Below are 49,165 nucleotides of genomic sequence, written 5' to 3'. Positions count from 1 at the left end.
CGGAGCGACGGCGCCGTTGATGAAGGCGTTGTTCCGGTTGCGGCCGAAGTCGAGGTACTGGGCGTCGGCCTCGATGCCGACGACGACGCCGGAGCCCGGGGTGAACTGATAGTTGTAGCCGACCTGGGCGCCGCCGGAAAAGCCGTCCTGGCTGCGATCGCGGAAGGTCGCGGTCGTGCCGACAGCTGCGTAGGGGGCGGGGACGCCGAACACCGAGCTGTTCGAGCGGCTGGAGGCGTCGAAGGCGTAGCCGGCATTGATACCGAAGTAGGCGCCCGACCAGGTGAACACCGGCACGGGGGTGAACACGGGCGGCGGGGCGGCGCGGCGCGGAAGGTCGGCGGCCGAGGCGGCGGCGGTCAGGGCGGTGAAGGCGGCGAGCGAGGCCAGGAGCTTGGTCATCACGTAAGGTCCAACATTCAATCTGGAGCTATGACTACCGGACGGTGGGCCAAATAGCTGTAGTTTTATGGACACACCACAAGGTGACTAGAGGGCGCGTCGTAGTAAACCGCCTCTTAACGCGCCCTCGACCGCCGCAATACTTCTTGGTCACCATGCACGAGCGCCAGAACATCTCAGAGCCGCTTTGGTTGCGAGCCGTCAGACCGTTGCCGTTCGGCTGTGGCCGTGATGCTACAGTGTGGAAAGCCGCTTCGCTGCAAAGTGGGTCGCGTTCCGCATATCCAGCATCAGCATGCCGATCCGGCCCGAGCACCGCTTATTCTATCTCATCGACTGAGCGCAGCTCTCGGCCGCGATCCGGTTCGGGCGAGCGAAAGGCTGCTGAGAGAGTTGCGATCGGCCGCACGGGCGGATGGTCTACCATCTGAGCGATGGTCGCTGGTGGGACGCTGATACCGGCCGGTGGCGCGATGGCGCGGGCTGCAGGATCCGTGTTGATGCGGAAACCGACATTATCGGTCGTGCTCGCCGGACGCGGGTCGTCCTGGCGGCGGACCACCGTGATCACGACACCTTGAACAACGCGGACGCCGATCTCGCGGCGCTCCGCCAGCGCTGCCACATGATCGACGACCGGCCAGAACATCAGCGACGGCGCTGGCTGACCCTGTTCCGGTGAAAGGCGCTGGGTGACCTATTCGGCGGCCCATACGGGTGAACTGTAGAATGGACGCGGAACACGACGAGGGGGAGACCGTGAACGCCGGCATATGCCTGCCGCGTGTTACTGGCACCTGAGAACAGAGCAGGTCCCGGTAACGGGTGATTAACCCTACGGGCGCAGGATGGCCGTAGCGATCGGCCTGTGGGCTGAGTGCCGAAAGTGCAGCACAAAGGCCAATCCCCCCGGCCTCGGTGCTGCCTCACCGTCGCAGTTGCGCCCTTGGCAGCCAATTAGAGCTGCTTAACCCGCTTTGACGAGTCGCGGTGCCGGTAGAAATCCCAGAGCAAGAACGCTGGGAACGGGATCATGATGGCGAAGAAGATCCAATCGAACATCTGTGGCATCGGGCAAGCCTCCTACAGTTTATAGAACGGCTAACCCGCATCGAGCCCAGCAGGTCCGACGCGGGTCCTCGCTGCCCCGCAGGTCTGTGCCAGCTAAACCTTGTCGTCTGGCTCGGTTGGCTCCACACTTGTGCCCAGCCCCCCGCTCGCGGGCTCGGAAATCGGCTCGTGCTTGTCTCCACCGGTTGGGCCTGATCCGTCGTAGGCACCACGTTTATAGCTGTTGAACTGTCGTCGCCGATTGGGGTGCTGATCGAGGGTCGTGTCGGGGAAGCGGTACAGCGGTCGCCAAGGGGTGGCTGGCGCACCCAAACGAATAGCGCTTGGCAATGTGAAAAGCCAAGCCGCAAGTAGCATCCACGGCACAACGAAAACAATAAAAGCGGTCAGGCCCATGGCGACCCCCAGCGATACTCGACACCAATAGGGCGAACGCCGGGGATGCAATACTGATCCTACGGTTAAGTTTTCAATCGATACTGCACTGCAGCGCATTCTCCACGACGGGCAGCGCGATGCGCCAGGATGGCGATCCGGCCCGAGCACCGCTTCGTCTACCCCATAGACTGGGCGCAGCTCTCGGCCGTGATCCAGTTCGGGCGAGCGAAAGGCTGCTGCGCGGGCTGCGGCCGACCACACGGGCGCATGGTCTACCACCTCGGCAATGGTCGCTGGTGGGACGCTGAAACCGGCCAGTGGCGCGATGGGTGGGGCCGCTGCGTCCGGATCGCTGCAGAAGCTGACATCCTCGGCCGCGCTTGTCGGACGCGTGTCGTCCTAGCGGGGGCCAACCGTGATCACGGCACCGCGAACAATGCCATCGCCAACCTCGCGGCCTTCTGTCATCGCGGCCACATGGTCCACGACCGGCCGGAGCATCAGCGGTGGCGCTGGCGCACGCCGTTCCGGCGGAAGGGGGTCGGGGATTTGTTTGGCGGCTCCTACGGGTAGGAAGGCACCGGCCGGTTGTCTGGATGTGAGACATCCTTGGCATCTGCAACGACGCGGAGGGCGCGTTTGATGAGAGTAGAGCTGGGCGGTTTGTAAGTTGGGCTGGCGAGCGCGGGATCGGCTTCGAGACGCTGGCGCAGCACCATCTCGGGCAAGAGCCCGTTCAGCACGCGCTGCCGGCGGCCGTTGTAGGCCGCGTTGAAGCCGCGCAGCACGATCTCCAGGTCGGTGTGGCTGTAGAGCGTGATGCCCATCACCTCCCGTTGCACGCGACCGTTGAAGCGCTCGACCATGCCGTTGGTTTTCGGCGCGGACGGGCGTGTTTTACGATGCTGCACACCGTACCGCTCGCAGGCGGCCTCGAACGCATCGGCCGTGAAGCAGGAGCCGCGGTCGGTGAGCACGTGGGTGACCCGGAACGGAAAGGCGCCGAGCGCGTCCGTGAGGACGGCCACCGCCGAGGCCGTGGTCTCGTCGTCCTTGACGGCAAGATGCACGTAGCGAGAGGCGCGATCGATGGCGACGTACAGGTAGCGCTTGCGCGAGACGCGGTCGCGGTCCTGCAGCTTGTGCAGGTGCTTCACGTCGACGTGGATGAAGCCGACCTCGTAGTCCTTGAAGCTGCCGTGTGGCTTGCGGGCCCTCTCGGCGGGCGGCAGCCGGTTCAGGCCCTCGGCCTTGAGGATGCGGTAGACCGCGTCCCGGTTTAGTGTTGGCAGGAAGTGGCTGACGATGAAGGTCAGCGCGTCGAGGGGAAAGCCGATGGCGCGCTCCTCATCGCTGGCTCGCCACGCGAGCTTGTGGGGTCGCGCCGAGCGGTCCTGACACGCCTCGGGGCCGCGTTTGCGCCATTTGCGGATGGTCTCGGTCGAGACACCGTAGCGCTTGGCCAGCACGCCGGAGCTCTCCGCCGAGCGGACGATCTCAGCGCGGACAACCGGGGTGGTGCGGGCCTGGGGGTGGATGGCGAGCATCAACGAGCCCTCCTGGCAGCACCGCGGCGCACACCCTCAAACCGCCACGCGTGGGCTTTGATCGCCCAGCGTGCCACATCCCAACGACGTTCCGCAACCAAACAGCTAGTTCGACACCCGGGTGATAGCGCGGTCGACGTTCACGCGGGCCGACCAGTCCTTGGCGCGGTCCTGGCCCTTGAGGTCGATCAGCCGGGTGCCGCTGACATCGACGTTCTTGAAGTCCGCACCCGCCACCGTGGCCCCGGTCAGGTTCGCCCCGGACAGATCCGAGCCCATCAGCACCACGTCGGTAAGGTCGGCATCCTCGAGGTCGGCGTATTCCAGGCGCGACCGCCCGAGGTCGGCTCCCTTGAGGTTTGCACCCGAGAGGTTCACCGACGTGAACACCGCCCGCATCAGGCCCATGGACTGGTTCTTGATGTCGGCCCCGCCCTTGAGGTCCACGAGCGTGGCGCCGCTCATGTTGGCGCCCTTAAAGTCGCCGATCGGCATCGAGCGACTGAGGTCGGCACCGCTGAGGTTGGCGTCCCGCGCGGTGATGCCGAACATCTTCGCGTCCGCGAGCTTGGCGCCGGACAGGTCGGCCTTCAGGAACCACGCCTGTTCGAGGTTGGCCCCGCTGAGGTCGGCGCCGCGCAGGTTGGCCTTGTTCAGGCGCGCCGTCCTCAAGTTGACGCCCCGGAGGTTCAGACCGGACAAGTCGAGGCCGGACAGCGCCCTGTCGTGCAGGTCGATCGGCTTGCCGTCCGCGGCCTTGATCATCGCCTCGATGTCGGCGCGGCTCATCTCGGCCTGGGTCATCGCGGGCGAGGACATGTTGGCGCCGAGCAGCAAATCCTGTTCGGCCGCGGCGGGGCCGGCGGCGAGGGCGGCGAGCATGAGGCTCAGGGCGAGGCGGCGCATCGGTTCACTCCCATCGGGCGCTGACCGTCTGCCGCACCCGTATCGTGTTCATTATCTCGCGATGCTATGCCGAGCGGCTGCGATCGGTCGGTGACCCAGGTCACACAAGTCCGACGCGGTGGGAGAAAACGCAGCGCGAGCCGGACGATCCGCCCATCGTCATGGCCGGGGGACGACGCTAGCCATGATGGACGTGCACAAGGTCGAACGCTGGATCGACCGGTTTCCGCTCCTCCAAGCGCTCAGCCCGGCGCACCTCCAGCTCGCCAGGGGGACCGTTCAGTTTCCGGTGTTGGAGGCCGGCGCCACGGCCTACGAGTTGGACGGCGAATGCGCCAACTACCTGATGTGCCTGGAGGGCCGCACGCGCATCTTCCGCACGTCGGAGGGCGGGCGCGAGGTGCTGATCTACAAGGTCGGCCCCGGCGGCACCTGCGCGCTGACTACCCAGTGCCTCCTGTCCGGCGGCACCTTCCCGGCGCAGAGCGTGGCCGAGGAGCGGACCGAACTCGCGGCGCTGCCGGTGAGCACGTTCCAGCACCTGATGGGCGACAGCGCGGCCTTCCGCAGCTTCGTCATGGACGACTACACCCGGCTGATGTCCGGCCTGTTCACGCTGATCGACGAGGTCGCTTTCGCACCGCTGAAGCAGCGTCTTGCGCACCGACTTCTCGCTGAGGCCGACCCGCGGGGCATCGCCGCCGTGACCCACCAGACGCTGGCGGACGACGTCGGCAGCGTGCGTGAGGTCGTGAGCCGCATCCTGGCGCAATGGGCTGAGGCGGGTCTCATCGAACTTCGTCGGGGCGCGGTCGAGATCGTCGACCGGACCAGCTTGGAGGCCGCTGGCCGGCGGTGACCTGCCGTGCGCCGGCGTCTGCTTTCGCGGTGGAGGTGGATCGAGCTTTACGACCGCGTTGGGTCAGTAGGAGCCCGTCCGCTTTTCGGCGGCCCGTCTCGGAAGCAGACCAGCCGCTTTCGGCCAGTTCCAGTCGCGTTGGTAGCCACCTCTGAACGGCTGGGTTGGGTGGGTTTCTGCCGGTCCGCTTTCAGGCGAAGGCTACCAGTGGCAGACATCGCCATGACACCCTTTTACATCAATGGGACCTCCGAAGAGGCTGGCTCAGAACGTAGAACTGCCTGCTACGAGTGACGCTCGACGGAGCCGTTGTCAGGCGTACCGTGTGGCTGCTCCTCTGCGAGAAATGCGGCACCGTCTAAGTGCAGTTCGGTGAGCGCGATGGAGGCCCGGTAGACTTCAGTGTCGGTCATGTCGAGCACGCGCACCAAGAAAGTAACGTGCCCGCCCAAGAGGTAATCGCCCGCGATCTCACACAACGCCCGACGTGCATAACGCTGGGCCGCGCTGACATCTGGCAAGTCAGTCCCTTCGTCATCGAAGCATTCGCCGCTGGGGCCCGAGGTGTAGAAGAAATAGCGCGGCATTTCGGATGCTTACCCAATACAACCTTGCTCGGCGATCCACCGCAGGTATGCAAGACCCCGTTGCCGGGCGTCACAGTCCGTAATCCCAGCAAAAATCGACGAGGCCTCAGCATTTTCGGCAAGAACCTGGGCCCTGCCGCCGTGGCGTTCCTCCGGTTGCTTGAATGTATCTAGCGGAATGTCGAGCGCGGAAGCGATCCTCTCCATGATGTCAGTCGCGTTTGCTTGGCCTCCGATCTCAGGTGAATTCTGGATAGCGGCTGGGCCGAACTGCGTAGGGGGCGAGGCATTGCGATCCACTGGCGAAGCTCCGATCGTGTTCGCCGATATAATTAGCTCAACGCACGACCGTTATGATGCAGATGTACCGGTTAGGCGGTCTACTCAGTGGTACGCGGTCGCATCATACCAACGGCCTGTGAAGGTGACTCGGCTTGTTGCGCGGTGTGTTGGCTTCTGATTCGATGGCGGGATCAGGAGCGTTCGCCATGGCCGGGATCGCCATCACCCGCAGCGATCTCACTGCCGAGGCGTTGCGTGCCGCCTCCGCCAAGGCGCCCGGCGTCTTGGCGGCCCGGCGCATGCTGGCGCTGGCGGTGGTGCTTGCTGGGGCTGCCCGCACCAGCGCCGCCGGCTCCTGCGGCATGGATCGGCAGACCCTGCGCGGCTGGGTCCACCGCTACAACGCCGAGGGACTGGCTGGTTTGAACGACCGCAAGGCGCCGGGGCGGGCGGCCAAGCTGACGCTCGAGCAGAAGCAGCAGTTGGCCGTCCTGGTCGAGGCCGGGCCGGACCTCGACCAGGACGGCGTGGTGCGTTGGCGCCGGGTCGACCTGCAGGGGCGGATCGAGGAGCTGTTCGGGGTCGAGATGCACGAGCGCACGGTCGGCAAGCATCTGGCGGCGTTGGGCTTCGTGCAGCTCTCGGTGCGCCCGCAGCATCCCAAGGCCCATGATGAGATCCAGGAGGCTTTTAAAAAAGCTTCGCCGCGCGCGTGGCAGAGATCCTGCCCGAACCCGCCCGCGACAAGCCGCTCGAGATCTGGTTCCAAGATGAAGCCCGCGTCGGCCAGCAGGGCACGCTGACGCGGGTGTGGGCGCGCAAGGGCACACGCCCGCGCGCTGCGCGCGACCAGCGCTACACGTGGACGTATCGGTTTGGCGCTGCCTGCCCGGCACGCGGGACCAGCGCGGCTTTGGTGCTGCCGACGGTCGACACGACGATGATGTCGCTGCACCTGGCCGAGATCGGCAAGCAGGTCGCGCCGGGCTTGCGCGCGATTCTGGTTCTGGACGGGGCTGGCTATCACGGCAGCTCCAAGACACGCCGCCCACGCGGCTTAGTCGTGCCGGACAACATCACGGTGATGCATCTGCCAGCGTCGTCGCCGGAGTTGAACCCGATGGAGTTGGTCTGACAGGACTTACGCCAGAACAAGCTCGCCAACCGGGTGTTCCGCGACGACCGCCAGATCGTCGATGCCTGCTGCGACGCCTGGAACTTCTTCGCTCACAAACACAGCCCTTGTCACATCTATCACAGCGCCAAACTGGGCACAGGTCAAAATCTAGGGCCGTTGGTATCAGTTTTCGATGAGGCTTCTGATGCGGGAGGCCAGCGCCTCCATCGCGAACGGCTTCGTCAGGACATGCATGTCCGGCTCCAGCAGGCCGTTGCCGACGGCCGCGTTCTCGGCGTAGCCCGTGATGAAGAGGACCTTGAGGCCGGGTCGCGTCACCCAGGCCGCGTCCGCCATCTGGCGCCCATTCATGCCACCCGGCAGCCCTACATCGGTGACCAAGAGGTCAATGGGTACGTTCGATTGCAGCACCTTGAGGCCGGCGGCGCTGTCGCCGGCCTCTATGGCCATGCACCCGAGCTCTTCCAGCACATCCGTCACCAGCATCCGGATGGCCGGCTCGTCGTCCACGATGAGGACCGTTCCGTCCTGCCCGGCCCGGGACGCGGTCAAAACGGCATGGGGTAAGTCCTCGGGTTCCGCCTCACCATAATAGCGAGGCAGGTAGAGGCACATCGTCGTGCCCTGGCCGACCTCCGAGTAGATCCGCACCTGCCCGCCCGATTGCCGGGCGAAGCCGTAGATCATCGAGAGGCCCAGGCCGGTGCCCTGACCGGCGGGCTTGGTCGTGTAGAACGGGTCGAAGGCGCGCGCGACGACCTCGGGCGGCATGCCCGTGCCGGTGTCGGTGACGCAGAGCGAGAGGTACTGGCCGGGCGGCAGGTCGCGCTCCCGGCCGGTTCGTTCGTCGATCCACCTGTTCGCCGTCTCGATGGTGATGCCCCCCCCCGTCCGGCATCGCGTCGCGTGCGTTGATGCAGAGGTTCAGCAGGGCATTCTCCAGCTGCGGAGGGTCGATCAGAGCAGGCCAGAGGCCGGAGGCGCCGACCGTCTCCACGTGGATGGAGGGCCCGACGGTGCGACGGACGAGATCCTCCATCCCGGCCACGAGCCGGTTCACGTCCGTCGGCTTGGGGTCGAGGGTCTGGCGACGCGAGAAGGCGAGCAATCGATGCGTCAGGGCGGCGGCGCGCTTGGAGGCGCCCTCGGCCGCATGCATGTAGCGGTCGAGGTCGTTGAACCGCCCCTGGCTCATACGGGTTCGCATCAGCTCCAGGCTTCCCGAGATGGCCGCGAGCAAGTTGTTGAAATCGTGCGCCAGCCCGCCCGTGAGTTGGCCGACGGCCTCCATCTTCTGCGATTGCCGTAACGCGTCCTCGGCCTCGGCCAGCAAGGCCGCCTGCTCGTGTTCCGCCGTCGTCGCCCGCCCGCTCGCATGGATCTCGTCGTCCTCGAACGCCGCGGTCCAGGCAAACCAGCGGTAGGAACCGTCCGCGTGGCGGAAGCGATACTCGTAGGGCTTGGTCAGCGGCGCCTCGAAGATGCCGACGAAGGCGGCCTGCGTCGCGGCAAGGTCGTCCGGATGCGTGAACGTCACGAAGCTCCGGCCTACGAGATCGGAGGCTTGCCAGCCCAGATGCTCCGTCCATGCGCCGTTGACCCGGGTGATGACGCCATCCGTACCGGCGATGGCGAGCAGGTCCCGCGACAGCCGCCAGGCCCGCTCCAGGGCGCGGGCCCTGTCGGAGACGCGCGTCTCCAAGGTCGCGTTGAGATCCTGCAGCGCGAGCCCGGCCTGCTCCGCGGTACGGCGTGCGTCGAGCAGGTCCTGCTCGTAGCGCCGACGGTCGGAGGCGTTGAACACCGTGACCCGGATGAAGCGGATGACGCCCGCCTCGTCCCGACGGACAACGGCGTTGACGAGGACCGGCAGGGTCGTCCCGTCCGAACGCAGACGTCGAGGGCGACCTCGTTGAACGACCCCTGCAGGCGCAGGAGCGGAGCGAAGTGAGTCTCGTAGTAGATCTTGCCGGCGATGTTGAGCAGGTCGAGGAAGCGACGTCCGACGAGTTGCTCGGAGGCGAACCCGGTCCATGTCGAGAACGTCCGGTTGACCCTGGAGATCCGGCCGTTGGGCAGGGTCTCCAGGTAGCCGCAGGGCGCGTTCTCGAAGAGATCCTCCAGATCGCCGGCCTCGGGCAATGCCGGGATGGCCGCCACCTCGTTCAAGGCGCCGTCCTCACAGGAAGGCTCTCATCGCCGCGATGGTCTCGTCCGGGGCGCTCAGGTTCGGGCAGTGGCCCGTCGCGTCGATCAGGACGAACTCGCTGTCGCGCAGGTTCTCGTGGACGAACTCGCCGACGGCGACCGGCGCGATCACGTCCTCGGAGCACTGGATTACGAGGCAGCGCGCGGCGACGCCCGCGAGGTCGGCGCGGTTATCCGAGAGGAAGGTGGCCCGGGCGAAACGCTTGGCGATGTCCGGGTCCGTGCGGCAGAAGCTGTTCGTCAGCTCCTCGCCGAGCTCCGGCCGGTCCGGGTTGCCGATGATGACGGGCGCCATGGCCTGCGACCAGCCCATGTGGTTGCTGTCGAGGAACTCCAGCAGTTCGTGGATCTGCGCCTCGCTGAAGCCGCCCTCGTAGCCTGCGTCGTCGATGTACCGCGGGGACGGACAGACCATCACGAGGGTGTCGAAGAGCTCGGGCGCCTTTTTGGAGACGAGCACCCCGATCATGGCGCTCACCGAATGCCCGACGAAGACGCTGCCGCGCACGTCGAGTGCGCGGCAGAGCTCGACCACGTCGTCGGCATAGCCTTCGAGGGTGGCATACCTGTCGGGGTCATAGGCCGAGAGGTCGGAACCACCGGCGCCGACGTGATCGAACAGGATCGTGCGGAACTCGCCCGCGAAGGCCGGGGCCACGAAACGCCACATGTTCTGGTCGCATCCGAAGCCGTGCGCGAAGACCATCGCCCGGGGGCCGGCCCCGGCCTGTCGGACGTTGTGGCGCTGGATGGCTGACGACGCCCCGCTTCCTTGCGCCTCTCCCGTCATTGCATCGTCTTTCAATCCTGGCGCCCGGGCAAAACGGGCGGCCGGTCACGGGCGTCCGCATCGTCTCCCCCGATAAGCACCGAGCTGTCGCACGGCGCGGGACGGAAGCGCGCCATCGTCGCTTCCAGCTTTCCCCACTCGATGGGCTTCTGCATGTAGTCCGTTGCGCCAAGGGCGAAGGCAAGGTTTTGCTCGTCGAGCACCGTCACCATGATGATTGGCGTCGTGCCGAGCTCGGGATCGGCTCGCAGGGTGCGCAGGACCGACCAGCCGTCCATCCTCGGCATGGTGACGTCGAGCAGGATCACGCGAGGATGTAGCGTCCGTGCGGCTTGGAGGCCGGCCTGCCCGTCGACCGCCGTCACGACGCGGAACCCGTCCCTCTCCAGGAATCTCGCGATCAGGTCGCGGGTGGCGGGATCGTCGTCGACGACGAGGACGACGTCGGATGACCCGTCCGTAGCGACGGCCGGGGGTTCGACGACCGACGTTTCGGACGTTCCCTCGGCGAGCAGGGCGGGCATCCGCACGGTGAAGGTCGTACCCGCGCCCTCGACGCTTTCGACCGATATATCCCCGCCGAGCATGTCGACGAAGGCCCGCGTGATCGAGAGGCCCAGACCGGTGCCGCCGAAGCGGCGGGTCGTCGAGGCGTCGGCCTGGGTAAAGCGCTCGAACAACCGGGCCTGCTGCTCGGCGCTCATGCCGATGCCGGTGTCGGCGATCCGGAAGACAAGCGATGCCTCGCCGTCGCGGTCCTCGCGTCCGGCGGACAGGGTGACCTGTCCGGCCTCGGTGAACTTGGCGGCGTTACCGAGCAGGTTGATCAGGCATTGGCGTACCTTTGTGACGTCGGTGTGCGCGTCCCCCAGGTCGTCCCCGAGTTCGAGGGTCAGGACATTGCCCTTCTTCGCCACAAGGGCCTCGACGGTGGCCGCCACGTCCCGGACCACGGCGTCGACGGCGAAATCCTCCGCGTAGACCTCCATGCGCTCGGCCTCGATCTTCGAGAGGTCGAGGACGTCGTTGATCAGCCCCAGGAGGTGGCGCGCGTTCGATTCGATCTTGCGAAGGTCCGGGAGCAAGTCGCCTTGCCCGAGATCCTCCATCTCCTCCTGCAGCATCTCCGAGTAACCGATCACGGCCGAGAGCGGAGTCCGCAGCTCGTGGCTCATGTTCGCGAGGAACTCGCTCTTGGCGCGGTTGGCCTCCTCGGCGGCCAGCTTGGCGGCGGCGAGCTGGCGTTCGAACCTCTTGCGCGCATCGATGTCCGAGACGACCACGACGCCGCCTGTCAGGCGTCCGTCGGCGTCGTGCATCGGCGCCGCGGAGAAGCCGACCCAGGATCGGGTGCCGTCGCCGCGCAGGTAGTCGACCTCCATCGCGACATCGGCCGCCCGTCCCTCGGTGACCTGCACGAGGGGCCACTCCGAGGGGGCGACTTCGCTCCCGTCCTCGCGGAGCGCGCTCCACCGCAACGGTCCCTCGCCGGGTCGCGCCGGGAGAACCCCATGACCGAGGATCGTCTCCACCCGGGCGTTGTGCCCGACAATGCGTCCCGACGGCGCCTCCGCGATGACGATGCCGACCGGCAGGTTTTCGAGCACGGCCCGCAACGTGGCCTCGCTGGTCCGGACCTCGCGCCGTGCCTCGGCCTCCCCGGCCTCGGCCAGCCCCGCCGCGACCGTCCCGGCGAACTGCCGTGCGATCCGGAGGTCCCGTCCGGAGAAGGCGTCGGGCTCGCCGGACTGCAGCTTGAGCACGCCGATGGGCGCGCCGCCGCGGGACACGGGAACGTAGATCGCGGAACGCATGCCGAGAGGCGCGATCACGTCGCGCTTGACCCGATGGTCTAGGAGCACGTCGGGGCAGAGCACGGCCTTGCCGGTGGTCAGGACATGCCCGGACAGGCTGCCGTGCAGCGGAAGCCGCATGCCGACATGGGCGGCAAGGGTCCCGCGTCCCGAACGGTAGACGAGTTCGTCGCCCTGCTGCAGCTCGATCACGCCACCCTGGGCCGCCGGGACCGCCTGCATCGCGCCGGAGACGAGCGCGTCGAGGATGGCGTCCCGGTCGCCCGCCGCGCGGGCGACGACGGCCTGCGTCGCGATGAGGGCGTTCTGCTGCCCGATCAGGATTTCCTGGCCGGCAAGGATGCGTTCGCGCTCGCCGGCGGCGCGGCGCAGTTCCATCTGGCTCATCACCTGTCCGGCGAGGGCCTTGAGGCACTCGGCCTGCTCGACGCTCAACCCGCCCAGGCGCGGTTCGACGTCGATGACGCAGAGCGACCCGAGCCGTTCCCCACCCGCGGTTTCGAGCGGCGCCCCGGCGTAGAAGCGCAGGTGGGGCTCGCCCGTCACCAGCGGGTTTGCGTTCGTCCGGGGGTCCTGCGTCAGGTCCGGGATGACGAGCATGTCGACTTCGCCGAGGGCGTGGGCGCACACCGACTTATCGAGGGTGGTCTCGCAGGAAGAAAAACCCGAACGCGCCTTGAACCACTGTCGGTCCGACCCGACGAGGCTGACCAATGCTACCGGCACATTGCATAGCCGGCGCGCCAGAACCACGATGTCGTCGAACCCCTTCTCGGGAGCGGTATCGAGGATGTCGTAATCCGCGAGCGCGTTCAGGCGACGGACGTCACCGACCAGCGCCGGCAGCGGCGGTCCGGCGTTTCCAGGATGCTGCGGGGCGAGATCTGACGTCAGGGCTTCATTCCATGGATGACGGCCCAGGCGTACCACGGAACCGTCGATGCGTTCCGTGGCATCAGAAACACGCTTCCGTCATGTCGCCGCAGGCCGTCGACCCCGGTCGGCCGGCAGGCATCAATGGTTTCCCGGACCGCACATGGGTCTCACCCCGATGCAGGACGTCCCCAGGGAGGCGAGCGTGCAGGGGTCAGGCTTGTCCGACAAATCGCCGCAATGCCGTTGCGCGGAACTATCGCCGTCCCGATCACCGTCGAGCGGGACGGCCTGCGGTCCGGTCGCCACGGCAATATCAGGACGTACGTATGAGCGGCCCTGCGCCTGATCGACCGGGAGGAGGTTCCGGCGTTAAGGCCCGTTCGCGCGAGCACGAACGGTTCCGAGGTACCATGTGACCGAAAGCCGTCGGCCCTCTCCGTCGCCCACGCCCCGCGGGAACCGTCGGGCCTATCCGGAAGGAAGCTCCCGACGGCCGTGATGTCCCTGTCCAACCGAGGCGCCACGCCGCGGATGCGCACGCCCTTGCAGAACGACATCGCCACGCGGCTCGGCGTGCTCCCGAACTTCTTCTGCACGCCGCCTCGGCGCCGGGGTTGATCGACCGCCTTCGGGACTTCGCGCGCTCGGCCTACTTCGACAGCCCGCTGCGGTCGCTGTTCAAGGAACGGCTGTTCGTCCACCTCTCCCGCTTTTGCGAGGTGCGGTACTGCATCGTCCGCCACGTCGGCTTCCTCGTCGGGCACGGCTACCCTGCGGGCGACGCCGAATGCGAGCCCCAGGCGATCGCCCATGCCATGGCGATGCTGCGCCGGCCCATCCCGGGCGAGGCCGGGTTCGAACGCGCGATGGCCCGCCCGGAGGCCGAGACGTTTACCGAGGCCATGCCGTCGCCCGGGAGCCAGCGCGAGGCCGACCTGTTCGATGCGCTGACCGTGATCTTCCTGGAACCGCTCCGGTCGCTCCCCGCCCGCAGGGTCGTCGGTCACGCCTTCGGCGAGGGCAACCTGGAGATGCTCACCGCCTTCCTCGTCTTCGTGCGGACGGCGCACTATTGGACCGAGACTCATCCCGAGCTTGAGATCGAGCCGGACATGCTCGCGCTGATGTCCGAGCACGGCGACCTGGCGCACCTTCTCCTCGACCAGTCCGAGGCCGAACGGACGTGGTCGCCGATGGAGCGTGCCCGGCTGCTCACCGCGCTTGCCGCCCGGGAAGCCTGGCAGGGCCTGCTGCTCGGGCTCATCCAGGCCCAGCGCGAGACTGACGATCCGGGACGCATCCGGGGACTGGCGACCGAGGCGGTCGGACGGCATCTGGGCGTGCGGGTGGCGGGCTTCGTCATGGTCGACAGCCAACATGCGCCCTCGCTCACGAATTGCTGGACCGATGGCCAACCCGTCGAGCTCATACTGCCCGAGGCGAGCGCTGCGACCCTCCAGTCCGGACGCGTCGTCGCCGTCGCCGACACGGCGGACAAGCCCGATCCTACGGCCAACGTCGCACAGGACGGCGTCCGGGCGCTCCTTGCCGTTCCGATGATGGGGGAAGGCTTGCTCGAAGGCAGCATCGTCGTCGGGCAGGGCGTGGTGCGCGAGTGGGCCGAGGCCGAGATCGGCCTCGTCCGGGACGTCGCCACCCGGACCTGGAACGCCGTGGAGCGTGCCCAGGCATCGAACGCTCTGCGCGACCTGAACGAAACCCTGGAAATCCGCATTGCCACCGCCCTGACCGACCAACGCGTCACCGAGGACGCCCTGCGCCAAGCCCAGAAGATGGAGGCGGTCGGCCAGTTGACCGGGGGCGTCGCGCACGACTTCAACAACCTGCTGACCATCGTCCGCTCGTCGGTCGACTTCCTGCGCCGGCCCGACCTCCCGGAGGCGCGCAAGGCCCGCTACCTCGACGCGGTCTCGGACACGGTCGACCGGGCCGCGAGGCTTACCAGCCAGTTTCTGGCTTTCGCGCGGCGCCAGACCCTGAACCCGGAGGTGTTTGACGTCGGCGAGCGGCTTCGTGCCGCCGCGGACATGCTCGATACCGTCACCGGCTGTCGCATCCGCATCGAGACGGTCATCCCGGACGGACACTGCGCGGTCCGCGCCGATCGCAGCCAGTTCGAGACCGCCTTGGTGAACATGGCCGTCAACGCCCGCGACGCGATGGACGGCGCGGGAACGCCGAGGCTGGAGGTCCGGTGCGGATGCCCGTTGCCGCCGCTGCGCGGCCATGCCGGGTCCGAGGCAGCGTTCGTCGCCCTGTCGATCACCGACGGGGGCGTCGGCATCGAGCCGGGGCTGATCGAGCGGATCTTCGAGCCGTTCTACACCACGAAGGCCGTCGGCAAGGGCACGGGGCTCGGCCTGTCGCAGGAGTTCGGCTTTACCAAGCAATCCGGCGGCGACGTGGCCGTGACAAGCGAGGTCGGGCGCGGGACCACCTTCACGCTCTACCTTCCGGAGGTCGAGGCGAAGGTTCCCGAGCAGCCGGCCGAAGGGACCGTGGAGCGGCAGGGTCCGATCGCCGACGGCCAGCGCGTCCTGGTGGTCGAGGACAACGTCGAGGTCGGGCGCTTCTGCACCCAGATCCTAGAGGATCTCGGCTACGCTACGACCTGGGCTGCGAACGCCGAGGAGGCCTTGGATCGCCTCGGAACGGATGGGGCCGGCTTCCAGGCGGTGTTCTCCGACGTGGTGATGCCCGGGATGGGCGGGCTCGAACTCGCCCGGCGTCTGCGGACCCGCTTTCCCGGCATGCCGGTCGTGCTCGCGTCCGGGCACAGTCACGTGCTGTCCCAGGACGACACCCACGGCTTCGAGGTCATGCACAAGCCCTACTCGGACGAGCAGATCGGTCGCGTGCTCCGCCGGGTGATCCGCGAACCCGCCGCCACGTCTGGGCCGAAGGCGGGGGCGGCGATGCTTCCAGAGCCTGTCCTACCGCCCGGCGCCGACGGGGACCGGACGGCGCTGCTGGCGCGGTATCGCATCCTCGACAGTGGCCCGGAGGCGGTCTTCGACGGGGTGGCGATGCTCGCCAGGACGCTATGCACCGCACCCGTGGCGTTGATCAGCTTCGTCGATACCGACCGGCAATGGTTTACGGCGCGCTCCGGGTTCGACCAATGCCAGACCGACCTGCGTTCGTCGGTCTGCTCCCATGCCATCCGGCAGAGCACGCCCCTGGTCATCGCGGATTTGAATAAGGACGAGCGCACCCGGCGAAACCCGCTGGTGACGGGGGAACCCACATCCGATTCTACGCGGGAGCCCCGCTCTTAACACCGGACGGCGAGGCGCTCGGCAGCCTCTGCGTCATCGATACGGTCCCCCGGCCCGAGAGACTCTCGCCGGAGCGATCGGAAGGGCTCCAGGCCTTGGCCGCTCAGGTCATGCCCAACTCGAACTCCGTCGGGCCCTGGCGGAACGCGACGCGGAGACCGGCCCGCCCCGGGGCTAGCCAGTCGGTGGCGACCGGTAGGCCGTGATTTCGTCCTCCATCCGCGCCTCCCCGCAGCGCTCGCGAAAAGACGTTGGAACTTGACCCACGGGTCGATCACGCCCCGATCGATTCCGAACTCTTCGCGGCGTGAGCCCCGGCTTCCCTGACGAAAACGAGCCCCAACCCGGCAACTCCGGTAGGAACTCCTGGAAGCGGCAGCAAAACGGACGACCGCTTCCGGATTACGGCGGGGATGACGGCTAACGGCAAAGTTGGGTCGGATGCGGAACGTCCGCTGTCGGATCAAGAGCCAAAATCCGATAGTCACCCATAGCGGACACACGACTATGAGCGCAGCGCCTGCTCCTTGCTGCCCTCGATCATCGAGCGGATGCGCGCAGCCATGCGGTCCATCGCGAACGGCTTGGTTAGCACCGCCATGCCCGGCGGAAGCGTCCCGTTGCCGAGGATTGCGTTCTCTGCGTAGCCCGTGATGAATAACACCTTTAGTTCAGGACGGTGGACCCGCGCGGCGTCGGCCATCTGCCGCCCGTTCATGCCACCCGGCAGCCCAACATCCGTGACCAGCAGGTCGATACGCACGTCCGATTGCAGCACCTTGAGGCCAGTGGCACTGTCTCCAGCCTCGATCGCCGCGTAGCCGAGGTCTTCAAGGATGTCGGTGATCAGCATGCGCACGGTCGGCTCGTCGTCGACGATCAGGACCGTCTCACCAGCCTCGGAGCGTGGCAGTTCGCCGATCGTTTGATCTCTCGTCTCATCCTCGACCTCCCCATAGTGGCGCGGCAGGTAGATGCACACCGTGGTGCCCTGCCCGACCTCCGAGTAGATCCGAACCTGCCCGCCTGACTGCTGGGCGAAGCCGTAGATCATCGACAGGCCGAGGCCGGTCCCCTCGCCGATGGGCTTCGTCGTGAAGAACGGGTCGAATGCCCTGGCGACGACCTCCGGTGGCATGCCGGTGCCGGTGTCGGTCACGCAAAGGCTAAGGTACTGCCCCTCGGGCAAGTCGTGCTGTCGCGCGGCCCGCTCGTCCATCCACTTGTTTGCGGTCTCGACGGTGATGGTGCCCCCATCCGGCATCGCGTCGCGCGCATTGATGCAGAGGTTCAGAAGCGCGTTCTCAAGCTGCGGCGGGTCCACCAAGGCAGGCCAGCCATTGGTCGCGCCGACGACCTCGACCGGGATGCCGGGTCCGACCGTTCGCTGGATCAGGTCGTGCATGCCCGTGGCAAGCCGGGTCACGTCGGTGGGCTTCGGATCGAGCGTCTGGCGGCGCGAGAACGCGAGGAGGCGATGCGTCAGGGCCGCAGCGCGCTTGGCTGCCCCCTGTGCCGCCGTCATGTAGCGGTCCACGTCCGTAAGGCGGCCCTGCTGCATCCGGGTCTGCATCAGTTCCAGTGAGCCGGAGATGCCCGCCAGCAGGTTGTTGAAGTCGTGAGCTAAGCCTCCGGTGAGTTGGCCCACCGCCTCCATCTTCTGCGATTGGCGCAGGGCTTCCTGAGCCTGGGCCAGCTCAGCCTGGCCGCGCAACCGTTCCGTGACGTCGGCCACGAACTGGTAGCAACCCACGCGCTCGCCGCGTTCATCGCGCAGGGTGCGGAACTTGATCTCGTAATAGGGACGGGTCCGCTCGGGATCGCCATAGTCCTCAACGAAGGTGGTTTCCTCGCCGGCAAGCCCCCGGCCCCATCCGGCCCGTACCTGCGCCTGATGCTCCGGCTGGTCCGCGAGCAGATCGAGCATGTTATCGCCAACCTTGGGGCGCACGCCGTAGATGCGCTCGAACTCGTCGGCATTCGCTTTGTTGATGGCCAGGATGGTGTAGTTCAGGTCCGCGGCCATCACCAGGACGTCGGTGCGCTCGACGATGGTCGCGAGGAAATTCCGCTCCGCCGTCCGTTCGGAAACCTGTCGCTCCAGCGTCGTGTTCATGACGCGGAGTGCATCCTCCATGCGCTTCCGTTCGGAGATGTCACTGAACAGGACCGCGACGCGATGCTCCCCCGGGTCACCGACGCGGAGCGCGCGCACGTCGAACCACCGCCCGAACACGTCCGCCTTGTTCTCGAAATGCGCCGGTTCGCCGGTCAGCGCGACATGCCCGTAGGTCTCGAACCAATGGTGTTCGAGATCGGGCGCGAACTCGCTTACCCATAAACCGAGGACGTTGGCCCCGGTCTGCCGTTCGAAAGCGGGATTGGCCTCGACGATGCGATAATCGACGGCGCGATCGCCCTCGAACCTCAACTCGATGATGCAGAACCCGACGTCGATGCTCTCGAACAGGGCGCGGTAGCGGCTCTCGCTTTCAGCTAGCGCGGCGCGCGCGCGCACTTGGTCGGTCATCTCGTACCCACCGACGAAGATGCCGGTGACGGCGCCCGCCGCGTCGCGAATGGGCTGATAGATGAAGGTGATGAAGCGATCGGCGTCATCGCCGGCGAACCGGATCGGCTGATTGCTGGCCGTGTACGCCTCGCCGGTCGTGTAGACCCGGTCGAGCAGCTCGAAGAACCCCTGGCCTTCGACCTCCGGGAACACCTCGCGGGCGCTGCGCCCCAGGTAGTCGCGTTGCCCGGCAATCGTGACATAGGCGTCGTTGACGTACTCGAAGATGTGAGGCGGGTCCCGCAGCACCGCGACGAACCCCGGCATCTGCTGCAGCATCACCCGCTGCCGCTGCCGTTCGGACGCAGCCTGGCGCTCGGCAAGGACCTGACGAGTTGTCTCGGTGCAGGCACAGAACAGGCCGGCGACGGCTCCGTCATCCCCAAAGACGGGGGTGTAGGAGAACGCGAAGTGGGTTTCCTCGGGATAGCCGTTGCGATGAAGGGTGAGTTGGAGGTCATCCATGTGCACGGGGTCGCCCGTGAACACGCGGTCCATTAAGGCACCCACCGCGTCCCGGACCTCAGGCCAGATCTCGAAGAACGGGCGTCCGAGGGCTGACGGGTGCCTCCCGCCCAGCATCGGCGCGTAGGTGTCGTTGTAGACCAGGGTGCGGTCCGGCCCCCACGCGATGAACATGGGTTGTTGCGAATTGAGCATGACGCGCACGAGCGTCACGAGCGATTGAGGCCAGCGCTCCTTTGGCCCGAGTGTGGTCGTCGACCAATCGTAGGCACGCATGAGCGCGCCCATCTCTCCGCCGCCCTTGAGGAACCCGCCCGGCTGGCCTGTCAGCTCAGCCACGCAGCACCTCATGGCTGACACCAGAATTTCTGATCGCCGAGAGGGCCACGGCCTCGTCACGCTCCAAAAGACGGAGCGCGGAGCGCATGACCTCGCTGATGTAGCGGTAGCGGCCGGAGGCAAGGAAGGCGCGAAGGAGCGCGTCCTGTTCCGGTGCGATCGAGACGGTGACGGTGCGACGCACGGACATGGGGCAGCCATGCGCGCCAGGGTTTGTTCTTACAAGCTCACGACTGTCACATCAGGGAAATTAGATCGCCGTCAGATAAGCGGCCGCACCGCCATCCGGAACGTCCGCTACCCACCGAGGCCGTGTGAGAACGCAGATCCTTCAGGATTTGGGGTGACGCGCGGAGTCGCGTCGCGGCGTGCGGTGGTGGGCCTCAGGCTCGGATCGCTGCCATCAGCGGACCGACCCCGAAGATCTGGATCATCCGCTTCATGTCGTAGGCCAGAACCCGCACGCGCATCTCGGTCCTGACCTTCGCCAAGGTCCGGGTCAGGAAGTGTGTTGCTCCCATCCAAGCCTTCAGTGTGCCGAACGGGTGCTCCACCGTCTGGCGACGGATCTTCATCGCGTCCGGCATCCGGTCGAGCCGCTCCTGCATCGCATCGAGCACGTCCTCGTGCACCCACCGTCTGACCCGCCGCGTCTCTGCGGGCGGGCAGCGGGGCTTGAGCGCACAATCGAGACAGGCCGTCAGGTTGCGGTAGTGGTCCATCGCGTCGCCCTCGGTTCGGCGATCGGACCGGACAAGCCCCTCGGTCAGGCGCTGGCCGGCCGGACAGATGTAGGGGTCATGTCCAGCGTCGTAGATGAAGTCCCATCCCGTGAAGAGGCCGCGCTTCGCATGGACCGAGGTCAGGGTCTTGGGCACTTACGGCAGCACGCCCGTGCCCTCGCAGGCCGGCACCTGCCCCCGTTGCGGTAGCCCCGGTCGGCCCGCACCGTGAGCGTCGCGCATCCCGTCGCGGCCTGCGCCAGGAGGCCCATCGGTGCGAGCTGCGCCCGGTCGCTGCCGACGTTGGTCACCGCATGCGCCACGATCAGGTGGTGGTTGGTATCGACCGCGGCCTGGACGTTGTAGCCGACCGTGCCGGTGCCCTTGCCGCTGGCCGCCATGGAGCGCGCATCGGGATCGGTCAGCGAGACTTGGCCGTCGGGGGCGGCCTCGACCTGCCGACCCATCGCCTGAAGGACCTGCATCGGCTCGCGCAGGCGAGCGATCTTCTCGTTGAGCCGCGTCGTGCGCGCCTCGGCGACATCGCTCGGCACGCGGTCGGCCCGATCCAGCGCCGCGCGGTAGCGGCCGATGCTCGTCTCGACCTGCGCCAGCCGGGCTTCGACCTTGGCGGCGGTGTAGTTCTTGTCGCGGTTGTTGACCGCCTTGAACTTGCTGCCATCGATCGCGACGACGGTCTTACTGACCAGGTTCAACTGGCGGCACAGCACTACGAACTGCGCGCAGGCCGCCTGAATGGCCGGGCCATTGTCCCTGCGGAAGTCGGCCAGCGTCTTAGAGTCGGGCATCAGCCGGCCGGTGAGCCAGATCAGCTCGATGTTGGGCTGGCTCGCGCGTTCGAGGCGGCGGCTCGACGGGACGCGGTTGAGGTAACCGTAAAGGCAGATCTTGAGCAGCGTCGCCGGGTGATAGGCCGGACGGTCCGTTGCCTCCGGCACGGCGCCCGCGAAGCCGAGCGCGGCTAGATCCAGCTCATCGACGGAGACCTCGACGAAGCGAACCGGATTGTCGGCGGTGATGTAGTCGTCCAAGCCGTCGGGGAGGAGCGTGATCTGCCGACGATCCTCGCCTGCGATGAAGCGCTTCATCCCGGCCTCCTCAGACCAGGATCTATCCTACCAAATCAACACGTTTTCACACAGCCTGCACCCGTTGCGGAAAGTTGAAGCGGCTATGAGGGCTGCCCGAAGACGGACATAGGCAGGGGTGAAATTCGGCCACGCAAATGACCCGCCCCCCGCCTATTCGAATGTCCGTTCGGAAGGCGAACCGTCAAGGACCGCCGCGGCCTCGCAGCACATTGAGGCGGTGGCCCGGCGCGCCAACGAATGCAACGTGGCGCATCGGATCGCCCCCCCTCGGCCGTGACCCTCAGTCCACGTGTGCCGAGGCGCGCACGACCCGGACATTCCTGGTGGACAGAGCCCACGATGATGGCGGTCGAGGGTCGAACGCCGCGTTCACGCCGCCCGGATCCCGGTGGACGAACCAGGGATCTCCGTCGATCCCCCAGCGGCGCGAAGGCACGCCTCCACGGCCGCGCGGAGGGAGGACACGTAGACGTCTGCGCCGACCTCGCGCCCGAGGCTGGCGTCGGTGAGCACCTTCTCGCCCTCGGGCCACAAGCCGACCAGCACGGGCACGCCGGGCACCCTGCGCTTCAGGCGCTCCAGCAGGTAGCGCAGGTGCGCCGGGTTGCCGGAGATGTCGAGGTAGGACACGCAGACCATGGCCACCCCCGCCACGTCCAGGTCTCGGATGCCGTCGCGAGAGACGGCTTGGTACGGCGTCACACGGGCGCCGAGCCCGTGCTTGCGCAGCAATTGCGCCAGCATCGCCGAGGACGCCTCGTCGAGCGGACCTCGCCCGGCCACGCACAGGACCGGTGTCTCGCCGCGCCATGCCTCGGGAAGGGCCTCGCGGGGCGGAGCTTGGCCTGGCACCGCCTCGTTCTTCGGGTGCGCCCTCTCGGCGAGCGTCGGAGTCTCGCTCGGGTTGACCGCCTTGGTGTCGCGGGTCGGCTCGGCGTCCTCGTGCGCCTCGAAATCCTCGACCAGCGAACGGGCGGACGCGCGGATGTTTTCCAGTTGCGCCGGGATGACGACGCCGCGGGCATAGTCGTTGGCGGCGAGTTGCAGGCCCTTGAGCGCGACTTCATCGTAATATGACGACAACGAGCGCTCCTTCAGCATGGCCTCGCCGAGGTCGCGCGCCTCGTCCGGGTCGCCGGCCAGCATGCGCTGGTAGAAGTTTTCGACCGGCGTCAGCGGCGGCCGGTCGCCCAGCAGGATGTCTAGGAACTCCAGGCTGTCGACGTGGCGTCCGAGCACGACGAGACAGACGGTGAACGGGGTAGCGAGGATCAGGCCGATCGGCCCCCAGAGAAACCCCCAGAACAGGGTCGAGACGATCACCGCGAACGGCGACAGCCCGGTGGAGTGGCCGTAGAGCAGCGGCTCGATCACCTGCCCGAAAATCGGCTCGGCGATCAGGAACAGGGCCGCGGTGGCAATGACCATCGACCAGCCCGGGTCGACCGCGGCCGCGAGCGCCACGGGAAGGATGCCCGAGATGAAGGCGCCGATGTAGGGAACGAAGCGCATCAGCGCCGAGAACACACCCCACAGGAGCGGGTTGGGCACGCCGATGATCCAGAGGCCGACGCCGACGATGACGCCGAAGGCGGCGTTCATGCCGAGTTGGGCGAGGAAGTAGGTGCCGAGCCGGCCCGCCGCGTCGTCCATGGCCACGGTGGTGCGGTGCAGGTCGCTCGACCCGAACAGGCGGATCATGCGGTTGCGCAGATCCTCGCGCTGAAGCAGCAGGAACACGACCACGACGAGGACGATGCCGACCGTCGTCAGGGGCTCGAAGATCGGCCCGAGCACCTTCTCGGCCAGCGCCAACGGCGAGATGTCCGGCTCCTGGACGCGCACGAGCTGCGCCTTCGGGGTATCCCCGCCGGGACCCGTGGCTGCGCTGGTTCCGGCTGCATCCGCCTTCTGGGTGGCGTCGCTGACCTGATGGCTGAACTTGGCGATGACCCTGTTGGCTTGCCCCAGCCATCCGTCCTGCAGGCCAGCGAACTTTTTCTGCACGGTGGTCTGATACTGAGGCAGGTTGCCGGCGAGCCCGGCGACCTGGGTGCCGATGACCGCGCCGATGCCGCCGATAACGCCGAGCGCCAGCAGGACCGCGACGATGACCGAGGGCACGCGTCCGATCCTGATCCGGCGCAGCAAGTTCACCACCGGCGCAAGGACGAAGCTGAGGAGCACCGCCAGAACCAGGGGGATGAACACCTCGCGCCCGAAGTAGAGGGCGGCGATCAGCACGACGCCGACCGCGAGGGTCAGGAGCCCGCGCAGGCCCGGGACGAGGGGCGGCGGCACCTGGGCAGGCGGGCGCGGGATCACGGCTTCGTCGGTCGGCATGGGGTGTCAAACTCTTTACGCTGTGCCGGCTACGCGCGGCGCCCAGGCAGGTAACGTCGCCGGACGCGTTTCGACCCGGTCACGACGCTCAGAGGCCGCACCTTTCCCGATGCGCCGAGCCTCGACAGGAACGGACGCCGTGATGGCGTCTTGCCCCGGTGGCGGATCGGGCCGACGTCATCCCGCCGCCCCACGGCGTCACGTTCGCGCCCACATCATCGCTCCGTGCCCCACCACGGCACGGCGCTTACCCGGACTCGGTCGCCCATGGTTCACACCGGCTACAACCCGGCCCTCGTCGGACTGTCCATCGTCATCGCGGTGTTCGCGTCCTACGCGGCGCTCGACCTCGGCGCGCGCGTGCGCAAGCCCGATATCGGTCCGCGCTGGGCCTGGGGCGCCGGGGCCGCGGTGGCGATGGGCGGCGGCATCTGGGCGATGCACTTCGTCGGCATGATCGCCTTCGAGATGGGCATGCCCGCCGCATACGACCTGGGCCTGACGCTCCTGTCGTTGCTGATTGCGGTCGGCGTGACCGCCGCCGCCTTCGCCTGGGTCGCGGTGCGCGGAACCGGCATGCGGGCGCTTCTCGTCGCCGGGCCGCTCATGGGCGTGGGCGTGGCCGCCATGCACTACACCGGAATGGCCGCGATGCGCGTGCCCGGCAACCTCGCCTTCGACCCCGCCATCGTCGCGGTTTCCGTGGCCATCGCGGTCACCGCGGCGACGGCCGCCCTGTGGCTGACCTTCCGGCGCAATCGCCCCTGGCAGAAGCTCGCCGCCGCCTGCGTCATGGGCCTGGCGGTGGCCGGTATGCATTACACCGGCATGGCCGCAGCGACCTTCACCGCGGAGGAGGCCGGAGCCCACGCTGCCCACGCCACCGCCCTGGGAGCCAACCAGCAGAACATCGCCCTTTCCGTGGCCGGCGTGACCTTCGTCATCCTGTTCCTGGCGATGATGGCCGGCTCCCTCGACCAGCGGCGCGTCCAGCGCCGCCTGCACGTGAGCGAGGCTCGCTTCCGCTCCGCGGTCCTCGCGGTGGACGGTGTGATGTGGACGGCCGACGTTTCCGGCGACTTTGTCGAGGAGCAGCCCGGCTGGGAGCAGATCACCGGTCAGGCGTTCGCCGATTACCGCGGGGGCGGCTGGGCATCGGCCATCCATCCCGAGGACCTACCCGAGACGGTCCGGGCCTGGACGGACGCGGTCCGCTCGGGCGGATCCTTCGCGATCGAGCATCGCATCCGGGCGCCGGACGGCTTCTTCCGGCACTACGCGGTCCGCGCCATCCCGGTCCACGACGTTGACGGCACGATCCGAGAGTGGGTCGGCGTGCACGCGGACGTCACCGCCCGCCACCAGTACGAGACCGCGCTGTGCGAGGCGCGCGACGCTGCGGAGGGGGCCAACCGCGCCAAGAGCGCATTCCTGGCCAACATGAGCCACGAGCTGCGCACGCCGCTCTCAGCGGTGATCGGCTATGCCGAGATGCTGGAGGAGGACGCCGAGGATGCGGGCGAGGACGCCCTGGTCGGCGACCTGGGCAAGATCAAGTCGAACGCCCAGCACCTGCTCGGGCTCATCAACGACGTGCTCGACCTGTCGAAGGTCGAGGCCGAGAAGATGGACGTCTACGCCGAGGACGTCGTGGTCGAGGCGTTCACCCGCGACGCCGCGGGGACGGTCGAGGCGTTGATCGCCAAGAAGGGCAACCGCTTCGCGCTCGACCTGGCGCCAGACCTCGGCGAAATGCGCACCGATGCGGTGAAGCTGCGCCAGTGCCTGTTCAACCTGCTCGGCAACGCCGCCAAGTTCACGGAAGGCGGCACGGTCACGCTGCGAGTCCGCCGCGAGCGCCGCCAGGGGGGCGACAGACTCACGTTCGCCGTCATTGACACCGGCATCGGGATGACGCGGGAACAGGTTGCGGGTCTGTTCGAGCGGTTCAAGCAGGCCGACGAAACCACCACGCGCCGCTTCGGCGGCACAGGGCTCGGCCTCGCCTTGACTAAGGCACTCGCGCGGCTGATGGGGGGCGACGTCACGGTGACGAGCGCCGAGGGCGTCGGGACGACCTTCACGCTGGCGCTCCCCGCGATCCTCCCGGACCCGCAGCAGGAAAGCACGTTCCCGTCGCCACCGCTCACGGATGCTGAGCCGCACGGGGACGGCCACGTCGTCCTGATCATCGACGACGAGGCGAGCCAGCGCGACCTGATGGTCCGCTACCTGACACGACAGGGGTTCGCGGCCCGGGCCGTCGCCGATGGACGAAGCGGGATCGACTTGGCTCGGAAGCTTCGTCCGATGGCGATCCTGCTCGACGTGATGATGCCGGAGATGGACGGCTGGGCCGTCCTGGCCACGCTGAAGGCCGACGAGATCACGCAGGATATCCCGGTCGTCATGGTCAGCTTCGTCGCCGACCCGGCGCTCGGGGCCTCACTCGGCGCAGCCGGATCGATCCCGAAGCCGGTGGACTGGCCCCGGCTGCGCGGCGTCCTCGACCGCATCGGCACCGATGCGGGCGACGTGCTCGTCGTGGACGACGACGCCGACATGCGCCGCCGGCTTCGTTCGACCCTCGTCCGGCACGGGTTCGCGGTGCGCGAGGCCGGAGACGGCGCTGAGGCGCTTGCGCGGGTGCGCGAGGCACGCCCGGGGCTCGTGCTCCTCGACCTGACGATGCCGGTGATGGATGGGTTCACCTTCCTACGCGAGCTCCGCGCCATGCCGGCCTGCGCGGAGGTGCCGGTGGTGGTGCTCAGCGCCAGGGACGTATCTGCGGAGGAGCGACGCCGGCTCGCGGGCGCCGATAGCGTCCTGCGCAAGGGGGACGCCAGCCTCCAGGACGTGGCCGCGGCCGTCGAACGCCTGCATCCTGCTACAGTCGAACAGGTTTCGTCGACTGCTCGGTGACCGCCGCTTGCCCGTCGGATCGGTCGACCCGGTCGCACGTGCCGGCCCACGGGCGTGGAACCCATACGTGCGAAAATTCGCTCCACCCGCCCGAAGCGCCAGGCCAGCGTCCGACGGACGCCGCGCAATCGGCCGAGTGTCTGGAGGCGATCCGGCACGAACCCCTGACGCTCTCGGCGCAGAGGTCGGGCAGATCATTGCCGTCAGGCTGTTGACGCGCCCATGACCGGCATCTCCCCGTCGGATAACGCTACATCCGACCGGTTTGGGACCTGCCGATCTCGACCATGGACTTCCCGGTGTCGGTCAACCACTAGCGGCATCCCCGGCTTGCGCATCCGTGCGAAAACGGGACGTGGCGTTCGTGGCATCACCGCCTGCGATGCGGCGTCGGCCACCTTGCGTCGGCCGTCCCGGCGAGCCATCGGCGGCCTCAGTGCCCGGCGGTCGGCGCATCCTCCGCCTGAAGGCCCGTGAGGGGGGCGTCGATCAGGCATACGACGCCGGCTGCCGGGTACGAGAGATCCACCTCGCCGCCAAAGTTTCCCGCGAGCCCCCGCCCAATCAGCCTGGACCCGAACCCGGTCCGCGTCGGCGGTACGACCACCGGACCGCCCTGCTCCGACCAACGCAGGACGCAGTGTGGCTCGCCACCGTTCTGGCGCAGCGACCAGACAACCGACACCTTGCCGATCGCCGTGGATAGGGCCCCGTATTTGGCCGCGTTGGTGGCGAGCTCGTGCAGCATCAGCGACAGCGACATCGCCGCCTTCGAGCCGACCGTGAAGCTCGGCCCTTCCAGGACGAAGCGACCCGCGTTGTCCTCGTGGTTCCGCAAGGCGTTCCGGATTAGAGTCTCGATGGGGGCGGAGCCCACCGTGCCGTCGAGCAGCAGGTCATGGGACTTGCTGAGCGCGATGAGCCGGCCCGCGAGGGTCTCCTTGGCCGCGTCCAGGTCGGTCGCCGTGCGCATGGTCTGGGTGGCGATGGACTGCACCATCGCCAGCATGTTCTTCATGCGGTGGCTGAGTTCGAGGTTGAGCGTCGTCTGCCGCTCCTCCGCCTCAATACGCGCCATGGCCGCTCGGGTCCGGTCCGCGATGGTGTTGGCGAAGCCGATCTCCGCCGGTGTCCAGGCGTAGGGGGCGTCCTTCAGGGCGTAGAGCAGCGCGACGAACCGGCCGTGCTCCATGAGCGGCAGGTTGAGCAGTGAGCGGACATGGATGGCAGCGAGGGCCGCGGCGTCCTCGGATGTCCGAGGATCCTCGGTCACGTCGTCGATGATGACCGCGTGGCCGCCCTTGAGGTTCTCGATGTACGAGCCGTAATCCCGGAACGCGTGAATGCCGTTGACCGACGGCAATCCCGATGCGGTCCAGCCTTGCCCGACGTCGATGGTCTCGCTGTCGTGGCGGACCGACCCGTATCCGGCATGGGACAATCCGAGGGTGCGCCCGAGGATCTCCGCAGCAACCTTGGCGCTCTCCGCCCGGTTGTCCGTGTTGCGCAGCCGGTCGCCGAGTTCAGCAAGAGCGGCGCGCATGGCGTCAGCCCGCTTGCGCTCAGAGACGTCGATAAACATCGCGGCGAAGCGTTGCTCGGTCTCGCGGTAGGCCCGGACTTCGAAGGTGCGCCGCAGCTCGGGCACCGCGATTTCGAAGACCTCGGGCGTCCCGGTGTCGACCACCCGCGCGTAGGTCTCGATCACCCAGTCCGGGATGTCCGAGATGGTCTCCCGCAAGCTCCGGCCCACGGTCTCGACCGGTAGTCCAGATTGGGCCGCGAAGGCGGGGTTGATCTCGACGAATCGGTAATCGACCGGCTTGCCGTCGGCGTCACGGATGATCTCGCCGCTGAAGAAGCCCTCCTGCATGCCCTCAAACAGGCCGCGCCAGCGTTTCTCGCTTTCGGTGACAAGCTGGTCCGATGCCCGCTGCTTGGTGATGTCGCGCGAGACCACAAGGAGCCGCTCGGGGCGGCCCTCGGCGTCGCGAATCGGGGTGACCTGCACGTCCCACCACTTGGGCGTGCCCTTGAGCGTTTCGGCCGGTGCCTGGAAATGCCCAGTGCCGCCAGCCAGCGCCGCCCAGAACGCCGCCCTCGCGTCGTCCCGTGACTTCCCCTGCCAGAAACCGGTCCAGTCGCAGCCCCTGACCTGGTTGAAGTCATCGGCCTCGATAACGGCCAAGCCACCATCGTTCATGAAGGTCAGCCGGGCGTTCGGGTCGAGCACCTTGATGCAGTCGGCCGACGAGGACAGCACGCCCCGCATGAACGCGGCGTCAGCCGCCTCCTTGGCGGCGGCGTTCCGCTGGCTGGTGCGGTCCCGGAGGATTTTGAGGAAGCCCTCGTGCCGGCCATGCTCGTCCCAGAGCGGCATCATCTCGCCGTTGGCCCAGAAGCGCTCGCCGCTCTTGCGGATGTGCCAGCGCTCGTCGGTGCCGCACCCGTGCAGGAGTGCGGAGGCCATCTCCTGCTCGGGGATGCCAGCGTAGACGTCCTCCTCGGTGAAGAATACGTGAACCGGCTTGCCGCACATCTCGGCCTCGTCCCAACCGAGGATGTGTTCGGCGCCAGGGGACCAACTCGTGACCAAGCCTTTCAAGTCCAGCGAGACGATGGCGTAGTCGACTGCGCTCTGCAGGATGGCCTTGTTGCGTCGGTCGCTCTCCCGGCGTTGCCGGAGGGAGCGCCGCAGTTCCAGGACCGTGATCACTTGGCGTGACAGGGTGCGGAGCACGAACGCCTGGGAAGGCGTGAGCTTGTTGGGCTTGGTGTCGAGGACGCACAGGGCGCCTAGGGACACGCCATCGGGCGTGATCAGCGGCGCGCCCGCGTAGAAGCGGACCTGGGGGCCTCCGGTGACGAGCGGGTTGGAGGCCGTGCGACGGTCCCGGGTCAAGTCCTCGATCTCGAAGATGTCGTCCTGTTGCGCGGCGTAGGCGCAGATCGACTGCGACAGGGGCGTCTCGTCCTGGCCGAAGCCGACCTCGGCCTTGAACCACTGCCGCTCGCCGTCGAGGAGAGAGATCAGTGAGACTGGCATGCCGCAGACCTCGGACGCGACCTTCACGATGTCCTGGAACTCGGCCTCGGCAGGCGTGTCGAGGATGCCGTAGTCGGCCAATGCCACCTGTCTACGGTCTTCGACCTGCGGATTCCGACCGAACATCCCTCGCTCACCGCTCCTTGCGACTCCGTCGCGGGTCCTTGCCAAACCAGGGGAAAACCCAATCCCGACCGCTCAACGTCCCCTTCGTTCCGTACGTCCACCATATCCCGAAGGCGTCTCGCGCGTCTCGCGCAAGGCCACGACCGCGACGGAAAGACCGTGGGGCGTTCAACCCGTAAGCGCGGCCTTCGTCTCCCCGGGTGGAGGGTTGGAACGCGCCGTGGAGGCCGATCCTGGCCGCGGCACCGGTGCCTTTCCCGGTGCCGCCGAAGCAGGCGGACCCTGGACGTCGCGCCCGATGCCCGCAGCTGCATCACCGCTCGACAGGATCACCTAAGCGACCTGTCCCACGGCGGTCAGAACTACGGCATGGTCCGGTTCGATTTCACCGGGGCCGCCCGCTGCGGTCTCCAAGACGGCGGGTCGCGGCCCATTCCATCGATAGTTCGATCAACCGTCGTTGCCCTGCCGTGGCTTCCCGTCGTCGTCCACGGCGACGGCGGTGAAGACGCCCTCAGTGACCTTCTCCCCATCTCCGCCGATGCGGTCGCGGACCCAAACCTCAACCTTCCCGCCGAACGACATCTCACCCCCGTCCTGGAGAGTGCATGAGCAACGCACCTCGTCACCCACCGCGATGGGTCGGAGGAAGCGCATCGCGTCGATGCTGGCCGTCGCGATGCGTCCCTTCACCCGCTGCGAGGCGAAGGTGCCGCCTGCTAGATCCATCTGGGACACCGTCCAGCCGCCGAAGATCGCACCCGCCGCGTTCGTGTCGCGCGGCATGGCAGTCGTGCGGACATGGGGACCATCCGAGGTTCTTGATGCCGTGTCGCTCATGATGAGTTCCGCGCTCCGGTTCCCTGGTCGCGCCTACCGACCAAACGTCTGCAGGTACATCGGTTTTCCGGGGTCATTCCGCGGCTTCGACGTGCCCTTCGTCGACATCCGCCTCTCCGTCGGCATCGACACCCTCCTCCGGTTGCTCCTCGTCGTCCGTCGCCTCCTGTGCGGTGATGCCGAACCGAGCGGCGATGTCGGGTGCGAATCGCAGCAGATCAGGACGGAGCCGCAGCAGGCTGAGGTCCTTGGACCTCCCCTCCAGCATCACGTCGAAGATGAGTCCTTCGGCCATCCGCATCAAAGTCGCGAACTCGAAGGGGTTCGTAAAGTCGGCGTGACCTGTCCATGTGGGAGGCCGCAACACCGTCTTGAACCGGGCCGTCGCCTTGACCGGCGCTTTCAGCAACGCTTTGGAACCGTTGGCCTTCCCGGCCTTGGCAGCCTCGCGTTGCTTGGGGGTGATCTTCTGCTTGATCTCGCGCAACTCTGTGCGCGGCGAGGAGAAGTGCATCTTCGGTCGGATGCCGGCCGGCCACGTCGCAAGGAAGCGCGCGAAGGTCTCGCGCATGTCCAACCGCTCGGGGTTGAGGCACCAAAAATGCTTGTCGTCGAAGATGAGCCGAACGCCGGTACGCTCGTGGATCCAGAGCACGTCCGCCGCCGAGAAGCGCAGATCGTCGTTCTCAAGCCCCAGCCGGCGCTTCACGTGCTCCGGACATAGGTTCCAGCCGTCGACCCAACGCGCCCGGCTCGCCTCGTGGTCGTCGTAGACACCGCCAACGTGGGTGATCATCACCGCCTCGTCGCCCAGCTCCCTTCGATCCAGCATCTCCGCCGACTGGAGAGATCCCAGATGCTCTTCTTCGTGAGCTCGGGGTTCGGGGCGTTCAGCAACACATACTGCGAGGGATGGAACGACAGCCGGATGTCGTCGGCCCGGGCCTTGGCGCCGAACGCCCGCAACTCGTCATCGCTCTCCGCCACCATGTTGTGGAACTGCGGCATGTCCGGATGGGTCGCATAGGGCGCGATGTCCGACGACATGCGGTACATGTCCAGGTTCTTGAACTTTAGGTAGTCCAGGACGTGGTCGAGCAGTTAGAGGGAACACTTGAGGTCGGGCCCTTCTGCCAGCGCCGTGTGTCCTGCGACTTCAGGTCTGGCCGCCCCATCACCTTGACGGGAAAGCCCAGCCTCAAGGGACGATCATTGCCGGTCATGCCTGCACCTGTGCCTGGGGAAACCCAATTCCCCGAATGAAGTAGTTCCAGTCGGCGTTGCGCAGCGCCCCGCCGGTCGCCTGTGCGTGGCCGTTGCCGTAGCGACCGTCGGCGTTGGCCGGACGATGCTGGGCGAGGAAGGCGATCAGATCCAGCCCACTGGCCGACCTTGCCGCGAAGTGCACCCACCCCGGGCGGTAGCCGGCGTTGGCGGCGATCACGATCTTGTCCTTCAGGCGCCCCCGCCACTGCTGGGCGATCAGGGGGTGGATCTGGCATGGGGAGTCGAGCGAAATCAGCGCGACGTGGCCGCCGATTTTAGGCGGCACGCGTTTGGCCGTGTCCATGGCCATCCGAACCTCGGTCTTGGCCGCATGCAAGGCTCGCGCATCGTCGTCGTCGCCCTTGGTGATGCGCTTCGGGCCGTCGGACGCAAGCAGGAGGCGAAGCGCGGGGCTGGCATCGGCTGCAGCCGTCCGCCTCGGGGCGTTGACGAGCGACGTGGCATCGCGAAGAGCCGTCTTGCCCCAGCGAGCCTGGGCCTCGGCGATCTCGGGGAAGTCGAGGCCCTCCGCCATGTCACCGATCAAGCCCACGGCCGCCAGCCATAGGAGGTCGGCCTGATCTCCGATGGCGCCGGCGGCCCACCAGGCAAGCAAGGCGGTGGTCGGCTCGGGATCGAGGCCGTTTCCGCTGATCGTGACGGCATCCCTCGGTTCGCCGGTTGGGACGTGATGGTCTATGACGAGCGTCGGGCAGCCCGGTAGAACGGGATCGGCTCGGGTGCCGAGGTCGGCGACGATCAGGCCGCCGGGGTTGTCTTCCGCAAGCCGATCGGCAACCTCAGGATCCCACGGCGACTCCCCTTTGCCGACGACGACGGACACCGCGTCCCTTCCAGCCTGCCGGAGGGCGCGGATCAGGATGGCGGCGGCAGTCAGACCGTCCGCGTCGAAGTGGCTGACGACCAGGACGGGCCTACCTGGCTTGAACGTGGCGAGTGCCATCGTCATCGCGTCTCGCGCAGCCGCTCGTACATCGCCGTTCGATGACAAGCTCCCGATCCTCAGCACCCCGGCTATCCTCCCCATTCGACACCCTGGTTTGTATCGGTCGACAGCCGCCTGCCTCGGTCATCGCCGGTGCGGCCCCAGCGCCGCCCCGGACTCGGGCAACGCTCGAACCCGTGATCTGCCGACGACCTCTGGCGGAAAACCTGTGTGTTCCCTCCAGAGCGTGGCGGACGCGAGGGAGTCGGTCCCAACGAGCGCGCTGCCATAGGCTGCGATTCGGGACCTTCGCAGCCTGAGGCGAGGCGGAGAACCGTCCCACCAGTCCCTAGTGCTCTGACGCATTCACTTCGTTCATGCGAGTGAGCACTAGATCTTTGGGTTTGCATCAATTTTTCCAGACTCGGCTGACGCCTCCGTCTGGATCGATGCACTAGGTCATCGGCATCCCGGTGGGTTCGGAGATCTCGGCCCCGTTGCACTGGGACCGGTAGGCGCGCGCGGCGGCGTAGGCAGGCCGGCGTGCACGCATGATCGAGCCAAGCGGCCGATGCGCGGCCAGGCCCATCCACGGATTGAAGGCCATCCTGTCCTCGACCCACTCACGCATGTCGCCCGACCAAGTGTCCTGCGGGAGGGCCGTGATTCGGGCGACGGGCAGGTAGGGGCTTTCGTCCTCGGGCCACATCGCGGCCGCGTCCTCCACCGGCATCGCATCGATGTCTGTTGCCAATTGAGCCCGAAGCTCCCAGGCGGCCGAGCACGTCCGGAAGTAGTCTTGCACGGTCTCGCGGATCGCGTCGGGGTGACCCGACGTGTCGATGGGGCTCCCCGAAAGCGTGACGAGGTCCGACGACACAGGGGAAAGGGCGACCTTGGCGAAGTAGTCGCCGTGGAGCAGCGCCGCCTGGGAGAAGAAGCTGTCGCCGAGGAGATGGGTCTTCGCCTGACCGGCCAGGGTGGTCAGCGTCGCCGATTTGCCTCCGACCATTTCGAGGGCCGCCTCGGCGGTACGCGTCACCCCGGAGAGGACCTTCTTGAGCGGTTCCGCACGGCCCGTGCTGGCGGCCAGGGGCTTCAGCTGCCGGAGGAAGCCCTTTGCGGTACCGATCTGGAACGACGGCGAGTTGCCTAGAACGTAGTTCTGGGTCGTCTCACTCTCGCTGCCGGAAAGGCGTGGCCCTGGTACGTTCAGGACCTTCAGTGCGGCGCCGCGTGGCGTGGAGACGCCGTCATGGAGCACGTCGCCGGGCGTGGTGCTGAACCGAAGGATGGCGTCATAGCTTGCCGACGAGGCGAACAGGCCCTGAGCGAGCTCCGGGGGCAGGTCGGCGAGCACCTCGAACCTTGCGCGGAGGTAGCCATGCGCCTTTGCATGGACCGCGCGATGGGCGTAGCCGGTGTCCGCGTGGGTCTTCCGCTGGATGGCTAGCATGGCCTCGGTCAGGGCCCGTTGCGTCTCGCCCTCGTCCTCTGGGATGACCTCGAAGGCGGGGTCGAACCGGAGCGGGGGATGCTGAGCCATCGATTCCAACGTAGGCATCCCGACGGAGTTGCCGGGTCAGTCGAGATGACGCGTGCGCCGGCGGCAAATTAGCCGAAAGGGAATATCGTATCCGGCGGGAGCAACCTTCCGGCGTGCGGTCCATTCCTGCCCCGTGACCCAAGATGCCCGGGGCGATGCGCCCCACGCCCTCGTCGTCGACGACGACTTCCTGATCCTGATGGACGCGACCAGCATCCTGGAGGATGCAGGTTTCCAGGTGCTGGAGGCGACGAACGTCGCTCAGGCCCTCCGGGTGCTCGCCGAGCATCACGAGACGGTCCAGTTGCTCTTCACGGACGTCCACATGCCGGGGGACGCGGATGGCTTCGAGTTGGCGCGCCGGACAGCGGAGAGCTGGCCGCATATCGCGGTCGTGGTCGCCTCCGGACACGCCAAGCCCGGACCCGGGGATCTTCCTGAGGGGTCGACGTTCATCGGCAAGCCGTTCAGCGCCGAGATCGTCCGGCATCACGTCCGCAAGACCCTGCCCGACGAGAGACAGCCTGGGCCGTTGAGGGCCTAAGGCATTGGGGACGGCCATGCCCATCGCATGGTGACGGGAGTCGACGTTCGCCTAGTCTGGCCCAGGATTGAGCTTACGGGCCAGCATGCCGAGGAAATTGCGGATCTCGGCCTGACGGTTAGCCTCATCAGTGACCTGGTCGTCCAAGCCGAGACGCCAAGCGAGGTCCCGCCGCTTGGGCTGCCGGTGTAACGCCTCGACGACGTCGGCTTGGTCCTCGACCTCGCGACGCGACAGCGCCAAGCCCGCCTCGACCAAGTCGTCCGCCTGCCGCCGCAGGGCGCCCGTCACCTCGTCGAGCCCGATCTCCGGATGGTACTGCACGCCCCAGAACGTGCCGCCGTCATGCCGGATCTCCGCGGCCTGGACAACGGTGGATCGGTTGAGCGCGAGCAGAGTCGACCCCTCCGGCAGGGTCTCGACCTCATCGGTGTGGATGCTCGGCGCGTCGTACGAGGCGGGGCGCCCCCTCAGCAGAGGATGGCCGCGCCCCGCCTCGGTCGGAACAATGCGCCGGGCGAAGCCGGCCTCCGGGCCATTGCGGTTCTGCCGGACCGTGCCGCCCGCCGCGACTGTGGCGAGTTGCAGGCCGGCGCACGACCCGAAAGAGGGCGTGCCGGAAGCGAAGACAGCACCCATGAAGGCGAGCGCCCGCCGGACCTCGGGGGTCTCCTCGTACAGAGACAGCGGCGAACCGCTCAAGAAGACGGCATCGTAGTCGCCCAGCGACGCGCCCGCTGGCAGCGCGCCATCCGCGTCGGCTGGCTTGACCCTGTCGCAAGCGGAACCGGGGGCCAGGCTTTCGAGGATCTCCAGGTAGGTCTCACCGGACGAGCGCCCAACGCTCTCGCGCCGCTTCCGACGGGCATCCGGTGGCTCGCTCTCCGCAACGAGAAAACGGAGACCGGATGACGATGACTGCAAGGGTCGATGCCTTCTTGGGTGGGATATGTCCTTAGCGAACCTAAGCCGTCATCCTGTGTTCCTCGCCGGGCGGTCCTGACGCAGGCGTCACCATGGCCGACATTGCCAAACCCGGCGGATCGTCGACCCATGCGGATGCATCCTGTACCGTGCGGCAGCCCACACTAGTGCTCTGACGCATTCACTTCGTTCATGCGAGTGAGCACGAGTTCTTTGGTTTTGCATCAATTTTTCCAGACTCGGCTGACGCCTCCGTCTGGATCGATGAACTAGTGGAGCAGAGGCGAGGGCTGGGTGGCAATTCTGAGTATCCGGATCGATCTCGGACCCAGTTATCGCATAGGTCCGGGCAAGCTGCAGCTTCTGAAGATGATCGCCGAGCATGGCTCAATTTCCGCGGCGGGATGGGCACTCGGGATGTCGTATCGTCGGGAGGAGCTGTTGATAGAGTCGATGAACGGTGGCTTCAGGCGACCTGTGGTAGAGGCGCAGATCATCGGCAAGGCCGGCGGAGGTGCGCGCCTGTCGTCCTTTGGCGCAGATCTCATTGCCCAACACCGCGCTATCGAGCGAGCCGCCAACAAGGCTGCGACGCCATTTCTCGATCGGATCGCCGCGCCTGCCCAAGGCAAAGACGCCGTGCCGCCGACAACCATCTCTGAACCGAACGCGCAAGATCCGACAGGCTGTTATATCCGACCTGATACAGCGCCTGCTTCTGCCAACCCTCGCCCAGGAGCGGACCGTCGTAAAACCACCCTTGGCGGTTCCCCGCGAGGCCCACTACCGGGGATGATGAGGGTAAGAACCCACGGTCTTATCGGGTCGTTTGGCGTCTGTCCGCTGAGGAGCGGCAAGGTTTGGAAGCGGACATCGCCGTCACGCTAAGACGTATAATCAGGCGTGACGGATCGGGCGCGTCACCGTGGAGGGCCGGGCACGCGAACCGCGGGGCGTTCGACCGATTGTATCCCCGACGGATACCCGAAGGCCCGGTCGCGCGGCGCGGGCATCCCGGGACGAGCACGCGTCCAGGAGCCGTATCGAGTGTCGCTCGCGAAAGATGACGGGTCGGTCGGCATCGACCTCAGGCTGCTCCGCGCGGCGGTCGATGCCACCGGCGAGGCCATCCTTATCACCACCGCCGAACTCGACGAACCCGGGCCGGTCATCGTCTACGCCAACCCGGCTTTCACGAGGCTGTCGGGATACGATGCGTCGGAAGTCGTCGGCCGCAGCCCTCGGTTCCTGCAGGGAGAGGCCACGGACCGCGCCGCTCTGGCCCCGATGCGCACGGCGCTGGCGGTGGGCGAGGCGTTCCAGGGCGAGGCGCTGAACTACCGCAAGGACGGCTCGACCTACACGGTCGAGTGGCTGGTCACGCCGGTTCGCGACGGGGACAGCCGCATCACGCACTGGGTCTCGGCGCAGCGCGACGTCACCGGGCGCCGTGCCTTCGAGGACCGCCAGGCGCTGATGGTGCGCGAACTCCACCACCGAGTGAAGAACACCCTGGCGACCGTCCAGGCCGTCCTGAACGCGACGATGCGCTCATCGGTTACCATGGCGGAATTCTCGCGCGCGTTCGGCGGCCGCATCGTGTCGCTGGCCCGGACACACGCGCTGATCACCGAGGACGAGGCGCAGGTCGCCTCGTTCGAGGGTCTGCTCCGTGCCGAACTGGACCCCTACGACGAGGGTGGCCGGATCACCCTCGAAGGAGCGCGGCTCAAGTTGCCCTCCGAGATCGCCGTGCCCGTGAGCATGGCCCTGCACGAGCTGACGACCAACGCGCTGCGCCACGGCGCGCTGGCCCATCCCGGAGGAAGGGTCGTGGTCACCTGGAAGGTGGAGGATACCCCAGAGGGGCCGTGGCTCGCGTGGATCTGGAACGAGCACGACGGTCCACCCCCGACGCTGCCGACGCGAGAGGGTTTCGGGACGCGGCTCCTCAACAAGATCCTGACGGCGCAGGTCGCGGCCGAGGTCGACATCGCCTACGACGCCGACGGCTTGCGGATAGCCGTTCGCCTCCCGCTGGGGCGCCGGTAGTCTCCGTGCGGTCGCCACCGACACTTGCGAGCCGCCGTGCGTCGCCGTTCGCGCGATGCCGTCGAAACGCTTGGACATTCCGACGGGATGCCCCATGCTCGACCGGAGGACAGGCTCGACGGCACGGCGCTCCGGAAGGACCTCGACCCGTGCGAACCTATGCCGATTCCCGCAGCGTGCCCGTGTGATGGACCCTAGTCGCCAAGACGGGACGGAAGCGGCGCGCCTCCGGGCGCTGGACCGCTATCGCCTACTCGACACCCCGCGGGAGCAAGACTTCGACGAGATCGCGGAAGCCGCGGCGGAACTGTGCGAGACGCCCATCGCCGTGGTCAATCTGGTCGGTGACGGGCGCCAGTTCTTCAAGGCCGAGGTTGGGCTCGGCGTCCGTGAGACGCCGCTGGAGAGCTCGTTCTGTCGGCAGGCGCTCCTGCACGACGATTTCCTATACGTGCCCGACGCGGCCCGCGACCCGCGCTTCGCGGGCAATCCCCTGGTCCACGGCGAGCCCGGCCTGCGCTTCTACGCCGGCGCCCTGCTGAGGACGGCGGAGGGGCACCCGGTCGGCACGGTCTGCGTTCTCGACACCAAGCCGCACGCGCTTGCCGAGCGGCAGCGCAAGGGCCTGATGCGCCTCGCCCGCCAGGCCATGGCGCAGATGGAGCTTCGCCGCTCGCTCCGGGAGCAGGCCGAGCAGCGCATGCTGCACGAGCGCATCCTCGACAGCGCCACCGACTACGCCTTCGTCGCCACCGACCCCGAGGGGCGGATCACACGATGGAATGCCGGCGCGGAGCGCATCCTGGGCTGGACCGAGGCCGAGATGCTCGGGCGCCCGGTCGACGCGTTCTTCACGCCGGAGGACCGCGACGTCGACAGGCCCGGGACCGAGATGCGCCTCGCCCTGGAGGACGGCAGCGCCGTCGACGAGCGCTGGCACCTACGCAAGGATGGAACCCGGTTCTGGGCGTCGGGCGAGATGATGCCGCTCCGGACCGACGGTGGCGAGACTGTCGGCTTCCTCAAGATCCTGCGCGACCGGACCGACCAGCGCGAGGCCGGCGCCGCCCTCCATGCCAGCGAGATGCGCTACCGGTCCCTCGTCGAGGTCAGCCCGCAGGTGGTCTGGTTCGGGAATGCCGCAGGCGAGGTCACCTACTGCAACGCGTACTGGTATGACTACACGGGCTTGCTCCAGGGCGAGACTGGCGAGGCGAGTTGGATGGGGGTGATCCATCCCGACCACCGGGAGGCGACCCGCGCGGCGTGGCTCGCCGCCGCCGGGTCGGGGCGCCCCTACGAGGTCGAGTTCCTCCTGCGCCGGGCCGACGGGCAGTACCGCTGGTTCCTGTCGCGGGCGCACCCGGTGCCGCACGCGGCCGGCGGGCCGGCGAGTTGGATCGGCACCTCCATCGACATCCACGAGCGCAAGGTCGCCGAGGAGCGCTTCAAGACCCTCACCGAGCTCGCCCCGGCCATCATCTGGTTCGGGAACCCGGATGGCAGCCTCAGCTACCTGAACGACCGCTGGTACGCCTATACGGGCCAGACCCCGGAGGAAGCGCTGCCGCTCGGCTGGGGCGCCGTGATCCACCCGGACGACCTGCCCGGGCTGCTGCAGGCCTGGGAGCACGCACGGACGAACGAGGTCGTCTATGACACCGAGGCGCGGCTGCGCCGCCACGACGGCGAGTATCGCTGGTTCCTGATTAGGGCGGAGCCGATGCGCGACGGCACCGGCAAGGTCGTCGGCTGGCTCGGCAGCGACAGTGACATCCACGACCGCCGTCAGGCCGAGGACGACCGCCGTCAGGCCGAGGACGACCTCCACCGGGCGCGCGAACAACTGCGCCTTGCGGTCGAGTCGACCGGGACCGGCATCTTCGACTACGACCTCGTCGCCGACAGCCTTGTCTGGGACGCCCGAACCCTTGCCCTGTTCGGACTGCCGCCCGAGGCGGCAGTGAGCTACGACACCTTCCTCGTCGGCCTCCATCCCGACGACCGCGACTGGGTCGACGCGGCGGTGAAGGTGGCTATCGACCCGGCCGGACCCGGGACCTACGACATCGCCTTCCGGGTGATCGGCTTGTCGGATAGGGTCGAGCGCTGGGTGGCGGCCAAGGGGCAGGCCTTCGTCGAGGGGGGGCGGACCGTCCGGTTCATCGGCACGACGCGCGACGTGACAGCGAGCCGCCGGGCCGAGCAGGCCCTGCGCCAGGCCGAGGAGCGCTACAGGCTGGCCGCCCGGGCCACCAACGACGCTATCTGGGATTGGGACCTCGCCACGAACCACGTGAGCTGGAACGAGGCGCTCCACACCGCCCACGGGCATGCGCCCGACGCGGTCGAGCCGACCGGGGACTGGTGGATCGGTCACATCCACACCGACGACCGCGAACGCGTCGACCGCTCGATCCACGCGATCATCGACGGTGACGGGACGGCATGGAGCGACGAGTACCGCTTCCGGCGCGCGGACGGCACCTACGCCGACATTCTCGACCGCGGCTACGTGCTGCGTGACGCGGCCGGCCGGGCCTTGCGGATGATCGGCGCCATGTTCGACATCAGCGAGCGCAAGCGGGCCGAGGAGTACCAGCGGCTACTGACGGGCGAGCTGCAGCACCGGGTGAAGAATACGCTGGCGTTGGTCCAGGCCATCGCCGCCCAGACCTTCCGCAACGTCACCGACACAGAAGCCGCGCGCGAGGCTTTCTCCGCCCGCCTGATCTCGCTCGGGCGGGCGCACGACATCCTGACCCAGGCGAGTTGGACGGAGGCGCCCATCGCCGAGGTCGTGGAGGGCGCGCTCTCGGTTCACCGCGGCGGGGCGGCGTCCCGGATCCGCGCCAGCGGCCCGAACGTGCCCCTTGCCGCCAAGCCGGCCCTTGCCCTGGCGCTGGCCCTGCACGAGCTCGCCACCAACGCGGCCAAGTACGGGGCGCTGTCGAACGAGGCCGGCACGGTCGACCTGCGTTGGCACGTCGTGCACGAGGGCGGGGCGCCCCGCTTCTGCCTGACCTGGTCCGAGCAGGGCGGCCCTCCGATCCTGGCGCAACCGACGCGTCGCGGGTTCGGCTCGCGCCTGATCGAGCGCAGCTTCGCGGCCGAGGTCGGCGGCGACGTCAGGCTGACCTACGCCCAAACCGGGCTCGCCTGCCGCCTGGAAGCGCCCCTGGCCTCGATGCAGGAGGCGGGCGGCGACGAGGCGGCGGCCTGAGGTCGGCATTGTTCCGGCGTCCTCGACCTGAGAAGGTCGCGGACGATGGAGCCGCCAACCGAGCTCACGGCGACAGCCGTCGTCCCATCAGCCGTTTCTGGCTTTGCCAGGTTGGCGACCTTGCGCAGCAGGCGCGACAGGTCCTCGACCGAGTAGGGCTTGTGAAGAAGCTCGAAGCCGTACGTGCCGTTCCGGGCAAGGACGTGACTGTAACCCGAGGCCAGCAGGACGGGCAGGTCGTGATGGCGGCGTCGAATCTCGTGAGCGAGGTCGATGCCGTTCATGCCCGGCATCACCACGTCCGAGAACACGACGTCGAAGCGTTCGGCATCTCGCTCCAGCTCGGCCAACGCCTGCTCCGCGTTCGTGGCCCAGACGGTCCGGTAGCCGAGCTCGGACAGGGTTTGGGGCGCGAATGTCCCGACGTCGATCATGCGCATCGGCGCGCCATCGGGGGCGCGGGTCAACTGGGCGCGGATATGCACCCAGCGGACGTCGCCGGAAGGGGTCAGCGCCCGGTACTCGATGTCGTAATCGCATCCGGTCTGGATGGTGCGCGCGACGGCGGCGCCCATCCGATCCCGGTCATCCGGATGGACGGCGGCGCGAAGCGCCTCGTAGGGGAACGGTTCGTCGGGATCGCGGTCGAAGGTCCTGCGGCACGCCGCGGAGGTGGTCATCTCGCCGCTCGCAAGGTCGAGGCGCCAGACGCCGATGCTCCCCGCGTCGAGGGCGAAGCGAAGTTCGGCCATCTCGTCCAGCCGGTCCTCGCCGGCGACGGAAAATTGAGCCGGCGTCATGAACACCCGCGGGTGTTCACGCCGTGCACTTGGGCGGCCAGGGCCCGGAAGCACGGCCCCAGGGGTGAATCGGAAGCGGGCTACGAGGCGGCGTGAGCGACATGGCACAACAATTCAGGGTGCGGGCGACGCGTCAAACGTCCCGAACCTCGGCACGGGACGGATCAAGGGCACTCGGTCGGGTTACGGCATGCCGCCGCGGTCCGATACCAGCCGCAGGCCCAGGGCCGGGCGCTCCGTGAGGGCGAAGGCGACCTTGCGTTCGAGCTCGCCGTCCCGGTACGGCTTGAGGACGACCGCATCCGCCCCATGGGCGCCGGCCTGCGTCAGGGCCGTGGTGTCGGCGAATCCCGTGACGAACAGCACCGGCATCGCTGGCCAGCGCTTGCGAATCTCAAGGGCCGCCTCGGCGCCGTTCATGCCCGGCATGGCGAAGTCGAGCACGACGAGGTCGACGCACGGGTCCGCCTCCAGGGAGGCCAGCGCCTGCAGGCCCGAGGCCGCCTCGCGCACCTCGTGCCCGGCCTCCGAGAGCCTAGTCACGGTGACCTCCCGGACCTCGGCGTCGTCGTCCACGACAAGGAGCGTCGGGCGGCCACCCGGCGGATGCGTCCGCGTGCAATCGATCGGCGCGGCCTTTGCCGTAGCGGCCGGCTCCCCCTCGATCCGGGGCAGGTAGACTTTGATCGAGGTGCCCTCGCCGAGCGTCGTGTCGATGCGGATGCCGCCGCCCGACTGCTTCACGAACCCGAAGACCTGCGCCAGCCCGAGGCCGGAGCCCTTACCGACCTCCTTGGTCGTGAAGAACGGCTCGAACACTCGGGCGAGCACCTCTGGCCGCATGCCGGTCCCTGTGTCGCTTACGGCCACCATGACGTACTCGCCCGGCTGGGGCTGCTCCGGCCGGCTTGGGGCGCCGGTGACGATGACGTTGGCGGTCTCGATTGTGAGGCGCCCGCCCACCGCCATCGCGTCGCGGGCGTTGATGGCCAGGTTCAGGATGACGAGCTCGATCTGCGTCGCGTCGACCAGCGCTGGCCACAGGTCGGCCTGCAACGTGGTCTCGATCTGCACCGCCCCGCCGATGGAGCTCTGCAGAAGGTCGCGCATCGAGGCGACGGTGTCGTTCAGGCCGACGGGCGTCGGCTCCAGCCGCTGGCGGCGCGAGAAGGCGAGAAGTTGTGCCGTGAGGCGGGCGCCGCGGTCGGCCGCCCCCTTCATCATCGCGAGCCGGCGCTTCGAGCGGTCGTCCGAGACCGCACGCTCCAGGAACTCAATGTTGCCGGAGATGACGGTGAGCAGGTTGTTGAAGTCGTGCGCGACTCCGGAGGTCAATTGCCCGACCGCCTCAAGCCGCTGGTTCAGCCGCAGGGCGTCCTCGACCCGCTCGCGCTCGCCGATCTCGCGCTTCAGTTCGGCGTTGGCCTCGGCGAGCTCGCGGGTCCGCTCGGCGATGCGCGCCTCCAGCGTCTCGTTGAGGGCTTGAAGGGCGGTCTCGGCCGCGCGTCTGTCGGTGCGACCGCGCGCTTCAGTCAAGGCGCGCACGACGGTGCGGGCCATGCGATCGAGGCGCTGCTTGGTGACGTAGTCGGTGGCGCCGTTCTTCAGCGCCTCGACCGCTACTTCCTCGCCGAGCGTCCCCGAGCAGAAGATGAACGGGATGTCCGGGCACTGCTCGCGGGCGATGCCGAGGGCGCTGACGCCGTCGAAGGTCGGCAGGACGTAGTCCGCCAGGATGAGGTCGTGCCGGCCGGGCAGCGCCGTCGCGGCGAACGCGTCGCGCGTCATCACCCGCTCGATCACGAACGGGTGGCCGAGGTTGTCCAGCTCGGCCTCGATGAGCTCCGCGTCGAGGTCGCTGTCCTCCAAGTGCAGGATTCGCAGCGGACCGGCGGAGGGTCCGATCACCCGTTCGATGGCCAGCCTCCCTTGTGCGGTGGCGCCTCGTTGAGCAGCGCCCAGAAGACGCCGAGCTCCTTGATGGCGGCGAAGAACTCGTCGAAGGCGACCGGCTTCACCACGAAGGCGTTCACCCCGAGGTCGTAGGAACGGACGACGTCGGTTTCCTCGCGGGAGGAGGTCAGCATCACCACCGGGATGCCGCGGGTTACAGGATCGCCCTTCACCTTCGCGAGCACCTCAAGACCGTCGACCTTGGGCAGCTTGAGGTCGAGCAGCACCACCGCCGGGTCCTGGACCTGCCGGTTCTCGTGTGGCCCGCGGCGGTAGATGAAGTCGAGCGCCTCCGCCCCGTCGCGGCAGATGACGATCTGATTCGCGAGCTGGCTCGATTCCAGCGCCGCTAGGGTCAGCTCGATGTCGTTGGGGTTGTCCTCGACGAGGAGGATCGGCTTCAGGCCGGCCATGTCAGCGTGCCTCCTCTCGGAGCGGTAGGGTGAAGGTGAAGGTCGCTCCCTCGCCGAGCCTGCCGTCGGCCCAGGCCCTGCCGCCGTGGCGCTCGACAATGCGGCGCACGTTGGCGAGCCCGATGCCGGTGCCCTCGAACTCCTCGACCCGGTGCAGGCGCTGGAATACTCCGAACAGCTTGTCGACGTAGGCCATGTCGAAGCCGACGCCGTTGTCGCGCACGAAGAATACCGCCTCGCCATCCTGCGGCGGCAGGCGCCCGATCTCGATGACCGCCTCGGGCCGGTCGCGGGTGTACTTCACAGCGTTCGAGAGCAGGTTCTCGATGACGAGCCGCAGCATGAACGGGTCGGCGTAGACACGCCCGAGCGCGCCGACTTCCCAGCGGACGGCCCGCCCTGGGGCGACGTCGCGCTCGACCTTGCGGCGCACCTCGTCCACCAGGGGGTTCATCTCGCCCGAGTTCTTATTCAGGGCATGCCGGCCCATCTGCGAGAAGGTCAGCAGGTTGTCGACCAGCGTCCCGGCCGAGAGGGCGGCCTCGATGATGGTGTCGACGTAGTGCCGGCCCTTCTCGGAGAGGTTCTGACCCTCGCGGGTTTTGAGCAGGTTCGAGTAACCGACGATGTGCCGGAACGGCGCCCGCAAGTCGTGGCTCACCGAGTACGAAAAGGCCTCCAGCTCCTTGTTCGAGCGCTGGAGCTCCTCGCTCATCGCGGCGAGCTCCTCGGCCCGGCGCAGCACGATGCCGAGCACCGAGGCGCGCAGGTCCTTGGCCGCCTCGACCTCCGGGACGGACCATGGCAGCGACCGGCCCTGCACCGTCTCCTTCCAGATCTCGAAGGACTTGCGCGGGTGCAGGCGGTCCGGCCCGCCTTGCGGGTCCGGCACCGCCGGCTTGACCGGATTGCCGCCCCACTTGACCGTCCGGACCACCTCGGGCCTGAACCACAGGATGTAGCTCGCGTACTTCTTCGAGATAGAAATCGCGAGGAGCCCGCTGGCCCGGTCCGCGTAGGCTTCCGCCCCGGGGATGGCCTCCGACAGGGCCTCGGACCCGTAGACCTCGTCGGTGTCGCCGCGCGCCGACAGCCAATCGTACATGGCCCGCACATCTCGCTCGTCCGGCGTCGTGCCCATGAGCCGGCAGCGGTCCGCGGTCACGACGGCCGCGCCGGCGGCGTTCACCAGGGCGATGACGTCGTCAGGATGGTTGAGGAGGCCGTCGACGAAGCTGTCCTCCTCCGCCATGAACCCGAGGAGTCGCGCCTGCACCTGCCCGAGGGCCAACCGCTGCTCGGCCTGGGCGCCGCGCTCGCGCGCCGAGAGTTGCAGGGCAAAAATCTGGGTGAGCACGTCGCAGGCGTTGCGGGCGTGCAGCGGCACGCGCTTGGGCTCGGCGTTGTGGCAGGAGATCAAGCCCCACAGGGCGCCATCGATCAGGATGGACACCGACATGGAGGCCATCGTGCCCATGTTGCGCATGTACTCGACGTGGACCGGCGAGACGGAGCGCAGGACGGACTGGCTGAGGTCGAGCGGCTTACCCGAGGGCGTCGCCGCTGGCCGAATCGGCACGGGCGCGTAGCCCGCGTCCGGGATGATGCGCATGCGGTTGCGGCGGTAGAGCTCGCGCGCCTGGGCCGGGATGTCCGAGGCCGGGAAGCGCAGGTCGAGGTAGCTCGGCAGCGCACCGTTGCCATCCTCGGCCAGCACGGTGCCGTGCCAGTCCCGGTCGAACCGGTAGACCAGCGCCCGGTCGAGGCCGGTGACGGCGCGGATATCCTCGGCGACGAGCTGGCAGAGTTCCTCGACGCCCCGAGCTGCGTGCAGCCGCTCGACGAAGGTGCGCAGCCGCGGCGTGAGCACATCGAGTCCAAGGTCCGTTGCCGCGGCGTCGACCTCCTCCAGTTCCAGCACCACCAGACCATCGACGCGGTGCGCCGCGACCTCGTAGGTCAGGCGCGCGGCGTCGGACGTGAGCGTCACGGTGCGGAGGTAAGCTGCGCCCGTTTGCTGGCCGGCATCGTCGAGATGGCGACGGACGATGGCCGCGAGGTGCGGGAACACCGCGTCGAGGGCCATGCCGACGACCGCCTCGGCCGGGGCGTTGGCGCTGGCCTGCACGACGGTCAGGGACGGCGGGTCGAGGACGAGAAGGAAGCCGTGCGGCTGGACGCTGCCGACGACGTGGATCGGCTCGCGGTCGCATGCCGTGAGGTCGACCCGCTGCTGGACCTGTTCGCTCGGCTGGCTCAAGGAGATCGCATCCCGGTGTGGGCCGGATGCGGACCCTCGGGCTCCTTTCACCAGCGCGCTTCCAGGCTCCATATAGTCACAAAGCACCGATACGGAACTTGTCCCTGGCGCTTGGGTCCCGGTTCAATCTGTCGCGCGCCGGTCTTCCCCGGTCTCGGCTTGACCGTTCGACCCGTCATCGACACGCTCCCGCCATGCCACCGGGTACAGACGACCGCATCCGCGCGGAGGCTCTTGCCGGCTACGCGATCCTCGATACGCCGCCGGAGCCTGCCTTCGACGACATCGCCCTGCTCGCCTCCCAGGTGTGCGGGACGACGATGGCGTTGGTCTCGCTCGTCGACGAGGACCGCCAGTGGTTCAAGGCGCGTATCGGCTTCGCGGCATGCGAGACTGACCTGGCCCGGTCGGTGTGTGTCCACGCCATCGCCGAGACTGGCCTCACGGTCATCCCGGACCTCGCCAGCGATCCCCGCACCCGGGCCACCCCGGTCGTGACCGATCCGGGCGGCCTGCGCTTCTACGCGGGCGCGCCCCTCGCGACCGCGGAGGGCGTGGCCATCGGCACCCTGTGCGTGCTCGACACCGTCCCGCGACCCGACGGCCTGACGCCGGACCAAGCCTCCGGGCTGGCGATGCTTGGCCGGCAGGTCATGGCGCAACTCGAACTGCGCCGCTCGGTCGCCGACCTCGCCGTCAGGACCGCGAGACTGCGCGAGAGCGAGAGCCGCCTGCGCACCGTTTTCCAGACCATCTACCAGCTGCAAGGACTCCTGAGCCCCGAGGGCACCGTCCTCGACGTCAACGAGACGGCCCTGAGAGCGGTGGAACGGCGGCTCGACGAGGTCGTCGGCAAGCCGTTCTGGGAAGGGCCGTGGTTCGCGGCGACGCCGGGATTGCCCGACAGGCTACGGGCCTCGGTGGCGGCTGCGGCCGCCGGTTCCACCGTCCGCGAGGAGATCGAGGCACGGCTGCCGGACGGGATGCGGACCTTCGAGCTCGCGCTCCTCCCGGTGCCGGGACCCGACGGCGCCACCACCCTCGTGGTGGTCGAGGCCGTCGACCTGACCGAGCGTCGCGCCGCCGAGGGGCAGCTGCGGCAGTCCCAGAAAATGGAGGCGGTGGGACAGTTGACTGGCGGAATCGCACACGATTTCAACAATATGCTCGCGGTCATCGTCGGCAGCCTGAACCTGTTGGAGCGGCGGCTGGCCAAGGGCGAGACCGATGTCGGGCGCTATGTCGACGCCGCCCTGGACGGAGCGGGCAGGGCCGCCGCCCTGACCCACCGGCTGCTCGCCTTCTCGCGGCAGCAGCCCCTGGCGCCTGAGGCCATCGATGCGAACCGCATGGTGGCCGGGATGCACGACCTGCTGGTTCGCACGCTCGGGGAGGAGATTCGGGTCGAGACCGTGCTTTCGGCCGGACTGTGGAAGGCCCACGCCGATCCGAGCCAGTTGGAGAACGTGATCCTGAACCTTTGCGTCAACGCCCGGGACGCGATGCCGCTCGGCGGCCGGCTTACCATCGAGACCAACAACGCCCACGTCGATGACGATTACGGGCGCGAGCACGACATCGCGTCCGGGCAGTACGTGCTCGTGGCGGTGTCGGACACTGGCACCGGCATGGCCGCCGACGTGGTCGCCAAGGCGTTCGACCCGTTCTTCACCACCAAGGCGCCGGGCAAGGGCACCGGGCTCGGCCTCAGCCAGGTGTTCGGGTTCGTGCGGCAATCAGGCGGCCACGTGAAGATCTACTCCGAGGCCGGCCACGGCACGACGCTCAAGATCTACCTCCCGCGCTTCCACGGCCCGGAGGAGGCGCCGCCCGAAGCCCCGCGCCGGGCCGGACGCGGCTCGCACGGCACCGAGACCATCCTCGTGGTGGAGGACGACGAACGCATGCGCGCCTGCTCGGTAGAGTCCCTGCGGGAGCTCGGCTACGACGTCTCACACGCCCCGGGCGGCGCGGACGCCCTGCGCATGTTCGAGGCGGGACGGACCTTCGACCTGCTGTTCACGGACATCGTTATGCCCGGGATGACCGGGCGGCAGCTGGCCGACCTAGCGCTCGCCCAGGTGCCCAGCATGCGGGTGCTCTACACGACCGGCTACACCCGCAACGCGGTGGTCCATAACAGCGTGATCGACCCTGGTACCCACCTGCTGCCCAAGCCCTACGGCATCGACCAGCTCGCCGAGAAGGTTCGGACGGTCCTCGACGGCTGACACTCTTTGCGCTCCACGCGACGGTATCCTCCTCAGGCCGCGACGACCGGGATTTTCTCCGCCCGGGTCGTATGACGCGGCGAGCGCATCTTGAACCTGGTCAGCCATCTACGCGCCGGCGCGAACCCGGCGGCGGCCGGCACCACCGCCCCGCACCCGAAGCGGCGGTTCCCCGCGTTCAGCGCCGCACCCTGCTTGCGATCGATCAGGTCGAGCCCGGGCATCGCCCGCTGAGAGGGGTGGAGCGGCAGGAGGTCAGTCGTGACCACGCCGGCCTTTGATTAGCGGAAGCCGTCCCGCCGAGTTTTTTGGACGCCGCGCAGGGCGGCCATCACGAGCGAAATGACTGGAATGGGCGCTCAG

At 67.8% G+C, this 49,165-nt stretch carries 29 protein-coding genes and 7 pseudogenes; 11 read left to right on the top strand and 25 right to left on the bottom strand.

Going from position 1 to position 49,165, the window contains the following annotated elements; translation table 11 throughout:
- Nucleotides 1-402, bottom strand: a pseudogene (locus OXS49_RS14945) (porin family protein); the annotation flags it as partial.
- A 295-nt stretch (nt 403-697) separates the two neighbouring features.
- On the opposite strand from OXS49_RS14945, the pseudogene OXS49_RS14940 reads away from it, so the two are divergent.
- Both OXS49_RS14940 and OXS49_RS14935 read left to right on the top strand, forming a co-directional pair.
- Nucleotides 698-1,084: pseudogene (locus OXS49_RS14940) on the top strand (hypothetical protein).
- A gap of 914 nt (nt 1,085-1,998) precedes the next feature.
- Nucleotides 1,999-2,424 carry a hypothetical protein gene (locus tag OXS49_RS14935; RefSeq protein WP_267425244.1) on the top strand — a complete coding sequence of 142 codons (426 nt, stop codon included), beginning with the start codon at nt 1,999-2,001 and terminating at the stop codon, nt 2,422-2,424.
- Here OXS49_RS14935 and OXS49_RS14930 read toward each other — a convergent pair.
- Nucleotides 2,415-3,398: an IS481 family transposase gene (locus tag OXS49_RS14930; RefSeq protein WP_267425242.1), complete on the bottom strand. Its 984-nt coding sequence runs from the start codon at nt 3,396-3,398 to the stop codon at nt 2,415-2,417. The two genes, OXS49_RS14935 and OXS49_RS14930, sit on opposite strands and share 10 nt — an antisense overlap.
- Nucleotides 3,399-3,503: 105 nt before the next feature.
- The gene (locus OXS49_RS14925) at nt 3,504-4,304 is read right to left on the bottom strand and encodes a pentapeptide repeat-containing protein (protein WP_267425240.1); all 801 of its coding nucleotides are present in this window, start codon (nt 4,302-4,304) and stop codon (nt 3,504-3,506) included.
- A gap of 184 nt (nt 4,305-4,488) precedes the next feature.
- Here OXS49_RS14925 and OXS49_RS14920 point away from each other — a divergent pair, with 184 nt between their 5' ends.
- Nucleotides 4,489-5,163, top strand: coding sequence for a Crp/Fnr family transcriptional regulator (locus OXS49_RS14920; RefSeq protein ID WP_243998700.1), 675 nt, complete (start codon nt 4,489-4,491; stop codon nt 5,161-5,163).
- Between the two features lie 284 nt (nt 5,164-5,447).
- Here OXS49_RS14920 and OXS49_RS14915 read toward each other — a convergent pair whose 3' ends face one another.
- Nucleotides 5,448-5,750, bottom strand: a complete 303-nt coding sequence (locus OXS49_RS14915; protein ID WP_243998698.1) for a hypothetical protein — start codon at nt 5,748-5,750, stop codon at nt 5,448-5,450.
- Between the two features lie 488 nt (nt 5,751-6,238).
- Between OXS49_RS14915 and OXS49_RS14910 the strand changes: the two are divergent.
- Nucleotides 6,239-7,321, top strand: a pseudogene (locus tag OXS49_RS14910) (IS630 family transposase).
- 11 nt (nt 7,322-7,332) lie between these two features.
- Here the strand turns inward: OXS49_RS14910 and OXS49_RS14905 are convergent.
- The 4 genes and pseudogenes from OXS49_RS14905 to OXS49_RS14890 form a co-directional block, all read right to left on the bottom strand.
- Nucleotides 7,333-8,827 (bottom strand): annotated as a pseudogene (locus tag OXS49_RS14905) (ATP-binding protein); the annotation flags it as partial.
- Entirely contained in the window at nt 8,719-9,330 is a 612-nt protein-coding gene (locus OXS49_RS14900; RefSeq protein WP_267425256.1) for a PAS domain-containing protein, read from the bottom strand. The gene OXS49_RS14900 and the pseudogene OXS49_RS14905, both read right to left, overlap by 109 nt.
- A 19-nt stretch (nt 9,331-9,349) precedes the next feature.
- Nucleotides 9,350-10,168, bottom strand: coding sequence for an alpha/beta hydrolase (locus tag OXS49_RS14895; protein ID WP_243998711.1), 819 nt, complete (start codon nt 10,166-10,168; stop codon nt 9,350-9,352).
- An 11-nt stretch (nt 10,169-10,179) separates the two neighbouring features.
- Nucleotides 10,180-12,912 carry an ATP-binding protein gene (locus OXS49_RS14890; protein ID WP_267425237.1) on the bottom strand — a complete coding sequence of 911 codons (2,733 nt, stop codon included), beginning with the start codon at nt 12,910-12,912 and terminating at the stop codon, nt 10,180-10,182.
- A gap of 560 nt (nt 12,913-13,472) precedes the next feature.
- On the opposite strand from OXS49_RS14890, the gene OXS49_RS14885 reads away from it, so the two are divergent.
- Together OXS49_RS14885 and OXS49_RS33645 are read left to right on the top strand one after the other, a co-directional pair.
- Nucleotides 13,473-16,157, top strand: a complete 2,685-nt coding sequence (locus tag OXS49_RS14885) for an ATP-binding protein (protein ID WP_267425234.1) — start codon at nt 13,473-13,475, stop codon at nt 16,155-16,157.
- The gene (locus OXS49_RS33645) at nt 16,127-16,363 is read left to right on the top strand and encodes a GAF domain-containing protein (RefSeq protein ID WP_346016948.1); all 237 of its coding nucleotides are present in this window, start codon (nt 16,127-16,129) and stop codon (nt 16,361-16,363) included. Before OXS49_RS14885 ends, OXS49_RS33645 begins: the two co-directional genes overlap by 31 nt.
- A 299-nt stretch (nt 16,364-16,662) precedes the next feature.
- On the opposite strand, the gene OXS49_RS14880 is transcribed toward OXS49_RS33645, so the two are convergent.
- From OXS49_RS14880 to OXS49_RS14865, 4 genes and pseudogenes are all read right to left on the bottom strand, one after another.
- Complete coding sequence (locus tag OXS49_RS14880) at nt 16,663-19,482, bottom strand: PAS domain-containing protein (RefSeq protein WP_267425248.1); 2,820 nt, start codon at nt 19,480-19,482, stop codon at nt 16,663-16,665.
- 43 nt (nt 19,483-19,525) lie between these two features.
- Entirely contained in the window at nt 19,526-19,723 is a 198-nt protein-coding gene (locus tag OXS49_RS14875; protein WP_267425231.1) for a type II toxin-antitoxin system ParD family antitoxin, read from the bottom strand.
- Nucleotides 19,724-19,916: 193 nt separating this feature from the next.
- Nucleotides 19,917-21,364 (bottom strand): annotated as a pseudogene (locus tag OXS49_RS14870) (IS1182 family transposase).
- A gap of 372 nt (nt 21,365-21,736) precedes the next feature.
- Nucleotides 21,737-23,710 carry an AI-2E family transporter gene (locus OXS49_RS14865; RefSeq protein WP_243998692.1) on the bottom strand — a complete coding sequence of 658 codons (1,974 nt, stop codon included), beginning with the start codon at nt 23,708-23,710 and terminating at the stop codon, nt 21,737-21,739.
- 267 nt (nt 23,711-23,977) lie between these two features.
- On the opposite strand from OXS49_RS14865, the gene OXS49_RS14860 reads away from it, so the two are divergent.
- On the top strand, nt 23,978-26,632 hold the full coding sequence (locus OXS49_RS14860; RefSeq protein ID WP_267425228.1) for an MHYT domain-containing protein: 2,655 nt from the start codon (nt 23,978-23,980) through the stop codon (nt 26,630-26,632).
- Nucleotides 26,633-27,065: 433 nt separating this feature from the next.
- Here OXS49_RS14860 and OXS49_RS14855 read toward each other — a convergent pair whose 3' ends face one another.
- From OXS49_RS14855 to OXS49_RS14830, 6 genes are all read right to left on the bottom strand, one after another.
- Nucleotides 27,066-29,804 carry a PAS domain-containing protein gene (locus OXS49_RS14855; RefSeq protein WP_267425225.1) on the bottom strand — a complete coding sequence of 913 codons (2,739 nt, stop codon included), beginning with the start codon at nt 29,802-29,804 and terminating at the stop codon, nt 27,066-27,068.
- Between the two features lie 450 nt (nt 29,805-30,254).
- Entirely contained in the window at nt 30,255-30,644 is a 390-nt protein-coding gene (locus tag OXS49_RS14850; protein ID WP_243998686.1) for a hotdog domain-containing protein, read from the bottom strand.
- Between the two features lie 73 nt (nt 30,645-30,717).
- On the bottom strand, nt 30,718-31,440 hold the full coding sequence (locus tag OXS49_RS14845) for a hypothetical protein (RefSeq protein ID WP_267425221.1): 723 nt from the start codon (nt 31,438-31,440) through the stop codon (nt 30,718-30,720).
- Nucleotides 31,440-31,691, bottom strand: a complete 252-nt coding sequence (locus tag OXS49_RS14840; RefSeq protein ID WP_267425219.1) for a hypothetical protein — start codon at nt 31,689-31,691, stop codon at nt 31,440-31,442. The genes OXS49_RS14845 and OXS49_RS14840 overlap by 1 nt, the downstream gene beginning before the upstream one ends.
- 172 nt (nt 31,692-31,863) lie before the next feature.
- Nucleotides 31,864-32,880 carry a phosphoesterase gene (locus OXS49_RS14835; RefSeq protein WP_267425217.1) on the bottom strand — a complete coding sequence of 339 codons (1,017 nt, stop codon included), beginning with the start codon at nt 32,878-32,880 and terminating at the stop codon, nt 31,864-31,866.
- A 430-nt stretch (nt 32,881-33,310) separates the two neighbouring features.
- A complete protein-coding gene (locus OXS49_RS14830) occupies nt 33,311-34,402 on the bottom strand; it encodes a catalase family protein (RefSeq protein WP_267425215.1) in 1,092 nt (363 codons plus the stop codon).
- 133 nt (nt 34,403-34,535) lie between these two features.
- Here OXS49_RS14830 and OXS49_RS14825 point away from each other — a divergent pair, with 133 nt between their 5' ends.
- Nucleotides 34,536-34,946: a response regulator gene (locus tag OXS49_RS14825; RefSeq protein WP_267425213.1), complete on the top strand. Its 411-nt coding sequence runs from the start codon at nt 34,536-34,538 to the stop codon at nt 34,944-34,946.
- 51 nt (nt 34,947-34,997) lie between these two features.
- On the opposite strand, the gene OXS49_RS14820 is transcribed toward OXS49_RS14825, so the two are convergent.
- The gene (locus tag OXS49_RS14820) at nt 34,998-35,870 is read right to left on the bottom strand and encodes a type 1 glutamine amidotransferase (protein ID WP_267425212.1); all 873 of its coding nucleotides are present in this window, start codon (nt 35,868-35,870) and stop codon (nt 34,998-35,000) included.
- 1,047 nt (nt 35,871-36,917) lie between these two features.
- Here OXS49_RS14820 and OXS49_RS14810 point away from each other — a divergent pair.
- Nucleotides 36,918-37,922: an HWE histidine kinase domain-containing protein gene (locus OXS49_RS14810; RefSeq protein WP_267425210.1), complete on the top strand. Its 1,005-nt coding sequence runs from the start codon at nt 36,918-36,920 to the stop codon at nt 37,920-37,922.
- A 187-nt stretch (nt 37,923-38,109) separates the two neighbouring features.
- Nucleotides 38,110-41,145 carry a PAS domain S-box protein gene (locus OXS49_RS14805; protein ID WP_267425208.1) on the top strand — a complete coding sequence of 1,012 codons (3,036 nt, stop codon included), beginning with the start codon at nt 38,110-38,112 and terminating at the stop codon, nt 41,143-41,145.
- 119 nt (nt 41,146-41,264) lie between these two features.
- Here OXS49_RS14805 and OXS49_RS14800 read toward each other — a convergent pair.
- The 5 genes and pseudogenes from OXS49_RS14800 to OXS49_RS14780 all read right to left on the bottom strand — a co-directional run.
- A pseudogene (locus OXS49_RS14800) lies at nt 41,265-41,576 on the bottom strand (response regulator); the annotation flags it as partial.
- Nucleotides 41,577-41,585: 9 nt separating this feature from the next.
- Nucleotides 41,586-41,825, bottom strand: a pseudogene (locus OXS49_RS14795) (PAS domain-containing protein); the annotation flags it as partial.
- 303 nt (nt 41,826-42,128) lie between these two features.
- Nucleotides 42,129-43,853: a response regulator gene (locus OXS49_RS14790; RefSeq protein ID WP_267425206.1), complete on the bottom strand. Its 1,725-nt coding sequence runs from the start codon at nt 43,851-43,853 to the stop codon at nt 42,129-42,131.
- Nucleotides 43,850-44,311: a response regulator gene (locus OXS49_RS14785; RefSeq protein ID WP_244004711.1), complete on the bottom strand. Its 462-nt coding sequence runs from the start codon at nt 44,309-44,311 to the stop codon at nt 43,850-43,852. Before OXS49_RS14785 ends, OXS49_RS14790 begins: the two co-directional genes overlap by 4 nt.
- 1 nt (nt 44,312) lies before the next feature.
- Nucleotides 44,313-46,571, bottom strand: a complete 2,259-nt coding sequence (locus OXS49_RS14780) for an ATP-binding protein (RefSeq protein ID WP_267425204.1) — start codon at nt 46,569-46,571, stop codon at nt 44,313-44,315.
- A gap of 26 nt (nt 46,572-46,597) precedes the next feature.
- On the opposite strand from OXS49_RS14780, the gene OXS49_RS14775 reads away from it, so the two are divergent.
- Nucleotides 46,598-48,802 (top strand): ATP-binding protein, encoded by a 2,205-nt coding sequence (locus OXS49_RS14775; RefSeq protein ID WP_313901782.1) that lies wholly within the window; start codon nt 46,598-46,600, stop codon nt 48,800-48,802.
- Nucleotides 48,803-48,834: 32 nt separating this feature from the next.
- Here OXS49_RS14775 and OXS49_RS14770 read toward each other — a convergent pair whose 3' ends face one another.
- Nucleotides 48,835-49,071 carry a DUF4113 domain-containing protein gene (locus OXS49_RS14770; RefSeq protein WP_267425203.1) on the bottom strand — a complete coding sequence of 79 codons (237 nt, stop codon included), beginning with the start codon at nt 49,069-49,071 and terminating at the stop codon, nt 48,835-48,837.
- Nucleotides 49,072-49,165: the final 94 nt, after the last annotated feature.

This window comes from Methylobacterium sp. GC_Met_2 (genome assembly GCF_026540795.1).
Classification (GTDB): domain Bacteria; phylum Pseudomonadota; class Alphaproteobacteria; order Rhizobiales; family Beijerinckiaceae; genus Methylobacterium.
This window is presented reverse-complemented; position numbering and strand designations above follow the sequence as displayed.

Excerpts from the sequence above, each read along its gene's own strand:
- OXS49_RS14935 (WP_267425244.1), top strand. The coding sequence starts at position 1,999 with ATGGCGATCCGGCCCGAGCACCGCTTCGTCTACCCCATAGACTGGGCG.
- OXS49_RS14930 (WP_267425242.1), bottom strand. The coding sequence starts at position 3,398 with ATGCTCGCCATCCACCCCCAGGCCCGCACCACCCCGGTTGTCCGCGCT.
- OXS49_RS14925 (WP_267425240.1), bottom strand. The coding sequence starts at position 4,304 with ATGCGCCGCCTCGCCCTGAGCCTCATGCTCGCCGCCCTCGCCGCCGGC.
- OXS49_RS14920 (WP_243998700.1), top strand. The coding sequence starts at position 4,489 with ATGATGGACGTGCACAAGGTCGAACGCTGGATCGACCGGTTTCCGCTC.
- OXS49_RS14915 (WP_243998698.1), bottom strand. The coding sequence starts at position 5,750 with ATGCCGCGCTATTTCTTCTACACCTCGGGCCCCAGCGGCGAATGCTTC.
- OXS49_RS14895 (WP_243998711.1), bottom strand. The coding sequence starts at position 10,168 with ATGACGGGAGAGGCGCAAGGAAGCGGGGCGTCGTCAGCCATCCAGCGC.
- OXS49_RS14880 (WP_267425248.1), bottom strand. The coding sequence starts at position 19,482 with ATGGGCGCGCTCATGCGTGCCTACGATTGGTCGACGACCACACTCGGG.
- OXS49_RS14875 (WP_267425231.1), bottom strand. The coding sequence starts at position 19,723 with ATGTCCGTGCGTCGCACCGTCACCGTCTCGATCGCACCGGAACAGGAC.
- OXS49_RS14865 (WP_243998692.1), bottom strand. The coding sequence starts at position 23,710 with ATGCCGACCGACGAAGCCGTGATCCCGCGCCCGCCTGCCCAGGTGCCG.
- OXS49_RS14860 (WP_267425228.1), top strand. The coding sequence starts at position 23,978 with ATGGTTCACACCGGCTACAACCCGGCCCTCGTCGGACTGTCCATCGTC.
- OXS49_RS14855 (WP_267425225.1), bottom strand. The coding sequence starts at position 29,804 with ATGTTCGGTCGGAATCCGCAGGTCGAAGACCGTAGACAGGTGGCATTG.
- OXS49_RS14850 (WP_243998686.1), bottom strand. The coding sequence starts at position 30,644 with ATGAGCGACACGGCATCAAGAACCTCGGATGGTCCCCATGTCCGCACG.
- OXS49_RS14845 (WP_267425221.1), bottom strand. The coding sequence starts at position 31,440 with ATGATCACCCACGTTGGCGGTGTCTACGACGACCACGAGGCGAGCCGG.
- OXS49_RS14840 (WP_267425219.1), bottom strand. The coding sequence starts at position 31,691 with ATGTCGTCGGACATCGCGCCCTATGCGACCCATCCGGACATGCCGCAG.
- OXS49_RS14835 (WP_267425217.1), bottom strand. The coding sequence starts at position 32,880 with ATGACGATGGCACTCGCCACGTTCAAGCCAGGTAGGCCCGTCCTGGTC.
- OXS49_RS14830 (WP_267425215.1), bottom strand. The coding sequence starts at position 34,402 with ATGGCTCAGCATCCCCCGCTCCGGTTCGACCCCGCCTTCGAGGTCATC.
- OXS49_RS14805 (WP_267425208.1), top strand. The coding sequence starts at position 38,110 with ATGGACCCTAGTCGCCAAGACGGGACGGAAGCGGCGCGCCTCCGGGCG.
- OXS49_RS14785 (WP_244004711.1), bottom strand. The coding sequence starts at position 44,311 with ATGGCCGGCCTGAAGCCGATCCTCCTCGTCGAGGACAACCCCAACGAC.
- OXS49_RS14775 (WP_313901782.1), top strand. The coding sequence starts at position 46,598 with ATGCGGACCCTCGGGCTCCTTTCACCAGCGCGCTTCCAGGCTCCATAT.